At 67.5% G+C, this 54639-nt stretch carries 40 protein-coding genes; 15 read left to right on the top strand and 25 right to left on the bottom strand.

The window, feature by feature from the left end; genetic code table 11:
- Positions 1-5863 (bottom strand): LamG-like jellyroll fold domain-containing protein (locus tag A3ES_RS49800; protein WP_475009013.1); only part of this gene is annotated, 5863 nt, incomplete at its 3' end.
- Between the two features lie 2867 nt (positions 5864-8730).
- On the opposite strand from A3ES_RS49800, the gene A3ES_RS0137525 reads away from it, so the two are divergent.
- Complete coding sequence (locus A3ES_RS0137525) at positions 8731-9957, top strand: phosphotransferase (protein WP_020391988.1); 1227 nt, start codon at positions 8731-8733, stop codon at positions 9955-9957.
- Positions 9941-10282, top strand: a complete 342-nt coding sequence (locus tag A3ES_RS0137520) for a hypothetical protein (protein ID WP_020391987.1) — start codon at positions 9941-9943, stop codon at positions 10280-10282. The genes A3ES_RS0137525 and A3ES_RS0137520 overlap by 17 nt, the downstream gene beginning before the upstream one ends.
- Before the next feature lie 116 nt (positions 10283-10398).
- Here the strand turns inward: A3ES_RS0137520 and A3ES_RS0137515 are convergent, their stop codons facing one another.
- The gene (locus tag A3ES_RS0137515) at positions 10399-11778 is read right to left on the bottom strand and encodes an NAD(P)H-quinone dehydrogenase (protein ID WP_026163569.1); all 1380 of its coding nucleotides are present in this window, start codon (positions 11776-11778) and stop codon (positions 10399-10401) included.
- 31 nt (positions 11779-11809) lie between these two features.
- Between A3ES_RS0137515 and A3ES_RS0137510 the strand changes: the two genes are divergently transcribed.
- Both A3ES_RS0137510 and A3ES_RS0137505 read left to right on the top strand, forming a co-directional pair.
- A complete protein-coding gene (locus A3ES_RS0137510; protein WP_020391985.1) occupies positions 11810-12271 on the top strand; it encodes a gamma-glutamylcyclotransferase family protein in 462 nt (153 codons plus the stop codon).
- Between the two features lie 50 nt (positions 12272-12321).
- Positions 12322-13965, top strand: a complete 1644-nt coding sequence (locus tag A3ES_RS0137505; RefSeq protein WP_020391984.1) for a phospho-sugar mutase — start codon at positions 12322-12324, stop codon at positions 13963-13965.
- 169 nt (positions 13966-14134) lie between these two features.
- Here the strand turns inward: A3ES_RS0137505 and A3ES_RS0137500 are convergent, their stop codons facing one another.
- From A3ES_RS0137500 to A3ES_RS0137485, 4 genes are all read right to left on the bottom strand, one after another.
- Positions 14135-14575 (bottom strand): hypothetical protein, encoded by a 441-nt coding sequence (locus A3ES_RS0137500; RefSeq protein WP_020391983.1) that lies wholly within the window; start codon positions 14573-14575, stop codon positions 14135-14137.
- A gap of 201 nt (positions 14576-14776) precedes the next feature.
- The gene (locus tag A3ES_RS0137495) at positions 14777-15700 is read right to left on the bottom strand and encodes a neutral zinc metallopeptidase (RefSeq protein WP_020391982.1); all 924 of its coding nucleotides are present in this window, start codon (positions 15698-15700) and stop codon (positions 14777-14779) included.
- 113 nt (positions 15701-15813) lie between these two features.
- Positions 15814-16695 carry an alpha/beta hydrolase gene (locus tag A3ES_RS0137490; RefSeq protein WP_020391981.1) on the bottom strand — a complete coding sequence of 294 codons (882 nt, stop codon included), beginning with the start codon at positions 16693-16695 and terminating at the stop codon, positions 15814-15816.
- Positions 16696-16724: 29 nt separating this feature from the next.
- Positions 16725-17291, bottom strand: a complete 567-nt coding sequence (locus A3ES_RS0137485) for a PH domain-containing protein (protein WP_020391980.1) — start codon at positions 17289-17291, stop codon at positions 16725-16727.
- Between the two features lie 128 nt (positions 17292-17419).
- Between A3ES_RS0137485 and deoC the strand changes: the two genes are divergently transcribed.
- The 4 genes from deoC to A3ES_RS0137465 all read left to right on the top strand — a co-directional run bounded on the left by deoC (position 17420) and on the right by A3ES_RS0137465 (position 22444).
- Positions 17420-18376, top strand: coding sequence for a deoxyribose-phosphate aldolase (deoC, locus tag A3ES_RS0137480; protein WP_020391979.1), 957 nt, complete (start codon positions 17420-17422; stop codon positions 18374-18376).
- 15 nt (positions 18377-18391) lie between these two features.
- Positions 18392-19828: an aldehyde dehydrogenase family protein gene (locus A3ES_RS0137475; protein WP_020391978.1), complete on the top strand. Its 1437-nt coding sequence runs from the start codon at positions 18392-18394 to the stop codon at positions 19826-19828.
- Positions 19818-20690, top strand: a complete 873-nt coding sequence (locus A3ES_RS0137470; RefSeq protein ID WP_020391977.1) for an aldehyde dehydrogenase family protein — start codon at positions 19818-19820, stop codon at positions 20688-20690. Before A3ES_RS0137475 ends, A3ES_RS0137470 begins: the two co-directional genes overlap by 11 nt.
- 725 nt (positions 20691-21415) lie before the next feature.
- A complete protein-coding gene (locus A3ES_RS0137465) occupies positions 21416-22444 on the top strand; it encodes a S66 family peptidase (RefSeq protein ID WP_020391976.1) in 1029 nt (342 codons plus the stop codon).
- A gap of 278 nt (positions 22445-22722) precedes the next feature.
- Here the strand turns inward: A3ES_RS0137465 and A3ES_RS0137460 are convergent, their stop codons facing one another.
- Both A3ES_RS0137460 and A3ES_RS51900 read right to left on the bottom strand, forming a co-directional pair.
- Positions 22723-23394 carry a hypothetical protein gene (locus A3ES_RS0137460; RefSeq protein WP_020391975.1) on the bottom strand — a complete coding sequence of 224 codons (672 nt, stop codon included), beginning with the start codon at positions 23392-23394 and terminating at the stop codon, positions 22723-22725.
- A gap of 55 nt (positions 23395-23449) precedes the next feature.
- Positions 23450-24463: a serine/threonine-protein kinase gene (locus tag A3ES_RS51900; RefSeq protein ID WP_020391974.1), complete on the bottom strand. Its 1014-nt coding sequence runs from the start codon at positions 24461-24463 to the stop codon at positions 23450-23452.
- An 80-nt stretch (positions 24464-24543) separates the two neighbouring features.
- Between A3ES_RS51900 and A3ES_RS0137450 the strand changes: the two genes are divergently transcribed.
- On the top strand, positions 24544-25083 hold the full coding sequence (locus tag A3ES_RS0137450) for an RNA polymerase sigma factor (RefSeq protein ID WP_202806677.1): 540 nt from the start codon (positions 24544-24546) through the stop codon (positions 25081-25083).
- Between the two features lie 38 nt (positions 25084-25121).
- Here the strand turns inward: A3ES_RS0137450 and A3ES_RS0137445 are convergent, their stop codons facing one another.
- Positions 25122-26549 (bottom strand): S28 family serine protease, encoded by a 1428-nt coding sequence (locus A3ES_RS0137445; protein WP_020391972.1) that lies wholly within the window; start codon positions 26547-26549, stop codon positions 25122-25124.
- Between the two features lie 92 nt (positions 26550-26641).
- Here A3ES_RS0137445 and A3ES_RS55270 point away from each other — a divergent pair, with 92 nt between their 5' ends.
- Positions 26642-26803: a hypothetical protein gene (locus A3ES_RS55270; RefSeq protein ID WP_085955602.1), complete on the top strand. Its 162-nt coding sequence runs from the start codon at positions 26642-26644 to the stop codon at positions 26801-26803.
- A 27-nt stretch (positions 26804-26830) separates the two neighbouring features.
- Here the strand turns inward: A3ES_RS55270 and pepN are convergent, their stop codons facing one another.
- The 5 genes from pepN to A3ES_RS0137420 form a co-directional block, all read right to left on the bottom strand.
- Positions 26831-29278, bottom strand: coding sequence for an aminopeptidase N (gene pepN, locus A3ES_RS0137440; protein WP_020391971.1), 2448 nt, complete (start codon positions 29276-29278; stop codon positions 26831-26833).
- Positions 29279-29292: 14 nt separating this feature from the next.
- Positions 29293-29760, bottom strand: a complete 468-nt coding sequence (locus A3ES_RS56850; RefSeq protein ID WP_040456456.1) for a YkvA family protein — start codon at positions 29758-29760, stop codon at positions 29293-29295.
- 148 nt (positions 29761-29908) lie between these two features.
- Complete coding sequence (locus tag A3ES_RS54590; protein ID WP_157630958.1) at positions 29909-30100, bottom strand: hypothetical protein; 192 nt, start codon at positions 30098-30100, stop codon at positions 29909-29911.
- Between the two features lie 136 nt (positions 30101-30236).
- Positions 30237-36827 carry an RHS repeat-associated core domain-containing protein gene (locus tag A3ES_RS0137425; RefSeq protein ID WP_020391968.1) on the bottom strand — a complete coding sequence of 2197 codons (6591 nt, stop codon included), beginning with the start codon at positions 36825-36827 and terminating at the stop codon, positions 30237-30239.
- Between the two features lie 333 nt (positions 36828-37160).
- The gene (locus A3ES_RS0137420) at positions 37161-38048 is read right to left on the bottom strand and encodes a LysR family transcriptional regulator (RefSeq protein WP_020391967.1); all 888 of its coding nucleotides are present in this window, start codon (positions 38046-38048) and stop codon (positions 37161-37163) included.
- Between the two features lie 84 nt (positions 38049-38132).
- Between A3ES_RS0137420 and A3ES_RS0137415 the strand changes: the two genes are divergently transcribed.
- Positions 38133-38882 carry a sulfite exporter TauE/SafE family protein gene (locus tag A3ES_RS0137415; RefSeq protein WP_020391966.1) on the top strand — a complete coding sequence of 250 codons (750 nt, stop codon included), beginning with the start codon at positions 38133-38135 and terminating at the stop codon, positions 38880-38882.
- Positions 38879-39193: a hypothetical protein gene (locus A3ES_RS0137410; RefSeq protein ID WP_020391965.1), complete on the top strand. Its 315-nt coding sequence runs from the start codon at positions 38879-38881 to the stop codon at positions 39191-39193. The genes A3ES_RS0137415 and A3ES_RS0137410 overlap by 4 nt, the downstream gene beginning before the upstream one ends.
- Before the next feature lie 574 nt (positions 39194-39767).
- Here the strand turns inward: A3ES_RS0137410 and A3ES_RS0137405 are convergent.
- Genes A3ES_RS0137405 through A3ES_RS0137385 form a run of 5 tightly spaced genes read right to left on the bottom strand, consistent with a single transcriptional unit; the run spans position 39768 to position 43891 of the window.
- Entirely contained in the window at positions 39768-40709 is a 942-nt protein-coding gene (locus tag A3ES_RS0137405) for a S1C family serine protease (RefSeq protein WP_026163567.1), read from the bottom strand.
- 17 nt (positions 40710-40726) lie between these two features.
- A complete protein-coding gene (locus A3ES_RS0137400; protein ID WP_020391963.1) occupies positions 40727-41674 on the bottom strand; it encodes a VWA domain-containing protein in 948 nt (315 codons plus the stop codon).
- The gene (locus A3ES_RS0137395) at positions 41671-42609 is read right to left on the bottom strand and encodes a DUF58 domain-containing protein (RefSeq protein ID WP_020391962.1); all 939 of its coding nucleotides are present in this window, start codon (positions 42607-42609) and stop codon (positions 41671-41673) included. The genes A3ES_RS0137400 and A3ES_RS0137395 overlap by 4 nt, the downstream gene beginning before the upstream one ends.
- Complete coding sequence (locus A3ES_RS49790; protein ID WP_020391961.1) at positions 42606-43589, bottom strand: AAA family ATPase; 984 nt, start codon at positions 43587-43589, stop codon at positions 42606-42608. The genes A3ES_RS0137395 and A3ES_RS49790 overlap by 4 nt, the downstream gene beginning before the upstream one ends.
- Positions 43586-43891, bottom strand: coding sequence for a hypothetical protein (locus A3ES_RS0137385; RefSeq protein ID WP_020391960.1), 306 nt, complete (start codon positions 43889-43891; stop codon positions 43586-43588). The genes A3ES_RS49790 and A3ES_RS0137385 overlap by 4 nt, the downstream gene beginning before the upstream one ends.
- A gap of 128 nt (positions 43892-44019) precedes the next feature.
- Between A3ES_RS0137385 and A3ES_RS0137380 the strand changes: the two genes are divergently transcribed.
- The gene (locus tag A3ES_RS0137380; protein WP_020391959.1) at positions 44020-44712 is read left to right on the top strand and encodes a response regulator transcription factor; all 693 of its coding nucleotides are present in this window, start codon (positions 44020-44022) and stop codon (positions 44710-44712) included.
- Complete coding sequence (locus A3ES_RS0137375; RefSeq protein ID WP_020391958.1) at positions 44709-45995, top strand: sensor histidine kinase; 1287 nt, start codon at positions 44709-44711, stop codon at positions 45993-45995. The genes A3ES_RS0137380 and A3ES_RS0137375 overlap by 4 nt, the downstream gene beginning before the upstream one ends.
- 241 nt (positions 45996-46236) lie before the next feature.
- Here A3ES_RS0137375 and xylB read toward each other — a convergent pair whose 3' ends face one another.
- From xylB to A3ES_RS0137345, 6 genes are all read right to left on the bottom strand, one after another.
- Entirely contained in the window at positions 46237-47655 is a 1419-nt protein-coding gene (xylB, locus tag A3ES_RS0137370; RefSeq protein WP_020391957.1) for a xylulokinase, read from the bottom strand.
- A gap of 15 nt (positions 47656-47670) precedes the next feature.
- Positions 47671-48639: a sugar-binding transcriptional regulator gene (locus tag A3ES_RS0137365; protein ID WP_020391956.1), complete on the bottom strand. Its 969-nt coding sequence runs from the start codon at positions 48637-48639 to the stop codon at positions 47671-47673.
- An 87-nt stretch (positions 48640-48726) separates the two neighbouring features.
- On the bottom strand, positions 48727-50199 hold the full coding sequence (locus A3ES_RS0137360; protein ID WP_020391955.1) for a mannitol dehydrogenase family protein: 1473 nt from the start codon (positions 50197-50199) through the stop codon (positions 48727-48729).
- A 26-nt stretch (positions 50200-50225) separates the two neighbouring features.
- Positions 50226-51080: a carbohydrate ABC transporter permease gene (locus A3ES_RS0137355; RefSeq protein ID WP_083933938.1), complete on the bottom strand. Its 855-nt coding sequence runs from the start codon at positions 51078-51080 to the stop codon at positions 50226-50228.
- Entirely contained in the window at positions 51077-52027 is a 951-nt protein-coding gene (locus tag A3ES_RS0137350) for a carbohydrate ABC transporter permease (protein ID WP_020391953.1), read from the bottom strand. Before A3ES_RS0137350 ends, A3ES_RS0137355 begins: the two co-directional genes overlap by 4 nt.
- 8 nt (positions 52028-52035) lie before the next feature.
- Positions 52036-53403, bottom strand: a complete 1368-nt coding sequence (locus tag A3ES_RS0137345; RefSeq protein ID WP_020391952.1) for an ABC transporter substrate-binding protein — start codon at positions 53401-53403, stop codon at positions 52036-52038.
- Between the two features lie 172 nt (positions 53404-53575).
- Here A3ES_RS0137345 and A3ES_RS49785 point away from each other — a divergent pair, with 172 nt between their 5' ends.
- A complete protein-coding gene (locus tag A3ES_RS49785) occupies positions 53576-54364 on the top strand; it encodes a phosphotransferase (protein ID WP_020391951.1) in 789 nt (262 codons plus the stop codon).
- Positions 54365-54639: the final 275 nt, after the last annotated feature.

The raw sequence follows: 54639 nt of genomic DNA, 5'->3' as shown, positions 1-54639 counted from the left end.
AACAGCGCGGGTCATCATTGGGGTCGATGACGCGGTTGCCGGTGGGGTCGTTGAGGGTGACGGGGTTGCCGGCGCCGTAGGCGTAGAGGTTGGGGAGGGAGGAGGCGACGCCCGCGTTGTACGTCATGGTGTCGCGGGAGTTGAAGGTGCCGGAGTCTGGGTTGTACCAGCGGGCGCCCTGATTGACGTCGCCNGAGCGGGGGTCGGTCCAGTCGCCTTGGTAGCCGATTCGGTACTTGAGGCCGTTGGCGGCTGTTGAGTTGCCGAAGGGGTCGTAGGTGCGGGAGTCCGGGAGGCCGGTGGTCAGGGTGGTGTCGGTGGGGTCGAAGCCGCCGAAGACGTCTCCGTGGCGGTCGGCCAGGACGAGGCGTTTGGTGGTGTCGTAGCCCACCGACAAGAGGCCGTCGCCGGCGCTTCGGCCGAAGAACTGGGTTCCGTCGGACACTGGCTCGTCGCTGAAGCCGTCGTAGCGCATTCGGGCCGTGCCGGCCTGGACTGGACGGTCGAGTGCGTCATAGGCGAAGTCGCGATCCGAGCTGCGGATCATCCGGTCGAAAGCGTCGAACGTGAATGCTTCCGTTGTCGCCCCGCTGACCTTGGAGAGCAGCGCTCCCCGCGCGGAGTACGTGTAGGTCGAGGTGCCGTCGTTGATCAGGCGGTTCCGCTCGTCGTACGTCGCCAGCTTGGTCCCGTTCTTGATCCGGTTGCTGGCGGCATCCCAGCCGTACTCCGTCGTCTTGGCGCCAGCCGTCCACGACGTCAGACGACCAAGCTGGTCATAGACGTAGGTGTTGTCACCAGCACCAGCCACCCCAGTGGTCTTCTTCGAAGCCACGTTGTTGTCAGCGTCATAGCCGTACACCGCCGACGACACCGAGGCGGTGCCGGCCTTCAACGTGTCGGAGTTCATCCGGCCGAAAGCGTCGTACCCGACCGTCCGGACCCGCGCCGAGCCGTAGTCGATCGTGGAAAGCTGTCCGGCAAGGTTGTAACCGAGAGTCTGCAGAGACCGCGTGACCGGATCCGTCACCGTGGTCGGCCGACCGTTGGTGTAGGTGAAGTCGGCCGTACCCGCAGCGTCGATCCGCTGAGTCAGCTGACCGTCGGCGTCATAGCCCTGCGTCGACGTACCCGACGGGCCATCCGCGCGCAGCAGCATCCCGCGATCGTTGTAGGTATAGGTGTTGACGCCATCCAACGAACTCGAGGTCGCCAGACGCCCGGCAAGGTCATAGCCGAGGTCACGAGTCGCAGTGGAGACCTCCGCACCCGTGCCCTCCTCCTTGGCCAACCTCCCTGCAGCATCGAACGTCCGCGCCCGCTGCACCCCGCCCGGCGACAACAACGACACCGGATTACCTGCCACGTCGTACGACGCCGTCCAGGTCCGGTCAACCGCCGCCGGGTGAGTGGTGGTCGAAGGCTCGATCACCTTCTCCGGCAACCCGAGCGAGTTCACCGAGTAGATGGTCGAGTTGCCGCGCCCGTCGGTGTAGCGCGTCCGGTTCCCGGCGGCGTCGTACCCGTACCCGATGGTGATCGAGTCCGTCGCCGTCACCGGATCGACCTGCTTGGTGAGCCGCCCGACTGCGTCGTACGTGAAGATCGTCGGCCGCTTCCCACTCGCCGGCGTCGACGAGATCAGGTTGCCGTCCGCGTCGTAGGCCAACTGCGTGGTCCCCAGCGATGCATTCGCCGCATCCAGGGTCTTCGACGCCACCAACTGACCGACCCGGTCGTACGTCGCGACGCCGCTGCGCCCCATCCCGTCCGTACTGCGAACCTGCCGCCCGACGTAGTCGTATCCGAACTTGGAGATCACGCCGTTCGGGTCGTTGGACTGGATGACCTGCCCGAGACTGTCGTAGGTGCTAGTCGCAAAGGCACCAGACGGTGTCTGGGCTTTCACGACGTTGTCCCTATCGTCGTACGTCAGCCGCGTGACGAAGTTGCCCGCAACCGGTTTGCGCTCGACATCGGTCGAGGTGACGACGCGATCCAGATCGTCGTAGGTGAACTTCTTCACCGCACCCAACGGATCGGTCGTCGACTCGACCTCACCGTTCGGCGTGTAGGTGATCTTGGTGAGAGCCCGATCATCGTTCGTCTTGCCGGGCGCATCGATCTGGACCTGCTGGTTCAGATAGTTGTAGGTGAACCGGGTGGCGTTCCCCCGCTCGTCGATCTGCGCGAGCACATTGCCGACGGCGTCGTACTCGAACCTCGACTTCGGCGTCACCGCTTGACCACCCGGCGGCGTGTACTGCGGCGCCGACACCTCGACCGTCCGGCCGAGCTGGTCGAAGCCCGACTTCACGATGTTGCCGAGAGCATCCTTCGACGAGGTCGCCTGACCGAACGCGCCGTACCCGACCAGAGCCGTCGGCTGCACGTCAGCCGGAGTGCCGCCGTCCTGCTCCGCCTTGACCTTCGGTGCCACCGTCTTCACCTGGCGGCCCAGCTCGTCGTAATTGTAGGTCGTGGTGAAGTCGGCCTTGACTGCGCCGACTGCATTGCCACGCGGTGCCGTTGTCGACGTCGACAACCCACGCTGGTCAAAGGTCCACGACGTCGTGAGTTGAACACCACCAGTGTTCTCTACCGTCTGCGACACCCGCCGCCCCGCGGCATCGAACACATAGCTCGTGACATCAGTGACTGCGGTCGGCCCGGCGATGTCGGCATTCGACCATCCGCCGGTCGTCTCCTCTTTGGTGATATTGCCGGCGAGGTCGTGGGTGTAGGTCGTCTTCCGCTTCAGGCCATTGGGGTCAGCCGTTTCGGTCAGGACCCGGCCTGCCGCATCGATCGTGTACTTGGTGGTGAATGTGTTGTTGTCGGTGTTTGCCTCGATGCGGTTGCCCGCAGCGTCGTAAACGTTGTTCTCGAGTATGACGTTGCGCGTCGTGCCGTCGGGGTCGTGGAAGCCGACCAGTGTCCTGCTCTTCAACGTGTCGTCGGCGTTGTACTGGTACGTGACGACTCTGCCCATCGCGTCGACGTCGGCAGATTTACGGCCGGCCTTGTCATACTGGGTCTTGGACCGTACTGCGTACTCGATGCCCTCCCGCGGCCCATCGGGCGGCGGGTTGTTCGGGTTGGCCGGCAGGTTCATGTCCCAGACCTCGGTCAGCATGTCGAGGTCGCTGTACTTGTACTCGAACCGGTTCCCGTTCGCGTCTTCCGACCACGTCCTGTTGCCTGACGCGTCATAGCCTTGCTGGGCTTCCTTGCCAGTGGCATCGATCGTGCGAGCCAGCCGGTTCCGGTCGTCGTACTCCAGCGTCGTCACCCGCGGCTCGTCCGGGGTCTTGAGATCCCGCGCGGTCGTCTTCGTGACGTTGCCATCGGCGTCGTACTCGAGGTCTGCCTTCTGCTGGTGCTGGTCTCCGGTCACCGCATCGGTGGTGACCGGACCGGTGATCGCGATGACCCGCGACATCTTGTCGTACTCGTAGGTCGTGGTCACACCGCTCGGGTACGTGTCCGAAACCTGGGTCTCGGTCTTCTTCCGCCCGATCTCGTCATAGGTGTACTTCGTCACCAGGCCCGAAGGTGCGGTCAACTGCACCAACTGACCGTGCTCGTTGTACAGGTACTGCGTCGAGGAGGTGACCGACGAGCTCATTTTCACCGTCGCGGTCTTCAACAGCCCAGGTGGCATCGCCTTCCCATCCGGCCCAGTCTGCACACCGTCGGTGTAGGTGTAGGTCTTCAACCCACCATCGGGGCTGAACTCCGACGCGACATCACCCGACACCGTCAGGTTCATGCTCCGCTTGTAGGTGTCGTCAGTCGCGCTCGCCGACCGGCCATCGCGGAACGCTGCCAGCTTGTCCCATCGCGGATCCAGCGGCGGCCATGCCTCGTGCGCGTGGTACGTGTTGTAGTCGGTCCGGCAATCCGCCGCGGGCACCGTGCGGCAGGTCTTGGTGGAGAGCACGTTGCCACGGGCGTCGTAGGTCATGCTGACCTCGCCACCAGTTTCACCGGTGACCTTGGTCAGCTGCCCAGTCTTGTCATGAGTGAAGCTGCGGACCGAGTAGTCCTCCGGCCAATGCGGCGTCGTGTCGACCGTCCAGGGCTTGTGGGTGTCGGCAGCCACCGGTCGGCCAGTACGCAGCAACCAGCCACCCAGTGCGTCGTATTCGTAGACGTATGAGGTGGAGCCAGGTCCTGTGACATTGACGGTGCGGAGCAGGTCCTTGCTCGTACCGGTCACCTTTGGGTCGCCGATCGTCCAAGCGCCGCCGTCCGCGTCGACATAGCGTTGTACACGATCCTTGGCCGGGTTGTACTCGATCTCGGCAGTGCTTCGGCCAGCCCCGGACGTGATGGACGTCAACTGGTCAGCCGAGGTAAGGCCTTGCTGCCAATGGGCAGCAACTTCCTTCGTCGTCAGCGGGTGCGAGTACAGCGCGACCTCGTCGATCTGACCGGTGAGGTACTTCGTCGTCTCATTTCCGTAGGCCGGCCAGGCACTCGGCGTTGCGACCGTGGCGGAGCCGACCTGATTCATCGTGAACAAGTCGTGGTCGACCACGCTCTGGGTGATCGTGCCAATCGCGACGCCATCCAGGTACAGCGACTGCCGGGTGCCCACGGAGCTCAGCACGACATGGTGCCACTGGTTGTCGTTGACTGCGGGAGCCGATGTCATGGGTGCGGCAGATCCATGCCAGAACTGACCACGCAGCTTGCCGTCACTGCCGACGTACAGCGCTGGCATACCGCGGCTGATCTGACCCTTGATGGCCCATCCGTACCCGAACAGTGGTTGCCCCGCCGTGCCGCTGGTCTTGAACCAGAGTTCGATCGCCGCATCCCGGCTGCGGGTGGCCAGACCGTGCGGCAGCTTCACGCTAGAAGAGCCGGTGAACCTGACCGATTTGTCTGCATCACCGACCCCGGCCAGGGGGCTGTCCTGGCCGAACTGGACTCCGTTGTAGGTACCGAAGCCATCGTTCAGCGCGATGTCGATCTCGTTGGTGGCGTCGTTGTCGGCACCATCGTCCGACAGCCGGAAGTAGCCGTCGGGCCTGCTGTCCAGCACTGCACTGCGATAGTGCGAGCCCTGCGCGGACCCGTATGTCGTGCACTTCTGCTCCGAGTTGCACGACTTCGTCAGCGCGTCACCGGAGTACTCATAGGTCCAGGTCAAAGGGGTCCCGTTGACCGGCTGCGTGCTCACCGATGCGACGTGCTTGTTGTCAGCAGTCCAGTTGAAGGTCAGCTTGCGGCCTGCGCCATCCTGGCTCACCGCGGCTTCCAACGTCCCGTTCGCGCGATAGGTCAACGCCAGCGGCTTGCCCAGCGTGCTGTGGATCTTGCTCAGCTTCCCTGTACCGGCCGCGAACTCGTACCTCGTCCCTGGCGCGATCTGCAGTGTCCACGGCCCGTTCGCTGTACTGGCGGTCAACACCGACTTCGCGCCGCGCGGCGCGGCAAAGGTGCCGTCAGCGTTCTTCCCGAAGCGCACCTGGCGGCCATCTGGATAGGTGACCAGCGCACTGCCGTCGTTCTCGATCACCAGCCGCATGTCGTAGCGACTCGACCAACCTGCGCCGAACAAGCCGTCACGCCGCGGATCGAGGCTGTTATACGTCCGGGCAACGTTCAGCTCCGGTCCTGCCACAGGCACGACGATGTCCAACGCCGACGTCGTGTAGTTTCCGATCGCCGGGTCGTACGGCTTGTCCTGCGATTTGCCGTCGTTGTTCGCAATGTGCGACGTGATGGTCGGCTGCGGAACGTCGGTGAACAACGTGATCGCCGGCCCGATCGTGTGCTCGCCGTCGTTGTCCTGGACATAGATCTGCCACTCGTACTCGCGGTTCCACCCCAGCTTGCCGGCCGGAACCATCCACGTTTTCGAGGACGAGTATGCACCGCTGAAGAAGCAACCCACGGTGTGATTCGAACCGACGACCTCACAGATCCGGAAGCTGTACTTCAACGTACTCTCCGGCGCATCCGGGTCAATACCGTCCGCCCACACCTGCGGAGTCAATGTGTACGCCTGGGCACCGTTCAGCGGCCACACCTTCGCCGGATTCACCACTGGTGGCACGTTTAGCACTGTGATCAGCCGCGGCGCCGGGTCGACTCCCCAATCGGTGTACCACCGATGGATCGTTGTATCACGATGCACCATCGAGAACTCGATCTGATAGTCGACACCGTCAGCAGAACCAGGCAGAGCACCAACAGCGACATCCAGATTGATCTTCCCGCCATGCGGAACCGAGGTTGTCACCGGCGTGGTCAGCGACGTTACATTGACCCGTTGACCGTTCTTGAACACCCGGTAGCTCATGTAATCGTCACCCGGCTGCCACGTGAAGCCGCCCAGGTTCGTGATCGTCATCGGGAACTTGCCGTTCTTGTCCTGCGCGACATAGTCAGCCGGACTCTGGCTCCGGAACGCATAGTCGGCGCGGTACGGCGAGTGTGTCACCGCCAGCCTCGGCGGATTCGCGGTATTGATCCCCGCGAACTTCTTCCACGAGAAGCGATCGGTCCGCTGGTTGGCCATCATCGCGAAGCCGAAGTTCGACCGCTTGCCATCCACCAGGCTCTGCAACCACGAGAGACCGGCGTCGTTGAAGGGGAGGGAGTCGTACATCGGCGCGCACGCCGTCGTACCCGTACTGTTCGACACATAGCCACGCGAGAAGCTTTTCGACGCGATGACCGACGGCGTCATCTGCGGACCTGGGTACTTCAACTGCGACAGCGGAGTTCCCGACCAGCCCTCCATCGCGCCATACACATTCACTGCCCGCGACGAGCAGGTGTCAGCCTGATAGTTCATCACCTCCAGGTTCGCCGCGTCGATCCTGTCGTACCGGAAGGCGTCCACCAGGTTCGGGAAGTACAGCAAGGCGCTGTAGGCGTTCCAGCCCGTACCCGACGAACAACTCGTGCTGCCTGCTGCTGGGCGGCAGCCGATCTGCAGGTCGCTCGCGCCGCTCACCGAGCCGTTCAGACCCGCGCTCACTGCGTAGTTCGGCGTCAGCCGGTCGGTCGGGTACACCGTCGGGTCGATCCGCACCGGGTACACCCGTGCCGGATCGTCCAGCCATGCACTGTCCGCCGTGACCTTCAACGCCTGGCGGCCGTCAACCGTCACCAGTTCGTACGCCACCGCTTCCGACGTCGCGTGGCCGTCGACAGAATTCGAGTCCTCCATCGTCCCGGCGGGAATTCGCGCGCGCTCGGTACCGTGCTCATCGGTCAGGACGATCTCTCGGCCGACCAGGGCTGCTGTCAGATTCTCCGACAGGCTCAGCGGAAAGACATGCGCACGGGCAGCCGTCGCGGACTTGAGAACAATCGTCTCCTTGATCCCCCGCGGCTGTGACTCCAGTTCCAGGTCGGTTTCAGCCATGAAATCCGCGAACAGGACCTTGTTACCGGACAGCTGTCCGGCGACGCCCGTCGCCCCTGACACCGCCCAGCCGACGTTGTGACCATTGCCCAGTTCGATCCTGGCCACTGGATCCGCGTCCGCCTTCGGCGCGATCCACGAGTAGAGCTCGGTCGAGATCGTCTCCCAACCGCCCGGATTAGCCAGCCTCAGGTTCGGATCGATGTCCGCCCAGGACCCGTCCGGCTTCTTGAAGTTGAGCGGCGCCGGCGACACCACGGTCGTTTCAGTCGTATCCGCGTTGACGAACGTCTGCGTGAAGCGATCCCGCTTCCCCAGAATCTCCCGGCTCGTCTTCGCGTCGAAACCCTTCACGGCCGACTGCTGCGGAGGCAACGCCGGGACATCCTTCGGAGCCGGCTGCTCCAGCGCCGCGTCTACTGGCTTCGCGGCGTTTACCGGGAACATCGACCGCAACGACGGCGGTTTCACGGTGTTCGTCTGCGGAGGCGCGGGCGGGATCTTCCCCGACCCCAGCCGCTGGACGGGCGCCGACGGCTCACCCTTCCCTGACATCGCAGCCTGCGGCAAGGTCGGAGTACTGGCAGCCGCGGGTGCCACCTGCGTCGCTGGCCCGAAACCAGCTAGTGGCACCGCGAGCGCAACACCGATCGCGACCAGTTTCGCAGTACGAACCCGGTTCCGGCGCGCGCGAAAAGACAGCCTGGACGTGGGCATGCTCGATCCCCCTGGGCGTGGATGACCTGACAAAGACCCCGGGGTCCCCCGACCCCACCAGCGCCGCCCGTAAATTAGCACCCGATCACTACCGACAGCCACCAATTGGCAACAACCTGCACATTCCCGAAAAACCTGTAACGCTCTTGAACACGAGCCGCTCGGACAGCCTTGATGAGGGGCGTCGGGCGGCGGGATGGGTAGCGCTGGCCTGCTCGCTATCACCGCGGTCGGGGAGGCAAATGTCCCCGTTCGGGGCCAAGATCCGCCCCAGGTCCGGCCAGAACCCTCCCCACCAGCAGCAACCTGGCACCCGAACTGGTGCAGACAGGTCACCAGGCCGTCGTGCTCAGCCGCGGTGAGTAGAGCGCCCGGACCGCCACCACTGACCAACCTGCTCTACGCACCCCAAGGCACGCTCACGCACGCCTGGCCAGGACTGGCCGGGCGAGGTTAGTGAGTGGTGGCGGTCCGGGCCGCGCGCTGCAACCCAGGCCTGGGGGCCGCTGCGGGCGATCCGGATCGCTATGCGGGCCGATCTGGCACTGCCGACCGATGGTGGATGAGAGAGCTCTCAGATTGGGCTAACGGGTCCCTCATAGTGGCCCGGCAGTGTTCTGGGTATGGCGGAAGACAGCGGGTTCCTCACTGGGGCTGCGGCCGGCGAGTTGCTGGCCACCGCCGTCGAAGGTGCGGGCGGACGGCTGGTGAGCTGGCGGCCGGAGCAGGTCGATCATCGGGCCGGCGGTACGACGGTTGCTTATCGCGTCGAGCTGGTGCAGGGGGCTGCTACTCGGACTGAGGTGTTGTGCGCGACTGCTGGTGGCGCGCTGCCCGATGGCGTCACCGTCATCGGGGCTGATGAGCTGGAGGTCGGGGTCTGGGCGGCTGTTGCCGACCCGCTGCTTCCGGGGATGCGGACCGCGATGAATCCCGCGGCCGTGTCGGCGCTCTTTGAGAGTTGTGGCCTTGGTGGTGGGGAGGTCAGGCTTGAGTTGTTGTCCTATCGACCCTTGCGGCGAGCGGTCGTCGAGGCGACTGGGGCGCTGGGACGCCTTTATTTGAAGGTAGTTCCGTCGGCCAAGGTCGAGGCGCTGCACGATCGGCACCGACTGCTGAGACGCGCCGGAGTACCGGCTCCTCGCAGTCTGGGTTGGAGCGACGACGGGCTGCTGGTGCTGGAGGGCTTGCCCGGTCGGAGTCTGAGGTCCGTACTGCGCTCAGGCGGGCCACGTCCGGATCCGTCGGAGCTGCTCGCGCTTCTCGACAGTTTGCCGGCCGAGCTCCTCGATGCTCCCAGGCGGTCGTCCTGGCTGGGGCGGACCGAGTACTACGCACGTGCGGTCGGCGCCGTCGTACCGGAGTTGGCTGGAGCTGCCACCGAGCTTGCCGGCACCATCGTCGCCGAAAGCCATGCCGGGGCCGTCGTACCGGTGCATAGCGACTCCTATGAGGCGCAGGTCTTTGTGGACGCGCAGGGCTCGGTGAGCGGGCTGCTGGATATCGACACGGCCGGGCCGGGTGATCGCGTCGATGATCTCGCTTGTCTGGTTGGGCATCTGAGTGTGCTTGCGGAGGTGCTGCCGCGTCATGCCGCCGCTATCGGCGCCTATGCCACCCACTGTCTGTCCACCTTCGACCGTCACGTCGACCCACGCCAGCTGAGGCTGCGGGTCGCGTCGGTCGTCCTCTCACTCGCCACCGGACCGCACCGCGTGCAGGAAGCCGGCTGGCAGCAAGCAACCCGGGCACGACTCGTCCTGGCCGAACGCTGGGCCGAAGCCGCAGGCCGGGTCAACCGGAGCCACGAGCTCCATGATGAAAGGAATCACCATGTCAGCAACGCGTAAGTGGGCCGTAGTCGGATCTGTTGCCGCCATCTCCACGATTGGCCTGGGCACCGCAGCGTACGCCGCGCCGAACCTCAACGACCCGCAGCCGGCGAACCCGACGGCCACTGCCCCCGGTACGACGAATGCTGCGCCGGTCGCAGCCTCTGCCGACACCCCTGGCGAGGTAGCCAGCACCAACACCCCAGGCGAACCGGCCTCAGCCAACACACCCGGCGACACCACGTCGGCCAACACCCCTGCGGGGGCAGCCTCCGCTAACACTCCCGGCGACACCGCTTCGGCAAACACCCCGGGCGACGAGTCGGCCGACACCCCTAGCTGATCTCGCTGTCCCTACCGACAGGACATAGTCCGCCGGCCGACCGCTCTCCACGCTCAGAGGGGCAGCGGCCAGGCGCAATACGGAGACTATGTCCTGTCGGTCGGGACGGTTCTACCTCATGAGCGGGTGTGGAGGCGGCGGGCTGCTTCGGCTATTGAGCCGGAGACTGAGGGGTAGACAGTGAATGACTGGGCTACCTGGTCGACCGTCAGGCGGGCGCCTACGGCTAGGGAGATCGGGTGGATCAGCTCGCTGGCCCGGGGTGCGACCACTACGCCGCCGACGATGATGCCGGTGTTGGGGAGGCAGAAGAGTTTTACGAAGCCGTCTCGGACGCCCTGCATCTTGGCTCGGGCGTTGTCGGCGAGCGGCACCTTGACGACCATCGCCGTACTGCCGCCGGCATCCAGCGCCGCCTGCGTCAGGCCGACCGTGGCGATCTCGGGCGCGGTAAAGACGTTCGACGACACGGTCGACTGGTTCAGCGGCGCCACCGCGTCGCCGAGTGCGTGCGACATAGCGATCCGCCCCTGCATGGCTGCCACCGAGGCGAGCATCAGTACGCCGGTGCAGTCACCCGCGGCGTACACGCCCCGCGCGGTCGTCCGCGACACCTTGTCGACCGTGACGAAGCCGCCGTCGCCCAGCGACACGCCCGACTCGACGAGTCCCATGTCTTCGGTGTTCGGCAGCGATCCGACCGCCAGCAGCGCGTGCGAGCCCTCGACCTTGCGGCCGTCGGTCAGCGTCACCACGACACCGTCGCCCTGCCGCTTCACCGACTCGGCGCGGGACTTGCTCAGGACCGTCATGCCGCGCCGCTTGAACACGTCCTCCAGTACTGCGGCCGCGTCCTGGTCTTCACCCGGCAGCACTCGGTCCCGCGAGGAGACCAGCACCACGTCGCTGCCCAGCGCGTCGTACGCGCTCGCGAACTCCGCGCCGGTGACACCGGACCCGACGACGATCAGCCGCTCGGGCAGTTCGTCGAGCTCATAGACCTGCTCCCAGGTCAGGATCCGCTCACCGTCGGGCTCGGAGCCCTTGAGGATGCGCGGCCTTGCTCCAGTGGCGATCAGCACCACCTCGGCGTCCAGCCGCTCGTCGCCGACAACCACGGTCTCGGGACCGTCCATCCGGCCGCGCCCGTCGATCACCCGGATCTTGTCGGCGGCCAGCCGCCGGCTGATCCCCTCCGACTGGGCCGCCGCCAGCGCCTTGACGCGTTTGTTGATGACGGAGAGATCGACACGCACGGAGTTCGCCGGATCGTCGTCGCCGTCCTCCACCCGGACGCCGAGCTGACCGGCCTCTTCGACCTCGGTCATCACCTCCGCCGTGGCGATCAGCGTCTTACTCGGGACGCAGTCCGTGAGCACGCACGAACCGCCGATCCCGTCGGAGTCGACGACTGTCACCTCCGCCCCTAGTTGGGCGGCCGCACTCGCCGCTTCGTACCCGCCTGGACCGCCACCGATGATCACAACTCGCGCCACGAGAGGCCATTGTTCCGTATCCTGTGATCTCGTGACCCTGTACGCCGCGTTTGCGTCGAATCTGGACCCGAACTTGATGGCCGAGCGGTGCCCGTACTCCCCCCTGCGCGGGACCGGGTGGATCGTCGGCTGGCGCCTCACCTTCGGGGGCGAGGAACTCGGCTGGGAGGGCTCGATGGCGACCGTCGTCGAGGACCCCAGCGACCCGACGAACCAGGTTTTCGTCGCCCTGTACGACGTCAGCCCGAAGGACGTCGAGCGCCTGGACGAGTGGGAGTGGATCGACCAGGGCGTCTACCGCAAGATCCAGGTCCGGGTGCAGACCCTGGACGGCGAGCAGCTGGCCTGGATGTACGTGCTGAACGCCTACGAGGGCGGCCTGCCCTCCGCGCGCTACCTGGGCATCCTCGCCGAGGCGGCCGAGGCGGCAGGCGCGCCGGACGACTACGTAGCGGATCTCCGCGCCCGTCCCTGCCAGAGCTCGGGTCACTGACGCCAGGTCCTCGCAGTACCGGGCGGTCTCGTACTGGGCGGTATCGTGCGGTGGTGACCGTCGATGATGCTGTTCGTGCCGCCGCCGAAGCCTGGCTGAGCGAGGACCCCGACCCCGACACGCGTGCCGAGCTCCGGCAATTGCTGGACGCGGGCGACGCGGCCGAACTGGCCGACCGCTTCGCCGGCACCCTCGAATTCGGTACTGCGGGCCTGCGCGGCGCCGTCGGTGCCGGGTCGAACCGGATGAACCGGGTCGTCGTGATCCGAGCCGCCGCCGGGTTGGCGGCGTACCTGAAGGCCAACGGGCTCACCGACGGCCCGGTGCTGATCGGGTACGACGCCCGGCACAAGTCGGACGTGTTCGCGGAGGACACCGCCGCGGTGATCCGGGGCGCCGGGCTGGACGCGGTACTGCTGGATCGGCCGACGCCGACGCCGGTGGTGGCGTTCGGGATCCGGCATTTGAAGGCGGTCGCCGGGATTGTCGTGACGGCCTCGCACAATCCGCCGCAGGACAACGGGTACAAGGTCTATCTCGGGGACGGCTCGCAGATCGTGCCGCCGGCGGACAGCGAGATCGCGACGGCCATCGATGCCGTCGGGTCGCTCGACTCCGTGCCGCGCGGGGACGACTGGCAGACGGCTGGGGATGACCTCCTGGACGCTTATCTCGACCGGATCGCCACGCTGGTCCCGGCGGATGCTCCGCGGGAGCTCAAGGTTGCGTACACGCCTCTGCACGGTGTTGGGCGGCTCTTGGTCGAGGCGGCCGTTGAGCGGGCTGGGTTCGCAGTACCGGCTGTGGTTGCGTCGCAGGCGGATCCGGATCCGGACTTCCCGACGGTGTCGTTCCCGAATCCGGAGGAGCCGGGGGCGATCGACGCGGCGCTGGAGCTGGCTCGGGCCGAGGGGGCGGACATCGCCGTCGCCAACGACCCGGATGCTGATCGGTGTGCGGTCGCAGTACCGGATGCCGCTGCTGATGGTGGCTGGCGGATGTTGCGTGGGGACGAGTTGGGGGCGCTGCTCGGCGAGTTCCTGCTGTCGCGGCCGGCGGGAGTGGCGGCTTGCTCGATCGTGTCGTCGTCGTTGCTGGGGAAGATCGCGACGGCGTACGGGGTCGAGTACGTCGACACGCTCACCGGGTTCAAGTGGATCGGGCGGGTGCCGGGGCTGGTCTTCGGGTACGAGGAGGCGCTCGGGTACTGCGTGGATCCGGAGGCGGTGAAGGACAAGGACGGGATCTCGACGCTGGTACGGGTGCTGCAGCTCGCGGCGCAGGCGAAGGCCGAGGGGCGGACGTTGCTGGATCTGCTGGACGATCTGGCGAAGAAGTACGGGCTGCACGCTACCGATCAGCTGGCTGTGCGGGTCGACGACCTGAGCCTGATCGCGGCGGCGATGGACCGGCTGCGGGCGACGCCGCCGACGTCGCTCGGCGGGCATGCTGTCGAGCGCGTGGAAGACCTGAGCGAAGGCTCGGCCACCCTGCCACCCACCGACGGCCTCCGCTACACCCTCTCCGAAGGCGCCCGGGTGGTAGTCCGCCCCTCCGGCACCGAGCCCAAACTGAAGTGCTACCTCGAGGTCGTCATCCCGGTCGAAGGCGAAGACGTAGCAGTAGCCCGCACCCAAGCATCCACAGAACTAACCGCAATAAAACAAGACCTGTCCACCGCGGTAGGCATCTAGCCAGCAACGACTGAGGGCCCCAGCGAAGGGGCCCTCAGTCGTTGGAGTACAGGTTTGTCAGCTGATGGCGGGTCAGCTGAGCCCCATGATCATTCGCCCCCTTTTCACCCTCGATTCCCATCAACGGTCACCGACCTGCTGACGTGGAGGGTGAAAAGGGGGCGAATGATCAGGTGAGTGCTTCGGCCTGTTCGGCTCGCAGGGAGCTTTGCAGGGAGGAGTGCAGGATCTTCAGGGTGCTGGTGGACTGCATCAGCGCCTCGCGCTCGTCCGGGTTGCGGTTGGCGAGCGTGGTGATCTCGTGGATGCTCGCCTCGATCCGGGCGATCCGGTCGGCGACGGTGCCCTCGAGGCTGCTGGCCCGGCGGACCGCATCGGAGGTGACGGTCCAGACGTCTTCCTTGTCGTTGGTCCGCCGTGACAGGTCGACCATCTGGCCGAGCGCGGCCAGGTCGCTGTCGATCTGCGCGCGCTCCACCGGCGTGGTGATGCCGGCCGTCCCCTGCCGCAGCCGGGTGACGTGTCCGGACAGCTCCGACCAGCTGCACTTGCCGCTCTTGATCTTGTCCAGCACCTTGGTGTACTCGGTGTTGAACTCGTCGTAGTTCACGATCCTTGACTCCTGCCGTTCGTGGGTCGACCAAGACTGTAAGGCGTGCGGACCCGAACACGGTAACCACACGATCGCAGATCGTGAACGTGTCGGCCAAATTGCAACATTCGACCGGATCAACCAAAAGCCGCCTGGAACGAGAACGCGTTCCAGGCGGCTTGGTTACTCCGGATCACCCGGAGATTGTCTCAAGTCAGGTCAGGAGACCCGGCTCGAGGCCGAGTTGAAGGTGTTGCAGCGACCTGCGTAGGTCGACGAGCTGGCCGCGTAGAAGCCGGCGTGGGACCACCAGCCGTGGTTCGCGAACGAGCCGTGATCACGCGGGTAGCCCTTGATGTCACCGGAGTGCTCGACCAGGTACTTCCACTGGCTGTAGAGACCGGCGGACATCGGGTAGTAGCGCTTGTTCGCGCCGATGTAGGCAGAGCCGAGGCAGGACGCCTGCAGCTCACGGCGACGGCTCTCCTCCAGCTTCGCGGCGCTGGTGGTGAACGCGTACTGGCGGGACCAGGACGCGGACAGGATGCCGGTCATGTACTGCACGTGGTGGCCGTACTCGTGCGCCATCGTGTTGGTCGCGTACGCCCGGGCGTAGGTGGGGCTGTTCTTCCACATGTTGGCGATGTAGCCCCACGGGATGTAGATCTCGGCCTTGGTGCCGTGACCGCAGTAGTACGACGTCGGGGAGCTGATGACGCCGCAGACCGTGTTGGCCTTGCTGCCGTACAGGACCATGGTCGGCTTGACCCGGTAGTTGGCACCGGACGCCTTCAGGATCGGCGCCCAGGCCGCCCACATGCAGTTCAGCAACTGCTGGTCGTAGGCCTTGACTCCAGCGGCGGTGCGCAGGGAGACGTTGACCTCCTTGCACTTCGACGCGGGGATCGCACCGGTCTTGTACAACCTGTTGTACCGGACGATGTTGGTGTTGCTCGCCAGGGTGGTGGCCTGCTCGCCCTGGATCGTTGCCTTGGGCTGGGCAGTCTTGCCCAGCTCGGCGGCAGGCTGCGGCGGCACGCCACCGGAGGCCTGGGCGGCCTGGGCATGCAGTGCCAGAGACAGGCCGGCGACGGCCGCGAGGCCGGCCAGAGTACGCAGCTTCTTACTGGAGAGGTTGACCATTTGCTCCACTCTCGGTGATTCGGGGACCTTGCGGTGCTCATCCTGGGTGACCAAGAGGTTCATCCAGGGGTGAACACGGGATTCGGACGCGGCCGAGGACAGTGAAGTTCCCCTCAGTCGGCGATTTTCGCCCCGAGGAAGGCGAATTGGTCGCCGAGCATGCGCCGCCAGTAACCACCCGTGTGCGCTCCGGCTTGAAGCCCGCCGTCCGCGGTCAGCTCGTCACGCAGCTCCCGGACCGCTCCCGCGAACGGATCGTCCCGGCCACAATCGATGCGCAAGGCAACATCTTTGAAGTCACCGGCGCGACCGAATACCCGATGCCGCTGAAAGTCGTCGGGCCCGTCGTAGGCACCGGCCGCCGCTTGCGACGCCTTGCGCCACAGCGCAGGACTCATCGCCCCGGCCGCCGCGACCCGGGTCGCACCCAGGTCGGCAGCCAGCAGGAGAGCTCCGTAGCCGCCCATCGACCAGCCCAGTACGCCGAACCGCTCGGTGCGCAGGCCGCGTTTCTTCAGCAGTGGAAGGAATTCCGCCGTCAGCATCCGCTGAGGGTCGTCACCGGACGCACGCCGGTGCCAGTAGTTGTCGGTTCCCCCGTCGACGGCAGCGAGCGCGAAGGGAGGAGTACCGGCTTGTACTGCGGCTGTCAGGTAGCGGTCGGCGCCCAGGTCGCCGATAGCCGATGTGTGGTCGCCACCACGCCCGTGCAGCATCAGTACGACCGGCAGTGGCGCGTCGGGCCGCTGGCCGTGCGGGTAGATCACAGTCCACCCGACCTTGGTCCGCCGTGCTGCTGACTCGAAGCTGCCGGACTCCACTGGACCAGGCTCGACGTCAGGCGCGACACCGTCTTCACCCGTCAGACCCAGTACGTCGTGCAGGCGTGTGCGGCCCGGTACTACGCGTGTCTCCACCAGCCCAACACCCGCTCCCGCTAAGCCGGCGGCGGCTCCCGTGAGCAGGAAGGCACGGCGGGACAGGAGACGCGTCATGACTGCATCATGGTCGCGTCAGGGGTGCATCAGCGCAGAAGCTGAGCCACCAGGGCGACGACGGCGAGCACTGCCGCGATGGCCAGTTCGGGGCGGGCCCAGGTGGTGACGATCTGGGCGTCGGCCGAGTCCGATCCGCCGTACAGGTTGAGGTGGTGGTCGATCCGATCGACGACGAAATCGGCCCGGGAGACCGAGCTCTCGGCCTTGAGCTTGCGGCCGCCGACCCGCTGCTTGCGCATGTCCCGCATCACCAGCTGGACCCCGGGGCAGCGCAGCCGCCGGTCCTCGGTGTGGATGCGGAGGATGTCGGTCATGTCCACGTCGGTGATCAGGTTCCACGGGACGACGTGGTCACGGATGTGGTTACGGATCAGCAGGCTCTGCGGGCGGAGCGTCACCGACGGGCGGAACAGGCCGACGTACGTGCCGAGCATCAGCAGGCCGATCAGGCAGGCGGCCAGGAGACCCCCCATCGTGCGCCACTCCACCACGATGTCGATCAGGCCGAGCGCGCCGATCACCATCACCACCACGGCGGTGATCCGGTTCGGCGCGGACAGGTACTGCTCGTTCTCGCTGGGCTTCGCATTCACCCGGACAAGGTAGCCGCAGGACGCTGCGATCCCTAGATTTGCCTATTGGATCGACCGGACCTGTTGCCTACCTGGTACCTGTGTACAACCGGAAACAGGCGGCCCGAAACCCGATTAGACTGGGCCGGGTGACCACTACCGACACTGGCGTCGACAGTCTCGCCGACGTGACCTCGTCCGAGGATCGGCTGCGCCGGTTCCTGCTGGGCCTGCCCGGCGTCGACCAGGTCGGCGCCGAAGCCCGGGCCGCCGCCCTGAGCACCCGGTCGATCAAGACCACGGCCAAGGCGTACGCGCTCGATCTGGCCATCCAGATGATCGACCTGACGACGCTGGAGGGCTCGGACACCCCGGGCAAGGTGCGCGCTCTGTGCGCGAAGGCCAAGCGCCCGGATCCGGCCGATCCGACCGCTCCCCAGGTAGCGGCGGTCTGTGTGTATCCCGACCTGGTGGCCACGGCGAAGTTCGAGCTGCGGGGCACCGGGATCAACGTGGCCAGCGTCGCGACCGCCTTCCCCAGTGGACGTTCCAGCCTCGCGATCAAGCAGCAAGACACCCGGGACGCCGTCGCGGCCGGGGCCGACGAGGTCGACATGGTGATCGACCGGGGCGCGTTCCTCTCCGGTCGGTACGGTCTGGTCTTCGACGAGATCGCGGCGATCCGCGAGGCCGCCGGTGACACGCACCTGAAGGTCATCCTGGAGACCGGCGAGCTGGTCACCTACGACAACGTCCGGCGCGCGTCCTGGCTGGCGATGCTGGCCGGCGCGGACTTCATCAAGACTTCAACCGGCAAGGTGTCGCCCGCGGCGACGCTGCCGGTCACGCTGGTGATGCTGGAGGCGGTCCGCGACTACCACGAGGCCACCGGGCTGCACATCGGCGTCAAGCCGGCCGGTGGGATCCGGACCGCGAAGGACGCGATCAAGTACCTGGTCACCGTCAACGAGACGGCTGGACCGGACTGGCTGGACCCTGAGCTGTTCCGCTTCGGGGCGTCCAGTCTGCTGAACGACCTGCTGATGCAACGCACCAAGCTGGCCACCGGGCACTACCCCGGCCCCGACTACTTCACGCTGGACTGAGGGCTGTAGAGACAAATGGGCAGATTCGAGTACGCACCCGCGCCGGAGTCGCGCGCGATCGTCGATATCAAGTCGTCGTACGGGTTGTTCATCAACGGCGCCTTCACCGAGGCGACGGACGGCAAGCCGTTCAAGACCGTGAGTCCGGCGTCCGAGGAGGTGCTGGCCGAGGTCAGCGAGGCGGGTCCGGCCGACGTGGATCGCGCCGTCAAGGCTGCTCGCAAGGCTTACGAGAAGGTCTGGGGGCCGATGGCCGGCCGGGACAGGGCGAAGTACCTGTACCGGATCGCCAGGCTGATCCAGGAGCGGTCGCGCGAGCTGGCCGTGCTGGAGTCGCTGGACAACGGCAAGCCGATCCGCGAGTCGCGTGACGTCGACCTGCCGCTGGTCGCCGCGCACTTCTTCTACTACGCGGGCTGGGCGGACAAGCTCGAGTACGCCGGTGCCGGCGTCGACCCGAAGCCGTTGGGTGTCGCGGCGCAGGTGATCCCGTGGAACTTCCCGCTGATGATGCTCGCGTGGAAGATCGCGCCGGCGCTCGCGGCGGGCAACACCGTCGTGCTGAAGCCGGCTGAGACGACGCCGTTGACCGCGTTGGCTTTCGCGGAGATCTGCCAGCAGGCCGATCTGCCGCCGGGCGTGGTCAACATCATCACCGGCGCGGGGCGGACCGGACAGGCGCTGGTCGAGCACGAAGGCGTCGACAAGGTCGCGTTCACCGGCTCCACCGCGGTCGGGCGTGCGATCGCCAAGTCGATCGCCGGGACCGACAAGAAGGTGACGCTCGAGCTCGGCGGCAAGGCGGCCAACATCGTCTTCGAGGACGCGCCGATCGACCAGACCATCGAAGGCATCGTCAATGGCATCTTCTTCAACCAGGGCCACGTCTGCTGCGCCGGTTCGCGGCTGCTGGTCCAGGAGAGCGTGTACGACGAGGTGCTGGCACGGCTGAAGCGCCGGATGGGCAGCCTGCGTGTGGGCGACCCGCTGGACAAGAACACCGACATCGGCGCGATCAACTCGGCCGAGCAGCTGGCGCGGATTCGCGAGCTGTCCCAGGTCGGCGAGGACGAAGGCTCCGAGCGCTGGTCGCCCGAGTGCGAGCTGCCGACCCAGGGCTACTGGTTCCCGCCGACCGTCTTCACCGGCGTCTCCCAGGCGCACCGGATCGCCCGCGAGGAGATCTTCGGGCCGGTGCTGTCCGTGCTCACCTTCCGGACCCCGGCCGAGGCGGTCGAGAAGGCGAACAACACGCCGTTCGGGCTGTCCGCCGGCGTGTGGACCGAGAAGGGTTCGCGCATCCTCTGGATGGCCAGCCAGCTCCGCGCCGGCGTCGTCTGGGCCAACACGTTCAACCGCTTCGACCCGACCTCGCCGTTCGGCGGCTACAAGGAGTCGGGTTACGGTCGCGAGGGCGGCCGCCATGGTCTGGAGGCCTACCTTGCCCACTGACAGCACTCGCCTCGACGTGCGCAAGACCTACAAGCTGTACATCGGCGGCGCCTTTCCTCGCAGCGAGTCCGGCCGGTCGTACGTGGTGTCCAATGCCAAGGGCAAGTTCCTGGCGAACGCCTCGCAGGCATCGCGCAAAGACGCCCGCGACGCCGTTGTCGCCGCGCGCAAGGCTTTCGGCGGCTGGTCCGGGCGGACGGCGTACAACCGTGGCCAGGTGCTGTACCGGATCGCCGAGGTGATGGAGGGGCGGCACGAGCAGTTCAGCTCCGAGGTCGCCGCGTCCGAGGGCCTGTCGATCAGCAAGGCACGTGCGGTTGTCGACGCCTCGATCGACCGCTGGGTCTGGTACGCCGGCTGGGCCGACAAGCTGGCCCAGGTGGTCGGCTCGAGCAACCCGGTGGCCGGCCCGTACTTCGACTTCTCCTTGCCTGAGGCAACTGGTGTGGTCGCGGTCCTGGCGCCGCAGGACTCCAGCCTGCTCGGCCTGACCAGCGTGATCGCCCCGGCCATCGTCTCGGGCAACACGGTCGTCGCGGTCACGTCGTTCGAGCGCCCGTTGCCCGCGGTCACCCTGGGCGAGGTGATGGCGACGTCCGACGTACCGGGTGGAGTGGTCAACATCCTCACCGGCTCGGCGTCGGAGATCGGCCCCTGGCTGGCCTCCCACCTGGACGTCAACGCCATCGATCTGGCCGGCATCCTCGACCCCGAGGAAGCGACCGCCCTGGAAGTGGCTTCCGCCGACAACCTCAAGCGGGTCCGCCGCCCTGCCCAGGAAGACTGGACCGAACACCCCGGCCTCTCCCGCCTCACGCAGTACCTCGAACTGAAAACCGTCTGGCACCCGATCGGCCTGTAACAACCCACCCGAGCGGCAACAACACCCGCCACCGGCAACAGCACGGGGGCCGTAGCAGCACGCGCCACCAGCATCAGCACGTAGCCGTAACAGCACGCGCGCCAGCAGAACGCCGCAACAGCCCGCGCAGGCCTGTTGCGGCACACGCGTGCTGAGCGGGCTTGCCGACCACCTACTCCTGGCCCCTGACGTAACCCCCATCCGCCCCCGACGCGCTCTGCCCCGACCTCCCGCGCCCGCGGCCCACCTGCGGCCGCGCTCTCGTACGTCGCGAAGTGGCTCGTCGCCGACGCGTTCGCGGATGAAGCAGACGCTGGGCGGGTGGGCAGGCCGTAGCTCGGGTTGGGGAGGTTTCTTGCCGAACCTGAGGTGGATTTTCCACCCGGACAGGGACAAAAACCTCCTCTACCCCCTTCGCTCCCTGTACTACCGGAGTCGGCTAGCCGACTGCTGTGCGACTAGCCACCTACAGCAGGCCATCGCCTCCACAACCGGCCATCGACCAACCCGGCACACCTCAACCCGCCGCTCAGGGCCCCCGTCCAGCACCCCACCCCGCGTTACCAGGAACCCCGGCCGCCGCTGTGAACCCTCACCCCACTTTCTGCCCGACGTGAGCGAACTTGTCCGCAGCGGAACGCTCACGTCGAGCACAAAGATGCGGGGACGGGCTGCTGGTGGAAATCTCGTTCGGCTGGGTGGGGGTGGTGGTTTAGGTTGTGCTCATGTTGTTTGCTGCTAAGCCGATTCTCGGCGATCGGGTTGCCGTGGTTTCGCCGTCGGGTGGGTTGCCGGAGGTGTTTCCGGGGCCGTACGAGCTTGGGCTGGAGCGGATTCGCGAGTTCGGGCTGGAGCCGGTTGAGTATCCGGCGACTCGCAAGCTCCACTCCACCCCGGAGGAGCGTGCGGCCGACCTGCATGCCGCCTGGTCCGATCCAACCATCCGCGCCGTCATCGCCACGATCGGCGGGGACGATCAGCTCACCGTGCTGAAGCACCTCGACCCGGCGGTCTTCCGTGCGGACCCGAAGCCGTTCTTCGGCTACAGCGACAACACCAACCTGCTCAACTTCCTTTATTCGCTGGGACTTCCGGCCTTCCACGGCGGCAGCGTGATGGTTCAGTTCGGCCGCGGTGGCGCGATGCACCCCGACACCGAACGGTCCCTGCGCGCTGCCCTGTTCACCTCGGGCGACTTCGAACTGACCGCTGCATCCGGCTGGACCGACCAAGACCGCGACTGGGCCGACCCGGCGTCCCTCGCGTCCGAGCCAGCACTCTTCCCAGCCACCGAGTGGACCTGGCACGGCCCGCAGACGCCGGTCAGCGGCCGCCTTTGGGGTGGCTGTCTGGAGATCCTCGACTGGCAGCTCGCCGCCAACCGCTGGATGCTGCCCAACGACCAGTACTCCGGCGTGCTGTTCCTCGAGACCTCCGAGGAGCTCCCGCCCGCCGACCAGGTCTACCGAATGCTCCGCAACTTCGGCGAACGCGGACTCCTAGCCCGTTTCGACGCCGTCCTCTGGGGTCGGCCGAAGTCCTGGTCCCTCGACCACCACTCGTCTCCCGAGGAATCAGCCGCCTACGTCGAGGCGCAGTACGCCGCCGCCCGCCGCGCGCTGGCGGAGTACAACCCGACGGCTGTTCTGGTCACCGGCCTCGACCTCGGGCACACGGATCCCCAGTTGATCCTCCCGTACGGAGGCATCGCGACCATCACCCCCGCGACGCACAGCATCTCGGTCATCTACTGACCCGACCTGCCCCGCGCCCCAACCCCCGCCCCGCAGTACGCCGCTCCCGCCGTCTTTGAGCACCCGTCAGGCGCCCGCTAGGCGAAGAGGTGACTGGCCGGTGCCCAAGGTTGTGGCCTGGCTCGACTTTGAGCACCCGCCGGGCGCCCCTGAGTCGAAGAGGTCGCTGGTCGGTGCCCAAAGTGGTGGCTCTTGGGCGGGGGGGACGCGAACGGGGGGCACGCGGGTGGGAAGCACGCGAGTTGGGGCACGCGAGCTATGGGCGGGCTGAGCTGTGGCTAACGGATCTGGGTTTTGGTGAGCGCCGGGTTGGGGCTCGGGTAGCAGGCAACCGGGGACTTGATGGTCACAAACTTCCATTTGATCGTGGCCCGGAGGTTCAGGCCGGGGTTGTCGAAGCTGGTGCCCAGGAGTTTCGTCTCCACCACGCGACCTCGGGCGCCGGCCTTCAACCGCACCGACAAGGACGGCAACTGGTATGCCGATCCGCCGGGAATCGGGCCGCCGACGCGGATGGTCAGGACGCCGCCTGAGCGTTCGAGGGTTGGCGTGGAGCCGAGGCCTGAGCCGCCAGTGAGGCGGGCGCTGACGAAGGACGTGTTGGCCGGGACCGGGATCCGCAGCGACAGTTCGCGGACCTCCTTGAGCTTGAACCCCTTCACCTCGCCCGGCAGGGAGCCCGGCTTGAGATCGACGGCGACCGTGAACCGCGCCCCGGACCGCACCGTCGCGGGAGCCTTCGCGTCCACCCCCTGCCGCAGCGAGAAGGTGTGCCGGCCGAACTTCGTGTCAGCCAGGCACGCATAGCTGGCGGTCGGCGCGGCAGCGGCTTCACGCGCGCCGGGCGCCGCGACCGTAGTACCGGCTGCGGTTGCTGGTACCGCGAGGGTGAGGGCGACGCCGAGGATTGATGACTTGCGCAACCACATCTTGATGCAGTGAGTAGTCATGTGGCTACCGTACGGAGTCAAACGCTCTTTTGACTGCCCTCGTCTCGCCTGCTGATCAGCGGCCGAACAGGTACCAGCCTCCGGCGCCCGCGAGCACGAAGAGCACGGGGAGCGAGCCGAGCAACCACGCCCGGCGGCTCCGGCGGGTCCGCGCCACCTGTGCGACCGTCGTACGGACCTGGTCGATATCGCTGAGTGTCGTGCGCTGGCCGGCGAGCACCGGCGCCTCCTGCTCCAGGCGGTACGCCTCTGCTTCCAGCCTCTCGGCCAGGGTGTCGGCGCGGTTCCAGCGGTCGCCGACGCGGTAGGCGAGCGTCCGGGCCAGGATCTCGTCGATCTCGCCGACCGAGTTATGCAGCAGCGGCTGCAGGCTCGGCGGGTCACTGTCGGGGTCACGCGCGAGTACGTCGGTGATGGACGACGCCACGAACGGCGGCCGCCCGGTCATCAGGGCATACGTCACCGCACCGACCGCATACACGTCAGCCCGCTCGTCGAAGCCACCATCGCCCCGCCCTTGCTCGGGAGCCATGTACGACGGGGTACCCACCGCCTGCGTCAGCCCTGACGCCTCAGCAGCCCGCTTCGCCAGACCGAGGTCGGCCAGCACGATCCGATGCGTGCCACCGCCTGACTCCAACCCCTGCGAGGGGCGGAGCAGCAGGTTCGCGGGGGTGATGTCCCGGTGCACGACGCCCTCTTCGTGGAGTGCCGCGACGGCCCGGGCCAGGTCCGCACCCCACCAGAGCGCGTCGGTGGGCTCGAGCGGCCCTTGCGACATCACTTCGGCCAGCGAGCCGCCGGGCACGAAGTCCATCACGAAGTACGGGCGTCCGTCGGGCAGTTGGCCAAGGTCGAACACCCGCACCACCCGGTCGCTGGCGATCCGGCGCATCAGCCGGGCCTCGGACAGGAAGCGCTCGCGAACGTCGGCACGGGACGCCCAGTTGTCGGCGAGCACCTTCACGGCGACATCCACGTCGAGGTCGTCGTCGTACCCTCGCCAGACCGTCGCGAAAGCGCCTGCGCCGATCTTCGACTGCAGCCGGTACCTCCCGATGACATCCATCCCGGCTATTGTCGAGCACTGCAGGGATCAAGGCGAACACCGACGCCGTGGCGAGTGCCGTCGTGGCGAGCTGGGGGACCATGAACGAGGAACTGGAAGAGCTCGCGGCACGCGCGGCCGCCGGTGACGAGGGCGTCATTCCCGAGTTGCTGCAGGCGATCCGCCCGCAGGTGCTGCGCCGGGTGTCGAAGTTCCTGCCGTTCCGCGAGGATGCCGAAGAGGCCGCGCAGGACACGCTGATGACGGTCGCGACCAAGATCCACACCTTCAAGGGCACCGGCAGCTTCGCCGGCTGGCTGACCGTGGTCGCGACGAACTGCGCACGGCAGACGTATCGCTCGCTCAAGCGCCGGTCCGTCGAGCAGTCGGCCGAAGTACTGCCCGAGTCGATCGACCCGCGGACCACGTCGGTGATCGCCGGGTCGCGTCTCGATCTCCTGGAGGCGCTCGAATCCCTCGAGGCGAACCATCCGCAGCTGGTTCAACCGCTTGTACTGCGGGATCTGGGCGCGATGACCTACGCCGAGATCGCCGACGAGTTGCGCGTGCCGCTCGGCACCGTGAAGGCCCGCATCCACCAGGCCCGCAAGGAAGTAGCCGAGCGCCTCACGGTCCGCTGAGCCACCCCGGACGGCGTTCGCCCGGGGTGGCCTCTGAGCTAGCGGAGGCGGCCGTGGCGCTGGGCTCCTGGGTCGATGGTTTTGGTCTGTGCGGCGGCCGGGTTGGCGGCGACGCCCATCCACTTCTGCAGGATCTGGGTCGCCTCGGTCCGCAACGCCAGCGGCAGTGCGCCGATGCTGGAGCCGTGGTTGCCGTTCGGCACCGTGTACCAGTGCGAGTCCCGCGTCCCCGCTCCGGGCTCGAACTTCTCCGCACTCCACGGATCGTTCTCGCCGTACACGAACAGCATCCGCTGGCCGGACTTCTTCAGCCAAAGATCAACGTCCGCCATGGCGAACGGCTCATGCTTGGGCTCGATCGAGTCCGGTACCGCGGCCGGCGCGTCGCCCGCCTCGCGATAGCGCAGCAACCCCTTGAGCCAGCTCGTCTTGCTCGCCACATCCGGCCAGTTCAGCTGCTGGGTCGCCTGGAAGTAGTACGGCAGGTACGGCGCGGTGCCTTCATCGGAGTAGAACGCCCAGCCCGAGATCTGGTCGATGAAGTCGAACAACTGCTGATCCGTCGCCGTCGCGGTCCCCGGCACCAGCGGGCAGCTCGCCTGCGTGCTGTACTGCCAGTAGGCGAACGGCGTGTCCAGTACGGCCGCCTCGAGCGCCCGGTCGGCCGAGCCGAAGGTGCTCTCGTAGGTCAGCCCGTTCTGCGCCGCGTACTCCTTCAGCTTCGCCAGCATCGCGGGCCTGCGCAGCAACGTGTTCCGCTGCATGTTGCGCAAGGCGAGGTTGCAAGCCTCGTCGGTGCCTGCCTCCTGGACGAACTTGACGTACACGTCCTGCCGGTTGACGACATCCTGCGGTGCCACGTAGGCGACCGTGGCGTCCACGTCGTTCGGGTAGAACCTGCGGTGGTAGACCGAGGTCATACCGCCCTTGCTGGCTCCGGTCGACACCCACTTGCCGGAGTACAAGGCCTTCTTGAAGGCCTGGACGATCCGGTGGTGGTCGCTCGCCGCCTGCCAGATGTTGAGCTTGGACCAGTCCTTGCTGGCCGGCGTGGAGGTGTTGAAGAAGCGCTGCTCGACGTTCAGCTGGTTGCCGTCGACGAGTCGCGTCGGCTCCGAGGTGAACGCGCCGCCGACACCGCCGTACCCGGTCGTGTGCAGCACGGTCGGGCGGTCGAAGCCGCGGTGCCACAGCGTGACCCGCTGCTCGAGCTTCTCCCCGAGCGGCGCCTTGTGATCAGCCGGCTGGGTGTAGCGCAGGACGAAGAACGGCTTGCCCTGGACCGTGCTGCTGCTCTCGATCCGCAAACCTGGGATCGTTTGCAGCTTGGCGGTGACCTCAGCCACCGGATCAGCGGCCTGTACTGCGGGCGCTGCCGCCGCCGTGGTGAGCGCAGTACCGGCGACCAAAGCCACGGCCAGAGCAACAACGGACAGTGCAACTTGAGGGCGTCTGAAACTGCGCATCGGGCGGACTCCTGACGATGGGGGCGTCATTCCCGATGAGGGTATGCGGCCCCACCGACATTCGCGACCCCTTGACAGGTAGCGTGCGATGCATGTGCAGAGCGGTGAAGTGCCGTACGTGTGGGAAGACCACTTGGGCCGGCTGTGGGCAGCATGTCGCGCAGGTCAAGCAGGGCGTGCCGGCGCAGGAGTGGTGCGCCGGTCACCCGAAGGAGCAGACCCCGGGCCTGTTCGCCCGCTTCTTCCGCCGCTGATCCCAGCGGTCCCAGCCCGCTCGGCCGCTAGCCGAAAGTACGGCGTACGGCGAGTGCCCGGCGTAGATCGTCGGTCAGGTCGGCGCTGCTCCGGCGGATGCTCGGAGCCACGCTCTCGTCCGCGATCAGCGCCTCCGCACGCTCGACCGCCGCCGGGTCCACGGCGTACTTCGGGAAGATCCGGAGCACCGTCATCGCGAGTGCCATCCCCGACCGGATCTCACCGGTCCGCGGAATATCGGCGAAGAAGCGCTCGACGTACTGCGCGGTCAGCTCGGGCCGAGCCGGATCCCAGAACCCCTCGCAAGTCGCGAACAACTCGGTCACGCCGACCGTGGCATCCGTCATGATCCGCTCCCAGGCCGCCTCCTTGCCGTCCGCCGTGGCAGCCAAGCACCGTGCCGCGTGCGTGATGCCTTCCGTCGACTGGTCCTTGGCGAGCTCGGCGTCCACCTCCGGCTTGCCGTAGGCGCCCAGCCGCACCAGGCGCAGTACGAGAGACCACCGGAGGTCGGTGTCCACCTGCAGCCCGTCGGGTACGTCGCTGCCGTCCAGCCAGCTCTGCAGCAGCTTGGCGTCGTCGGTAGTGGCGATGACGCCTCGGGTGATCGCCAACTGGAGGCTGCTGCCGGGCGGAGTCTCCGCAAGCCGAGTGGTGAGCGCTGCGGCTGCCTGGGAGCGGTACGGCTCGTCCGGCAGGTAGGCACCGAGCAGGCGCTCCTCCAGCCAGCGCAGCAGGGAGCCGACTGCGATGTCGCTGTCCTCGTGCTGGATAGCTTCGAGCAGGATCTCCAGCGCCTGCCGCGGGTCGAGCTCGGCGTCGGCGACAGCGTCCCGGATGCTGTTCCAGATCACCGCGCGCGTAGTGCTGTCAGCGAGCCTCGGCAGTACTGCGGGGAGGTTGGCCAGACTGGTCGCGTCCAGGCGGATCTTGGCCCAGGTGTCGTCGGCCGCGTCCGGCACGATCACGGCGGCTTGCGGGTCGAGGTCCACCTCGACGAAATCTCGATCCAGCAGCACCTGGACGGAGGTGGCGCGGGCGTTCTCGTCGTACCCGGCGACTGTCAGTTGGTGCGGCCGGTCAGCCGGGTGGTCCTGCGGCGTCTTGCGGTGCAGCCTGATCCCGGTCTCGGTGCGCTCGGCGCTGATCGTGTCCAGGCCCGCCGTCCGCAACCACTGCTCGGACCAGTTCGGCAGCGCCTCGGCGCCGGCCTCGGTGAGCTTGCCGATGAACTCGTGCAGATCCGCGTTGCCGAACTCGTGCGCGTCGATGTGCGCGTCGACACCCTTGAGGAACACCTCGTCCCCGAGGTACGCCGCGAGCTGCTTGAGCACCGCGGCGCCTTTGGCATAAGAGATTCCGTCGAAGTCGTCGAGCGACGCCCGGGCGTCGTGGATCGCGTCGGCCGCGACCGGGTGCGTCGTCCCGCGCTGGTCGGCCTGCATCCCCCACCACTTGCGCACGAACGCGAAGTCGGTCCAGTGCCCGAGATGCTCGGTCGCGTCATGCGAGACGCGATGCGCCATGTACTCCGCGAAGGACTCGTTCAGCCACAGGTCGTTCCACCACTTCATCGTGACGGTGTCGCCGAACCACATGTGCGCCATCTCGTGCACGACCACCCGGGCCCTGGTACTGCGCTCGGCGTCGGTGACCGCCGACCGGAAGATGAAGTTGTCCGCGAACGTGACGCAGCCCGGGTTCTCCATCGCGCCGAGGTTGAAGTCCGGCACGAAGACCTGGTGGTACTCACCGAAGGGATAGCGGTAGCCGAACAGCCGGTGGTACTCGTCGAAGGCCTGCGCGGTGACCTTGAACAGATCCTCGGCATCCTTGTCCAGGTGCTCCTTCAGGCTCTGCCGGCAAGCGAGTCCGAGCGGGATGCCGTCGTGCTCCGAACGGATCAGGTGATAGGGTCCGGCCACCAGCGTCACGAAGTACGTGGACAGCGGTTTGGTCTCTTTGAGCTCCCACTCACCTGGAGCTGTCTTGGTCGCGGCGCCGTTGCCCAGCACGATCCACTCGTCGGAGCATTTCACCGTCATCGTGTACGGCGCTTTGAGGTCGGGCTGGTCGAAACAGGCGAAGTACCGGGGTGCCGACTCCAGCGAGGACATCCCGTAGAGGTAGACCCGTCCGTCGCCGGCATCGACCGTCCGTTGCAGGCCTTCACCGTCGGCCGAGTACTTCATCCGTGCCTCGACGACCAGCTCGTTCTCCGCTTGCAGCCCGTCCAGCCAGAGCCGCCCGTCATCCAGCCCCGCGACGTCGACGCTGCGGCCGTTGAGGGATACCGCTGTGAGCTCGTCGGGCTTGACGTCCACAAACGTCCGCTCCGCCGACGCCGCGAACGCGATCCTGCTCACTGCCCCGAAGACCTTCTCCCCCAACGTCAGATCGAAGGCGATCTCGTAGGAGCGGACATCGAGAGCTGCGGCCCTGGTACGGGCTTCTTCCACAGTGAGAGCAGGCATGCCCCCGACGCTACCTAACCCGGCGGCAGCCCGCGCCGCTCCCGCTCGTGCCGCAGATACAGCCCGGTCGCAGTCGACACACTGGTCATCAGCCAAACAGCAACCCCAGCGTCGTCCGCCACCCCGATGATCGGCAACAACTCCGGCACGATGTCGATAGGCGAGATCAGGTAGACCAACGCCAAGGCCCACAAGGCTTTCCGGCTCCCCGGCAACCCCGCATACCCCTCAGCCTTCGCCGCCCGCAACAACCGCGGCAACGCCCTCGCCCGCTCAAACACATCCCCCACCGGCACAGGCTCCCCCCGAGCCACCTTCCGCTTCCACCGAGCCCGCCGCACCAGCCCGATCCCCACCACCCCGGCCCCCAACAAGAGGAACCCGACCCCAATCCCGGCGGCCGGAATCCCCACCACATCAGCATCCCGAAACACCAGGGTCGCCACCCCGATCAACCCCAGCAGCCCACCAAAGAACACCATCCACCAACAGTAGAGCCCCACGCCTGCGCCACGTTCGCTCCTTCGTCGCTCACACGGCGCTAGCTCCCACCCACCCAGTCCTCCGCTCCTCCGTCGCGCGAAGCGCTCCGGTTGTGGCCACCACGGCGCCCGCTCGTTTCCGGCGCCCCTACCGGCGTGGCTGGTTGTCGCCGTCGCGCCGGCGACGGTCGCGGGCTCGACCGGCCAGTACGACGATTGTCGAGTAGATGAGCCAGACCGTGCACAGGATGAGTCCGATCACGACGCCGTTCCAGAAAGCATCGGCCGGTCCTTGGCCACCTGTGATCCAGGCAGCCAAGGTCCAGATCGAACCCGTCACCGCAGCGACGACGGCCTCCAGAAGGACAGCACGTGTTGGGAGACTTCCGCCGGCTGAGCCCGCTAGCCGGTACGTCCAACGCGGAGCCTCGATGAAAGCCCGGCGACACAGCAGCCGCACGCTGATCTCCACATGCCTAGTCGCTTCCAAACTGACCATGAGTGCTGTAGGAGTTGGCTCCCCAGCGACCAAGGTATCGCATGCGGTGACGGCGGAAGGCGCGACGGTGGCTCGTCATGCCGTACCTGGCGAACCCTATTCCGCCTCCCGGTCGTTGCCATACCCACCGGCTGCCCATCTTTCCTCGTGGCGTCCACCGCTGCCGGTACCGGACGCGCCCCGCCCTGATCGGCTTCACCTTGCTCAGAGCGAAGTCGACGCCGATGTTCCAGGCAGCCTTGCGCCCGCTGATTTCCTTCTTGCGCCAGCGATAGATGTTGAATGCCGAACTGGCGGCAAAGGCAACCAGTCCAGCTGCACCACAGATGCCGGCTGTCGCAATAACGCACGCACCGAATGCGACTACGGCTGTGGCACGGGCTGCCCACTTCAGCGCACTGCGCCAACGCCACCGGCGGCCGTCGAGATCGAACTGGTTGATTGGGTCGGTCGGATAGCCGTACGCCGTCGCACCGCCGCCTCGCACGGGATCGACGCTAGCGAACAGGCCGGTCGCGGCGTTGTAGAGGCGGACGCCCATCAGGATTAGGCCGGCGCCGGAGGTTGCGCGTTGTTTGGTGCCTAGCCAGCCGTAGTCGACTGGGCCGGTTTGGGTGGTGTTGGTTGCTGCGGTGTTGCCGTATTCGTCGTAGGAGGTCCAGCCTCCGATGCTGGTGGCTGGGGTGGCGGTGGTCGGTAGGTCCACGGTGGTGACTACGTCGCCGTGGGGGTTGGCCAAGGTGAGGTCGGCGGACCCCGCCTGGTCGACGGTGAGGCTTAGGTCGCCGCCGATCAGTTCGGCGTAGCGCTGGATGCCGCCGCCGGTGGTTGTTACCCAGGTGGGGTTGTCGGAGGTATCGGCGTAATGGCGGACTGTTTGCTTCATTCCGCTTGCATCCGTGACGGCCTCGGTGGAGCGGCGGTCGAGGGCGTCCAAGGTGTACGCCGTCGTGGTGCCGCCCTGGGCGATTGACTTGGCCAGGTCGTTGTCGTAGTACGCGAGGGAGATGTCGCCGGCGGCGGGGCGGGGCGCGTCTGAGGCGGGGAGAGTCGTGGTGCGGCCCAAGGCGTCGTAGGTGTAGGTGCCGGCGCCGTTGGCGCCTGTGATCGGGCGGTCGGCGGTGTCGAAGGCTCGGGTCACCGCGGTGGCGCCGGTTGCGGTGCAAGAGCCGTCGGCAGCCGGAGCCGCGGTTGACTTGGTTAGGCGGTTGTCGTTGCGGTCGAAGGTGTAGGTGCGGGTGGTGCAGCCCGGGGCTTCGGTGGGGTCAGTGACGTCGACGCCGGTGGTTGCGGCGGTGCGGTCCTGGACCTTGGCGAGGCGGCCGGCGTTATCGTAGGAGTAGGCGCGGTCGTAGCCGATCGCGTCACCCGGAGCGTCACCCGCGTCGCCGGTGAAGGCGGAACCGTCCGGGGTCCACTCATGGACGATCCGGCCGTTGACGTCGTTCTCCAAGGACCAGGAGAGCCACGGGCCGTCCGGGTCGACGGTGGTCGAGCCGTCTTCGTTTACGTTGGTGACCTGACCGGTGTAGCGCAGACCGATCGGTTCGCCGACGCTGTCGAGGTCGTTGTACTGCGTGACGCCACCAGGCAACTTCTGGACGGTCATGGATCCGTCGGCGTCATAGGCGCCAGTGGACGACCAGGTGGAGCCGGCAGTGGTGACCTCGACCTTGGTGGCGACACCACGGCGCTCGGTTTTGCCCGCCGCGTCAGTGCCGTCGTACGTGTATCGCGTGGAGCCGTTCGCGTCAGTGACAGTGGCAACAGAACCCGCCGCGTCGTAGACGGTCGTGGTGGCCTGCTCGCCCGACGGCTGGTACGTCGTCTGGCGACCCCAGCTGTCGTACCCGGTGGTGACGTTGGTGGTGCTGTTGTCAGCGGCAGTCGCGGTAACCACCGTAGCCTGACCCGTGGCCGGGTCGTAGGTCGTTGTTTTCTTGGTGTTCGGAGTCGATCCGGTCAGCCCGGCGACCACGGTCGAGCTCGAAGCCGTGCGGCCGTCGAGCAGGTAGCTCGTGGTCGTCGTACGCGTCACCGAACCCGACGTTTCGGTCACCGTCTTCGGAGCCAGCAACCAGGTGAAGTCGCCCGTCGTGGTTGACGGCAGCGTCGGACCCGAGGACGGCGCAATAGCCGGGTAGGTCTTGCAGACCAGCCCTGCCCACTGCGGCTTCCCACCGCACTCAGCGAAGGAGGCGTTGGCCGCCGTCGTGTAGTAGACCGTCTTGGTCGTACCGGCGTCCGAGCCGTTCGACGCCGGCTGCAGGTTCTCGACCGCGCGGCCTTCGGCGTCGTACCGGGTGAGCTTCACGATGTCACCGGCGCTGTTCGTGCCGTCCAGATCGACGTCGGTGATCGCCTTGCCCGCCTGGCCGAGCTTCCAGCCGTCGGCGTCGCCCGGGACCGGCGGTCCGTAGTCGGTGAGCGACTGCGACACCAGTTCGAGGTCGGTCCCGGTGCCCGGGTCATGCACGTACGACGATGCCGTGGTCGGCAGGCGGTACGGCATGGTCGTGTCCGGGTTGACGCCCGCGTTCGGTGCGCCTTGGTCGAAGGTGGTGTGGTTGTGGGCGCGGATCCATTGGACCGTGCCGTTCTTCAATGCGGCGAAGCGCGACGGGCTGTAGGTGTCCGTGACCAGCGTGCCGGCCGGCGTCAGGACGGTGTCGCCGGCAGCGTTCTTGATGTCGGCGTTGTAGACCGTGACGTTGGCCAACTGGTCGACGGAGGCACCCGAGGGCACCGAGCCGTCGATGACCGCGCGCAGAGCGCGTTCGTCGAGCTCGCGGACGGTGTTGCCCTGCTCGTTGTAGTCGGTAGACGTGTACTGCCAGTCGCCCGCGCCGTACTTCGCCGAGTTGACGGTGTACCCCGAAGCGTCGGTGTATTGCAGATCGGCGTACTGCCAGTCGTCGGCGGTCGGCGCTCCGGAGACGGCGCGGTCAGGACCGAAGACCGCGAAACCGTTGGTGGGCGCGGCCTTCTGGTTCCATCGCGCCACCGAGGTGGCCGACAGATCGGGCAGACCCGCACCGGACAGTGGTATGTCGTACACGAACTTCGCCAGCGTCGCGGTCCCGCCGGTCGGGTCGCCGGCCGGACGGTCGCGCTTGACGGTGTCGAGCTTCTCGCGCTGGTCCACGGTGACGTAGCTGAGCTGGATCGGGACCTGACCGGCGGGCTTCACCGAGGTCAGGTGGTTCGCGGCGTTGTAGCCGTACTCCGTGCTCAGGTTGGACCGCGGATCGGTGACCGCGGTGAGACGGCCGTTGGCGTCGTAGCTGTAATTAGCGACCCGGGTGGAGTCCATGGCAGGGCCGCCGGCCTTGTCGGGGTTGAAGATGTCGAGCCAAGCGACGGACAGGCGAGCGCTGCCGTTGATGGTGGTATAGACGAAGCGCAGCGCGCGGCAACCGGGATTGAGTGTTCCGGTGGCCGGGCAGGTGACGCCGGGTGGGGCAGGCGCCAGGATGCGCGTGATGTGCCCCTCGGCGTCGTACGAGTAGGTGGTCTTCGACGCGATCCCCGGCTCGGCGATGCCCGCCGGACGGAACGACGTAGCGGACGAAGCGCTGGGAGCAGCCGCCGGCGTCCAGGTGGTGACGGTCCCGTCATCCTCGGTGTAGGCGATGACCGTCGAGATGCCAGTGCCGGTAACGGTCAGCTTCGAACCGTCGAGCTCGGTGTCCTCGTCGCCGGGAACCCAGGTACCGGTGGCGAACGCGGCCGACGTACGCCGCTGGCCGTCCGGAGCCTCGAAGATCAGCCCAGTACCGTCGCCGTCGAGCAGCGCGATGGTGCCGTCGATGCGGGTCGAGTCGACGACCTCCATCCCGGCCGCGCCCGCGTCGGCGCCGTCGAACTGACCGATCCAGCCGGGGCCGAAGACGCCGTTGACGGTGGTGGGAGCGCCCGCGTAGGTGGAGTGCGAGCGCGAGATCGACAGGTCGCCGGTGTAGCCGGGCACCGAGATGTCGGACGCGTCGGCGTTGAACTCACCGGTCCACAAGGCGACCTGGCCCGGCCCGGCGTCGGCGGTCGGGAAACCGTTGCCGAAGGCATGCGGTACACGCTGGATCGTGGTGTTCGGCGTCTCGGACCAGGTGCACTGGCTCGAGGATGCGTAGGTGAGGCAGACCTGGACGTCGAGGAGGACCGGGACGCGGTCGTTCAGGGTGGTCGGCTGGATTCCGGCGGTGTTGGGATCGGAGTCGACGTTCGCGTCGATCTTGGCGTTGGTGGAGTCCCACAGGCCGGTGACGTGGATACCGCCGGTACCGTTGTCGGTGACGGTCAGCGGGTTCTCGTCGACGTTCCAGCCGACGGTGTCGTGCTGGCCGTCGCGGCCGTAGCCGGACAGGCGCCAGCGGACCTTGGCGGTGGGCACGGCAGCTTGCCCGCGGGGCGGACCGGAGGCGTCGATCTTGACCGTGCTCGTGGTGGTGATGCGCGGACTGGCGGTCGGCGTGGCCAGCGACGAACCGCCCCAGCCGAAGCTGTACGACGTACTGGCCGACAGCCGGCCGGCCGGAGACTCTGCCTGGACCGAGATGCGGTGCAGGCCGGGCGTGTCCTTCTTGATCGTCACTGTCGTCTTGGCGACCGCTGGGTCGCTCGACGGGTTGATCTTGATCTGACCGGCCGCGCCACCGGAGAAGTTGGACACGTACGGCTTGCCGTCGACGGTCGCCCGGACGTAGCCGGGTGCGGAGAACCCGGTGCCGGTCGCCGTGATCGTGCAGACGATGTCATTGGCCGGAGCGGTGTCCTGCCAGGAGTTGATCGCGTACGGCGCCGGGCAGGAGATCGTCGGAGCGGCCGGCTGCAGTGTGCCCACGCGGACCACGCTCCAGCCGGACCAGGCAGAGTCCTTGCGGCCATCGTTCGACTTGGACTTGACGTAGATGGCCGTGTTCTCCGGGAGGTTGACGCTCGGCTTACAGCCGCCGACCGAACCCGACGCGTACGTCGCCGAGGTGCAGGTCGCTTTGAGGCTGCCCGGGCCTTCGGGTGAGGTGTGGAACTCGAAGATGTACTTGACCGTGTTGCCGTCCGCGTCACTGGCCTTCGTCGTCACCCACGGCTGCAGGTATGGCGAGTAGAGGGCGCTGGTACCGGCAGGTGGGGCGTAGCCGACGGCGGAGACGTAGGTCGGTACTGCGGGCTTCGCCGGCGGACGGTTCCACGTCATCGTGATGTAAGGGTCGGCGATCGCGACGGTGGAGTAGACCTTCTTCCACGAGTTCGTGTCGGCCTCGTTGCCGGCCATCAGGGCCATACCGCCGGTCGGGTACGACGCGGTCGACCACGCCTGGGCCAGGCCGGTCATCGGGATCGAGATGCGCCCACCCGGGCAAGCACTCGAGAAACCCTTGGCAGACGAGACCGAACCGTAGACGCTGCCGATCGTGGGTTGCGCGGTCCAGCGCGTCGCAGTCGTCGCGGGAGTCGCCGAACGGACGACCACAGCGCTCGGAGTACAGGACAAGGAGTTGAACTGCCACAGCGACAACGAGGCCGACAGGATGTCGCGACCGGCAAAGGCTGAGGTGGCGAAGTTGAGGAAGGAACGAGCCGTTGCCGAGCCGTTGTTGCCGATCCGCAGCTCCTGCGAGGCGGACTGGTCGGTGGTGACGCCGCTCTGCACCCAGGTGTCGAAGTTCGACTTCGTCGTACCGGTCACGTACGTCGGGTCGACGGTCACCGGGTAGGACCGGGCGGGGTCGAGCATCCACTTCGCATCGGGCGCGATCACCAGCGTCGCCTTACCGCGCGACACCTGCTCGACAGTCACCTTCACGATCGCCTTGTTCGCGGGTTCGCCGCCGGCCGCTGTGACCGAGTCCCACATGTAGCCGACCGGGATGGTCGACTGGACCACGTTCTTCGCGTCCACGAACTCGATCGAGCCATCAGCCAATGCCCGGGGTGTGAGGCCCTTGGTACGCAGCGGGATCCGCCAGACCGGCGCGGCCGTCGGACGCTGCTTGACGATGAAGTCGTGCTCGAAGCCGGTACGGCGGGCGTCCAGGACGAGATCGACGCCCGGCTGTACGTCGGCGTACGTCGCCTTGGTGCCGTTGAGGGTCGGCTCGGGAAGCTTCCAGGGTGAGATCCATTCAACCTGGCGGCCTGTGCCGGAGGACGCCGAGGCGAAGACCTGTCCGGTCGTGCTGCTGCGCTTGCCCAAGCGCAGACCGTGCTGATGACCGCGGGGAGCGACCGTGCCGTCGGCGGCCCTCTGCAAGGTCAGGTCGATCGACTGCCAGCGGCCCTTGGCCGTCTTGAAGCGGATCGGGGCGGCGTGGGCGTCGGTCGTCATGGTCCCGTCAGGGTTCGACCACGTCGTCGACGTCTCGGTGCGCATCGATTCGACCTCGACCCGGGAGCCCTGGGCTCGCGCGGTGACCGAGGCGGAGATCACATCCGGTCTGGACGCGACCTTCTGTGCCGCCGGTTTCGGGTCCTCGGTGCTGACAGCCTCGGCCGGCTGCCGCGTCTCCAGTGCAGCGGCCAGCAAGGCCAGCGAGACCACCGCGGCGACGAACCGTGGAAACTTCTGCACGCGGGCGCGCTGAGATCGATCCAGGACAAACAAGGGGCACTCCCAGAACTCACGCCGACCAGGCGGAACGGCGACGGGACAATCGCCGTTCGGGCCAGCGCTCGCTACATCGGCACCGGCGTTACCCCGTTACGGAAATTGCAACAACCTGCAATTTCCGGTTCAGCCGTCGCCAGACCTGTGGTCGAGCCAGTACAGGCGGTTTGGCGGACTACGCGGCGGTTGTGTCCCGACCGACAGGACATAGTCGCCGAATCGGCCTGCGCAATCGTTTGCCTGGCGCAAAATCCGGGGTATGTCCTGTCGGACGGGACAACAACCACCCCCGAGCGCTCAGGTGGTGGCGGCTTGATGGATGTGGTGGGCGAGGGCTGTGATGGCGGGGGTGGGGCCGGAGGGGGCGTAGCAGATTAGGTGGGAGCGGGTGGACCACGGGTCGGTTAGGCGGCAGATGTCCAGGGTGGGGGCTCGGTCTACTGAGCGGAGTGGGGCGATGGCCAGGCCTACGCCGGCCTCGGCGAGGGTTATGAGGGTGTGCACGGTGGGGACCAGGGTGCGGTAGCGCGGTGCGGGCGCGTGTGGGCCAAGGCGACGGTCCATCCAGGTGCGGAGGGTGGATCCCAGGTCCAGGCCGATCATGGGGTGTTCGGCGACTTCGGCGTACGACATTGTTTGGCGGCCACTGAGGACGCCGCCGGACTGGCCGATCACCACCAGGGAGTCGTCGGCTAGTGGCTCGGTGCGTAGGGCGCTGGCCATGGTCTCTTCGTCGTCCAGCACGATGCCGAGGTCGGCTTTGCCTTCGGCAAGCAGTTGGAGTGAGCGTGGGGTGCGCTGCTCGGAGACGGTGACGTCGTGTTCTGGGTACTCGCGCAGGAACGACGCCAGCGCGGCCGGTACGACGCGGTGCATGGCGGAGCCGCCGGAGACGAGGACGAGTGGCCGGGAGCGCGCGGCGGTGTAGCTCGCGACAGCACTGTCGAGGCGTGCAGTCTGAGCCAGTACTTCGCGCGCGTGGCGAGCCAGCGTCGTACCGGCCGGGGTTGGTCGCACGCCGCGGCGTTCCCGGATCAGCAGCGGCACTCCGGCCTGGGCCTCCAGCGCTCTGACCCGTGCACTCGCTGAAGGCAGACTCAGGTGCATCTGGGCGGAGCCTGCCGTGATCGAGCCTTGGTCAACAACGAATACGAAGAGCCGCAGGTCATCGAGGTCGTAGCGCATGGCGAACAGCCTATGCCTCAGCCAGAGGCTGACTGAGGCAAAAACGCATTGTGGTCCTTACCGGACGACCCTGATGCTGGAACGGTGAGCGCACTGCTGGTCGTCCTGCTCGCCGGGATCGCAGCCGGCGCGCTGAACGCTGTCGGCGGTGGTGGCAGCTTCGTCGCGTTCCCCGCTCTGGTCGCGGTCGGCGTCACCGCAGTCACCGCGAACGCCGCCACGACGGTCGCCTTGCTGCCAGGAGGTCTGGCCAGCGTCTGGGTCTACCGCCGCGAGCTCCAACCACTCCCCAGTACTTCGACCCGCGTGCTGACCGTGTCGAGCATCATCGGCGGCGTACTGGGCGCGGTACTGCTCCTCGCCTTGCCCTCGGAATCCTTCGACGCGGTCGTCCCGTGGCTGCTCGCCTTCGCCACCTTCGTGCTCGCCTTCGGCCGCCGGATCGCCAAGTCGCTGGGAACGACGATCGCCGGCCGCCCGACGATCATCGCCGGACAGCTACTGCTCTCCATCTACGGCGGGTACTTCGGCGGCGCGTCCGGGCTGCTCATGGTCGCCTTCTGGAGTGTTGCCGCCGGCATCGACCCGGGCCGGGCCAATCCGTTGCGGGTGATCCAGATGGCGGCCATCTATCTGACCGCGGCGATCATCTTCCTGGTCGCCTCGGACGTCATCGGCGAGTCGCTCAAGGTCGGCCTGATGCTCGGCGGCGCGTTGCTGGGCGGCTTCGGCGGGGCGATGATCGCCCGCAGCCTGTCAGCGCCGGTCCAGCGGGCGATCGTGGTCGGGTCGGCGGCCACGATGACGGCGGCGTACTTCGTGGCGCTCTCGTGATCACCGACGAATCCCTCGCCCGGCTGGCGATCGCCTGGGAAGCCTGCCAGCTGGCCGAATCGGCCCGTACCGCCGTCACCATCGACGGCGACCCCGAAGACCTGCTCGCCCGAGCGCACGAAGTACTGGAAGCAGCCGAGCGCTATGCCGCCACCGTCCACGCCTTCACCTCCGAGCAGGCGACCGGGCAGCCCAGAGCCTGGTTGTTGCCCACGGCACCGGAAGAGGCCGCGGCGGATCTCGACAGCTGGGTGATCCGGCACCAGGACGGCGAGGACCCAGGCCCCACGCCGATCTCCAGCCAGTTGTAGCCAACAGCAACCAAATCCCTGAACGACCCCACCGCGAGAGACGCCGACCCGGGAGGAAAATACGCCCGCCCATGGCCTGGCGAAAACCCTCCCCAGACCCAACTACCAGCCCGAAGCCCCCCGGCAAGTCGCCGAGCACCGACAACTGCTTCCACCGAAGCGGGACCGGCCGAGGATCGCTGGCCACTAGCGGGTTATTTGACCGATAGCGCCCTACAGAGCCTGTTGCGAACTGGCTCGGCAGCGGCCGATTGTGTCCCGACCGACAGGAAGTAGTCGACCGTTCGGCCGCGCGCCACGCTCACGCAGGCCGCGGCCGGCCGCAGAACCGGCACTACTTCCTGTCGGTCGGGACACAACGCCAACCCCAGACCAATTTCCCAACAGGCTCTGTCAGCGCGAAGCTGTCCAATAGCCTGCCAGCGGGCCTCGGCAACGCCGCGACTGACCCACGGGTCAGTCAGCAGAGCCTTCATTCGCCTTCTTTCACCCTCCAGCTCAGTGGCTGGGCGCTGGCGGTCCGGTGGCGAGGGTGAAAAGGGGGCGAATGAACACCAGGTGGCGGGTAGGTAGGTCAGTTGATCAGTCCCTTGACGATTGTTGTCATCCGGTCGACCGGGATGGCGAAGCCGATGCCGATGCTGCCGGAGCGTGAGCTCGAGCTGAGGGTGGCGATGGCGGTATTGACGCCGACCACCTGACCGGCCGCGTTGACCAGCGGGCCGCCGGAGTTGCCGGGGTTGATGGCCGCGTCGGTCTGGATCGCCGTCTGCCGGTTGCCGTTGTCGCCGAAGCGCGCCTGCCGGTTGACGGCGCTGACGATGCCGGCCGTCACCGTTCCTTCCAGGCCGAGCGGTGAGCCGACGGCCAGCACCGGGTCACCGACCTTGAGTTGCGACGACCGGCCGAGCGTGAGCGCCCGCAGTCCCTCGACGTTGCCGCTGACCTGGAGAACCGCCAGGTCGTTGTCCGCGTCGACCCCGATGATGCGCGCGTCCACGGATCGCCCGTTGGACAGGACCAGTGACACATCGGTCGCTCCTTCCACCACGTGCGCGTTCGTGACCACGTGTCCCTGCTGGTCGATCGCGAACCCCGAGCCGGTCGCCCGGCCGGCCCGGACGGACACGACCCCTGGCAACACGCTCGCCGCGGCCGCCGCGATAGTCCCTTGCTCGGCTCCGCCTGAGGGGGCGGCCGCTTGTGGCAACTCGACCGGGGCGCTCACCGAAGGCGAGTCGACCCAGCCACCGGTCACCGCGCCAGCGAGACCACCGGCCAGGACGGACAGTGCGATCCCCGTGGCGAGTACGCGGCCGGTACGGCGTACTGGGGGTGGGGCCGTCACCCCGGCCTGAGGTGCTGCGGCCGGAGAGGGGGGTGCCGGCGGAGCAGAGGCCGGGGTGACGGAGAAGGGGATGCCGGGCCCGGGCGCCGGTACGTCGGGCGGCGCGGCGGGCGGTGGGCCGGGCTGGTAGTGCGGCCCACGGAAGGGATGACCGAGATGAGGGCTCACAAGAGGCTCCTAGTGCCTTAAGGAAGCCGCGAGAACCAGAGCAGCGAGGCCAGGCCGGCCAGCAGTGCGACGGCCAGGGCGACTCCCGCCACCAGGTTGGTGATCTCGCGTTCCTCGGTGGTCCAGCCGATCGACGACTGGAGATCGGAGTAGACGGAGCGCAGTTCCTCGTCGCTCTCCGCGGAGTAGAAGGAACCTGAGGTCGCGTCGGCCAGTCCGCGCAGGGACTCGGCGTCGGCGGGGACCGGGATGTTACGGCCTTCGAGGTTGACCGTGCCCTCTGGCGTTCCGTAGGCGATCGTCGAGACCGGTACGCCGGCCTGCGACGCGGCCTGGGCGGCTTCGTCGATCGGGCGGCCCGACGTGTTGCCGCCGTCGGACAGCAGCACGATCCGGCTCGGCGGCGGATCGGTGGCCGCGTCGGCGTCCAGCGATTTCACCGCCTGCAGGCTGGTCAGGACGGCCTCACCGATCGCGGTGCTGTCGGTCAGCGTCAGCCGGTTGATCGCGTCGATGGTGGCCTGGTGGTCCGTGCTCGGCGGCGCGACGACGTTCGCCGTCCGGGCGAAGGAGACGAGTCCGACGTTGAACTGCTCGGGCAGGCTGTTGACGAACTCGGTCGCGGCGCTCTTGGCCACCTCGAACCGGTTCGGCTCGACGTCGGTCGCGGCCATCGAGTTCGAGATGTCCATCGCGACCACGACGGTGGCGCGTTCGCGCGGCACCCGGACGTCGGCGACGGGCCGGGCGATCGCGATCGTCAGCACGGTCAGCGCCGCGAGGAAGGCGAACGCGGGCGCATGCCGGCGCCACCCGGGCCGCGTCGGGGCGACCTTCTCCAGCATCGGAAGGGTCGCGAACCGGACGGCGTACTTGCTGCGGCGGCGTTGCGCGATCAGATACGCCACGACCAGAGCCGGGACGATCAGCAGCAGCCAGAGCCACAGCGGTTGCTCAAAATTCATCGGACACCGGTCCTCCCTCGAGGGGTTCGGCGGGTGTTGGCGCGGCGGCGGGCGGTGGCGAAGGCGGCGACGTCGCGGACCCAGTCGGTGTCGGTGCGCAGGACCAGGTGGGCGGCGCCGGCGGCGCGGATCGCTTGGGTGGTTTGCTCGCGGTGGGCAGCCATCGCGGCGGCGTACCGCTCCCGCAACCGCTTCTTACTCGTCTGTACTTCGCGCCGCCGCCCCGTCTCCGGATCCACCAGAGTGAGCAACCCAACCTCAGGCAACTCAAGCTCACGCGGATCGAGCACCTCGACAGCGATAACTTCGTGCCGCGCGGTCAATCGTCGGAGTGGAATCTCCCACCCTTCGGTATGAAAGTCAGAGACAACTACTCTGAGGCCTGGCCTTGGATGTTCGCGGTTGAGCCGCGTGATCGCGTGGGCCAGATCGGTCTGCGGGTGTTCGCCGGGAGTTGCTCTAGGCAACGACAGCAGCGTGCGAAGAGTACGCCGCATGGCCGCCACACCGCCGACGTCGGGGATCCGGCGAACCTCGTTGCCTAGGGCAACCCGCACACCGAGACGATTCCCAGGACGATCGGCCAGCAGACCCACCGCACCAACGATGGCGACAGCGAGATCGCGCTTCTCCGACAGCGCAGTACCGAAGTCCATGCTCGCGGACGCATCCACCAGCGCCCAGGTCTCCAGTTCGCGCTCGGCCAGCGGCGCCCGGACGTGCGGTTCAAGCGAGCGAGCAGTGACATTCCAGTCCATCCGGCGGACATCATCCTGACCCGCCTGATACGGCCGCGCCTCGTTCGGTTCGCTGCCCGGGCCGCTCCGCAAGCCGGTGATCTCGCCGTGCAGGAAGCCTTCCAGCTTCCGTTTCACCGAGAGCTCCAGCGAGCGGAGCGCCCGCTCCCGCCCGGCCAGCAGGTCAGGACCTGTCATGCCGCGGACCCCTGCGCCTGATCAGCCGGTACGACGTGCGGCTGCTCGACTGCGTGCAACACCCGCGACACCACAGACCGCGGGTCGACCCCATCCGCCAGCGCGTCGAAGGTCAGCACCAGCCGATGCGCCATCACGTCATGCGCCACGTCGTACACGTCGGCAGGCAGGACGTAGTCGCGACCGCGCAACAAAGCCAGCGCACGACCGGCCGCCACCAACCCCAGCGTGGCCCGCGGACTAGCTCCAAACTCCAGTACGCCGCCGAGATCGTCGATCCCGTACTGCTGCGGCGCCCGCGTCGCATGCACCAGCCTGACGACGTACTCCGCCACGGCGTTGTGCACGAAGACGTCTTCCGTTGCCTCCTGCAACTCATTCACCATGGCCGGCGTCAGTACTGCGTTCGCATGCGGCCGGTGCGAGCTCATCCGCTGCAGGATCGTGAGTTCCTCCAACGGTGTCGGGTAGTCGACGGTGATCTTCAGCAGGAACCGGTCCCGCTGCGCCTCGGGCAACGCGTAAACGCCCTCGGACTCGATCGGGTTCTGGGTGGCCAGGACGAGGAACGGCTCGGGCAACGGGTAGCTGACGCCGCCGATGCTGACCTGACTCTCGGCCATTGCCTCCAGCAACGCCGACTGCACCTTGGCAGGTGCGCGGTTGATCTCGTCGGCGAGCACGAGGTTGGCGAAGATCGGGCCGAGTTCGGTGTCGAACCCTTCGGCGGATGGCCGCCAGATCCGGGTCCCGACGATGTCGCCCGGGACCAGGTCGGGGGTGAACTGCAGCCGGGCGAACCGGCCGCCGATCACCTCCGCGAGGGTCCGGACGGCCAGCGTCTTGGCGACGCCGGGAACCCCTTCCAGCAGGCAGTGCCCGCGGGCCAGCAGGCCCACCAGCATCCGCTCCACCAGCTGGTCCTGTCCGACGACGACCCGCTTCACCTCGAAGAGGGCTCGCTCGAGTACTGCCGTCATGCGTTGCTCTGCGGGTCGGCCTGCTGCTCAGGCTGGGTCTGCTCGGGTTGCGTCTGCTCCGGCTGGGCCTGGCCCGAGCCGTTCTTCTCCGGGCAATCCCGCCCGTCGCGCTGCGCTGTGCCCTGGGAACCCTGCGAAGGGCCGGTACTGGGATCGGTGCTCGGCGCGGGGCTGTCCTCCACAGTCACGTAGCCCTGATCAGGGGCCGGGTCGTTGCCGGCGGCGTACGCGAAACCGCCCACGCCCAACGCGGCGGCCGCGACCGCAGTACCGAGCAGGAGGCGCTTGCCGGGGAGATTCATGCTGACTCCTTCGAGATCGGATGATGGGTCCAGATCATCAGGACGCCCCGAAAACGACCGGAAAGCAGAGCGAAAGCCCGCCGAAAGCTCACACCGGTCCCAGCACGGGACACCGCTACCTTTGACTCGTGCGACTACTGGTGGTGGAAGACGAGGAAGGCCTGGTCAGCGCTCTGCGCTCGGGACTCGGCCGGGCCGGCTATGCCGTGGACGCTGCGCTGACCGGTGCCGAGGCGGTCGAGAAGCTCGCCACCACGCCGTACGACCTGGCGATTCTCGACATCACGTTGCCGGACACGAGCGGCCTCGACCTGTGCCGAGCGGTCCGTCGCGGCGAGATCGAGGTGGCGTCCGGACGCGAGTTGCGGGTGCTGATGCTGACCGCGCGCGCCTCGCTCGCCGACCGGGTCCGCGGGCTCGACGAGGGCGCGGACGACTACCTGACCAAGCCGTTCGCGCTGGTCGAGCTGCTGGCCAGGATCCGCGCCCTGCTGCGTCGCGACGTGACGAACGGGTCGACCCAGTTGCACGTCGGCGAACTCGTCCTGGACAGCGCCCGCCATCTCGCGACGAGGGCCGGGCGCGAGCTTCCACTGACGCTGAAGGAGTTCGGCGTACTGCGCTATCTCATGTCGCGGCCGGGGCACGTCGTCTCGGCCGAAGAACTGCTCGAGCACGTCTGGGACGAGAACGCGGATCCGTTCACCCAGAGCGTCCGCGTGACGGTCGGAACGCTGCGGCGCAAGCTCACCCTGGAAGGCGAGGATCCCTTGCTGGAAACGGTGATCGGGCGCGGCTACCGGCTCAGAGGTGATGCATGAAGAGGCCGAAGATCCCGGTCTGGGCCCAGACGATCCGGTTCCGCCTGACGCTGGCCTATTCCGCAGTACTGATCGGCTTGTCGGCGCTGGTCCTCGGCAGCCTGTACTTCGCGCTGTCGGCGTACCTCGACCCGCAGCCGCTCGACCCGATCACGGTCAAGAAGGTCTATACCGACGAACACGGTAACTACAAGCCCAAGCCGGGTCAGACGTTCCAGGCCGCCGATCTGGACAGCATCCAATCCGCGGTCAACTACAAGACCCTGGAGACGCTCAAGACCTATTCGGCAGCAGGCATGGGCGGACTGCTGATCCTCAGCCTCGGTACCGGCTGGTGGCTGTCCGGTCGCGCGCTGAGGCCGGTACGCCGGATCACCGCGACGGCGCAGGACATCTCCGCGACGGACCTGTCCCGCCGGATCGCGCTGGACGGCCCGCGTGACGAACTGCGCAACCTCGCGGACACCGTCGACGACATGCTCGAACGGCTGGAGTCCGCTTTCGTCGCGCAACGGCAGTTGGTCGACGACGCGTCCCACGAGCTGCGCAATCCGTTGGCGGTGATCCAGGCCAATGTGGACGCAGTACTGGCTCATGACGACACTCCGTCGGAGGATCGGGCCCAGGCGACGGCGATCGTGTCGCGCGCGATCCAGCGGATGACCCGGCTGGTCGAGGACTTGCTCGCGTCGGCCCGCCGGTCATCGCCGGCCTTCGTGGACGCCGACGTGGACCTCGCCGCCATCGCGGGCGAGGCCGCCGAGGAGTACGCGCTACTCGCCGCCGACCGAGAACTCCGCCTGGTACGCCGTCTCGCGCCCGGGCCGACCGCCGCCGGGGATGCCCAGGCGCTTCGCCGGGCGGTCGACAACCTGCTGTCCAACGCGGTCCGGCTGGCCCGGGGTGGCAGCGAGTTGGTCCTGGCCGTCGGGAGCCGCAACGGCTGGGCCTGGATCGCCGTCCGGGACGAGGGCCCGGGGATCGCCGAAGAGGACGCTGATCGCGTCTTCGACCGCTTCTTCCGCTCAGGCCAACGGCAGCCACCCACAACCGTCCCGCTGACCGACCCGTCCACCGGTCCGTCGACGAGTCAGCGCCGCGCGGGCCTGGGTCTGGCAATCGTCCGCCAGATCGCGGAATCCCACGGCGGCACGGTCGCGCTGCATTCCGAGGTCGGCGTCGGCTCGACCTTCATCCTCTGGCTCCCCGAACGCTCCCTCACCAACACCACCCGCCGCTCCCCCACCCCGCCGACCGAGGATCCACTAGGTCCACGCTCGTAAGCCCGGACCGCCGCCACTCACAAACCTGCCCTCCGCAGCCCAAGACATCCCCACCCACGCCTGGCCTGGACTAACCAGGTGAGGTTTATGAGTGGCGGAGGTCCGCCCTCCCCTCCGGGGCTCGGCCTGAGCGCTCCGCCACTGGCGTCTTTGAGCACCCGCCAGTCGTCGTACCGGCGAGTAGGTGGCTAGCCGGTGCCCAAAGTCGCGGGTTCGCGGGGGTGCACTGCGCGGGATGGGCTTAGCGCGGGGTGCTGAGGAGGGGGCGTGTGCCGTTGAGGACCGCGGCGTAGCGGGCGCGCACCTGGGCGGCGTGCTCGTCGGTCAGCACCGGCGACTCAGGCTTGCTCATGGCAACCTCCCAAGTCGGTACTGCGTCCGACACGGCCCAGGCGGCTTGGCGGGCGGCGCCAAGGGCGACGTATTCAGCTGGCTCGGGTAGGACCACCGGCGCACCCAGCAGAGCAGGCGCAAGAGCCTGTACTGCGCGGGAGCGGGCCGCGCCGCCGAGGAGCAGGACCCGGTGGACCGGGAGGCCCTGTGCTCGTAGGGCGTCCACCGCGTCGGCCAGGCCGCACAGCATGCCTTCTACTGCAGCGCGGGCCATCGTCGCGGGCTGTGCGGTCGCGCGGGTCAGCCCATAGACCAGGCCAGTCGAGTGCGGAAGGTCCGGGGTCCGCTCGCCGTCCAGGTAGGGCAGCATGACGAGCCCTGCGCTGCCGGTGGAGGTCAGTGCGGCTTGGTCCAGCTCGGCGAGATCCATGCCGAGCAACTGGGCCGTTGCCGACAGCACCCGAGCCGCGTTCAGCGTGCAGACCAGTGGGAGGTAGCCGCCCGTCGCATCCGCGAAGCCGGCGACGAAGCCGCTCGGGTCGGTCGTCGGAGCAGCGGATGTGGCGAACGCAGTACCGCTGGTCCCCAACGAGACAGCGACGTCGCCGGGCTGCAGGTCAAGACCGAGCGCGGCAGCCATGTTGTCGCCCGTGCCCGCAGCGAGCGCGATGCCGGACGCGGTCTGGCCAACGACCTCGGACGGCCCGGCCACCCGCGGCAACTGCAGCGATCGGCCGAACGCAAGCTCGACCAAATCGGGCCGGTAGTCGTTGGTGGTCGGCGACCACCAACCGGTGCCCGAAGCATCTCCGCGATCGGTCGTCAGGTCGGCAATACCCGAACGATCCGCAGCGAACTGATGGGTCAGCCAATCGTGGGGCAACGCAACAGCCTCAGCCCGAGCAGCCGCGTCGGGAGCAGCGCCGCGAACCCAGCGCAGCTTGGTGACGGTGAAGCTCGGCACCGGCACAGACCCGGTCGCGGCGGCCCAAGTCTCCGGGCCACCCAGCTCAGAGACCAGTTCGGCCGTCGCGTCGGCAGAGCTCGTGTCGTTCCACAGCACCGCCGGGTGGACGACCTCACCAGCGCCATCCAGCAAGACCATGCCGTGCTGCTGACCAGCCACAGACAGCGCCGAGACCCCGTCGAGCAGGCCGTCCGAGGCGATCTGCCAGGCCTTCCACCACTCGGCCGGGTCGACCTGGGTGGCGTCGGGGTGCGGCGCGCGACCTTCCCGCAGTACCTCCCCGGTGCTCGCGTCGCACACCACGACCTTGGTCGCCTGAGTGGAGCAGTCCACACCGGCGACCAGCCTGGGATCAGTCATAGAAGTCTCTCCGAATCACGGGGCGGCGAGCTGCCGCAGTATTTCGCGGGCGAGATCGGTCGTCGTCACCAGGGTGCTGACCAGGCCGGCCCGCACCGCGGCGATGACCGCCGGGGCGCGATGGGCCCCCGCGGCCAGGGCGACGCGCTCCTCCGGGCGGCGGAGCTGGTCGACCGAGACCGCGATGATCATCTGTTCCAGCGGTGACTCGACCAGTCTGCCGTCCAGATCCAGAAGATGCCCGCTGACCTCGGCGATTGCGCCGCCGGCCAGCCCGTCCGCGCGGATCTCCTCCGAGACCGCGTCCCAGACCGTCGAGCAGCCCGCGCGCCAGGCGCCGATCGCGACCACCGAGATGTCCAGGCCGTCGGCCAGTGCCAGCGTGTCGGCGATGCCGGGCTGCCTGCGCAGCGCGGTGACGGCCGCGATGTCGTCCACCACGAGCGGCGCGTGCACGGCGTGCGCAGTACCGCCAGCTAGTGCCGCGGCTCGGCGAGCGAGGTCCATCGTGCTGCCGCCGCCAGCGGGTGAATGCAGCGAGCCGGCCATTTGGACCACTGTGCAGGCGGGCAGTACGTCGAGGTGGTCGACCATCGCGTCCACGGCCCGGCTCCAGGTCAGGCCGAGCAGGTCGCCGTCGCGGACCAGCGGCGCGACCGTCCGGGCGGCAGCCTCGGCCACCTGGTCGCGGACCTGCTCAGGCGACCCGGAGGTGTGGGTGACGACGCACCGCGGCAGCCCGAGGGCGTCCGCGAGTTGCTCGGACAGTCCGCGATCGATCGGGCTGGGGCTCTTGATCTGGATCTGGACGATGCCTCGGCCGCGCGCGTCCTCGAGCATCCGGGCGACCTTGAACCGGCTCAGGTCGAGCTGCTTGGCGATGTCGACCTTGGAGGTGTTGTCCAGGTAATAGCGACGGGCGACCTCGGCCAGTAGCTCGTCGTCGTCTTCGCCCTCTCCGAGCAGCTGTCCCCGGCTGTTCACCGTCGCCCCGCCACCAATCCTTCTCCCGTGATTCCCGGCACCGTAACCGTTCCGGGCTCCTTGCCGCGAGTGGCTCCCAGCCGCTGGTCAGCCGGCCCGCGCCTCCAGCGTCGCCCGGGCGCCAAGCTCGTGCAGAGACGCCAGCGCCGAGGTGTAGGCCTGCACGAATCGCTCGTCCTCGACGAGGTCACCGAACAGGTCCCGGTCGGACACGAAGAGCAGCGGCGCGTCGCGGTTGTGCTGCGCCCGCTCGACCAGTTTGTCCCGCAACCGGTCCACCACCTCGATCGGTTCGCCCTGCTCGTCCACGCCCTCGGCGTACCGGGCCCAGGAGGCGACGACCAGGGCAGCGCGCTCGATCCCGCGGCCGGCGGCGAGTTGCTCGCGGACAACAGGCAGCAGCCATTTCGGGATCCGGTCCGAGCTCTCCGCGCAGAGCCGGGCCAGCGTGTCGCGCACCTCCGGGTTGGCGAATCGCTCGATCAGCTGGTGCTTGTAGCGGTCGAGATCGACGCCCGGTACCGGCGGCAGCGTCGGCGTACCCTCCTCGTCCATGTAGCCGAGCAGGAAGTCGACGAACAGCTTGTCCTGGCAGACCTCGTGCGCATAGCGATAGCCGGCCAGGTAGCCCAGATAGCAGAGCGCCTGGTGGCTCGCGTTGAGCAGCCGCAGCTTCATCAGCTCGTACGGCTCGACGTCCTCGACCAACTGCACCCCGACATCCTCGTACTGCGGCCTGCCGGCACCGAAGTCATCCTCGAGCACCCACTGGGTGAACGGCTCGCAGACCACCGGCCACCCGTCCTCCACACCGAACCGCGACGCCAGTGCCTCCTTGTCGCCGTCGGTGGTGACCGGCGTGATCCGGTCGACCATGCAGTTCGGGAAGGGCACCTCGCGCTCGATCCAATCGGCCAAGGCCGCGTCCTTCAGCTGTGCAAAGGAAATCAGCATCTTGCGCGCGACATGCCCATTGCCCGGGATGTTGTCGCAGGACATCACCGTGAACGGCGCGATCCCGGCTGCCCGGCGCCGGGCTAAGGCCTCGACCACGAAACCGAAAACGCTGACCGGCGTCGCCCCGGGCTGGAGATCGGCGGCCAGCGCCTCGTCCGAGGTGTCCAGCTCCCCGGTCACCTGGTGCACGTGGTACCCGCCCTCGGTGATGGTCAGCGAGACGATCCGGGTGGCGGGGTCGGCCATCCGCGCCAGCACCGCCTCCGGGTCGTCCGGCGCGAACAGGTAGTCGACGATCGAGCCGATCACCCGCGGCTCCAGCGTCCCGTCGGGGTACTTGACCACCAGCGTGTAGAGACAGTCCTGGGCCGCCATCACGTCGGCCATCCGCCGGTCCTGCGGCAGGACGCCGATCCCGCAGATGCCCCAGTCGAGCGCCTTGCCGTCGTTCATCAGCTTGTCGAGGTACATCGCCTGGTGGGCGCGGTGGAACCCGCCCACCCCGAAGTGCACGATGCCAGGGCGGACCGCAGTACGGTCATAGGCCGGTACGCCGACCTGCTCGCCGAGGGAACCCACGCTGGCCGAGCTGAGTTTGTGCAAGATGCCTCCTCCAGAAGACGCTGTCGTCACTTGACCGCCCCGAGCGACAGGCCCTGGACGAGCTTGTCCTGCGCCGCGAATCCGGCGATCAGCACGGGCAGCGACACCACCAGGGACGCGGCGCAGACCTTCGCGAGGAACAGGCCCTGGCTGGTGACGAAGCCGGTCAGGAACACCGGCGCGGTCTGAGCCACGGTACCCGTGAGCACTCGCGCGAAGAGCAGTTCGTTCCAGCTGAAGATGAAGCAGATCAGCGCCGCCGACGCGATCCCCGGCGTGACGACAGGCGCCACCACCGAGCGCAGCGTGCGCACCAGACCGGCCCCGTCGACCGAGGCCGCCTCGAGGATCTCGACCGGTACTTCGGCCAGGAAGCTGCGCAGCATCCAGACCGCGATCGGCAGGTTCATCGAGGTGTAGAGCACGATCAGCAGCCAGATGTTGTCCAGCAGCCCGGTGAACTGGGCGAAGAGATAGATCGGCAGCAGCCCCGCGACCACCGGCAGCATCTTCGTGGACAGGAAGAAGAACAGCACGTCGGTCCACTTCTTCACCGGCTTGATCGACAGCGCGTACGCCGCCGGGAAGGCCAGCAGGATCACCAGGACCGTGGACAGGATGCTCGCGGTGAGCGAGTTGGCGATCGACGGCCAGGGTCCGGTGTCGAAGAACGAGCGGTAGCCGTCGAGGGTCAGCGGTGCCGCGATGTCCGGTGGGTTCTTCGCCGCGTCGGGCTCGGCGTGGAAGGAGGTCAGCGCCATCCACAACACCGGCAGGACGAAGAGCACGCCGACGACCCAGGCCAGCGCGCTCAGCGCCATCCCACCACTGCGGTTCCGCTTCTTACCGGTCACGATCGTCACTTGGCCTTGTGCACTCATCGCCCCTCCTCCTTGAACAGGGTGGACACCGAACGCAGCGCGAAGGTCGCGATCAGGATGGTGCCGATCACGACGATGACGCCGGCGGCCGAGGCCCGGCCGTAGTCATGGGCGGTGTAGAAGGTCTGGTAGATCGTGTACGGCAGGTTCGCCGTCCCGAGGCCGCCGGAGGTGATGGTGAAGACGGCGTCGAAGTTCTGCACCACGTAGATCGAGCCGAGCAGCGCGCTCAGTTCGAGGTACTGGCGCAGGTGCGGCAGCGTCATGTAGCGGAAGATGTCCCACTGGCTGGCGCCGTCGATACCGGCCGCCTCGATCACGTCGAGCGGGCGGCTCTGCAGGCCGGCCAGCAGGATCAGCATCATGAACGGCGTCCACTGCCAGACCAGCGCGAAGATCACCGACCATAGTGGCTGATTGCTGATCCAGTCGGGTTGTGGCGCGTTGTCCCCGAAGATCCAGGTCAGTACGCCGTTGAAGAGCCCGTACTCCGGGTTGTAGAGCGCGTGCTTCCACAACAGCGCGGCCGCGACCGGGACCACCAGGAACGGTGTGATCATCATCGTCCGGACCACGCCGCGACCACGGAACCTGCGGTCGAGCAGCAGCGCGATGCACAGCCCGAGCAGCAGGCTGATCAGCACCACTGCCGCGGTCAGCAGGATGGTCACCAAGATCGCCTGCCGGGTGTTCGCATCCGTCAGCACCCGGCGGAAGTTGTCGACCCCGGCGAACCCGCGCTCGTCGGGGTAGTAGGCGTTCCAGTCCATGAAGGACGTGATGATCGTGACCACGAACGGCAACTGGGTGACGATGATCATGAAGACCAGCGCGGGCAGCAGCGGCGCGCGCCGGGCCCAGTCGCCGGTACTGCGCAGCAGGGTGCCGGGCTTGTTGGGCGGCGTGGCCGCGTGCCGGCCCGGACGTACCTCGGTGTCGACAGACATGTCAGCCCTCACTTCGTTTCTCTGGCGCGATAGCGCTCGGCCACGTCGTCGGCGAGTTCCTGCCCGCGTTTCAGCGCTTCGTCGACGCTCATCCGGCCGGCGATCGCCGAGCTGACGTCCTGGCTGACCTGAGTCCCGAGATCGGGGAACTCGGGGATGTCGACGAACTGGATGCCGATCGCGGGCCGCGGCTGGACGCCGGGGTTGCGCGGGTCGGCGTTCTCGATCGCCTGCTTGGTCGGGTCCGCGAAGGCCGCCGCTTCCTTGCGGTAGTCCGGGTTCTCGTACGTCGAGGAGCGCTTGCCGGCCGGGACGCGGGACCAGCCGAGTTCCTTGCCGACCAGTTCCTCGTACTGCTTGCTGGAGGCCCAGGAGATGAACTTCCAGGCGTTGTCCTTCTTCTTGCTGGCTTCCTGGATGCTCCACGACCAGGCGTAGAGCCAGCCCGAGCTGTCGGTCTTCACGACCGGTGCGGGGGCGTAGCCCATCTTGCCCTTGACCGGTGAGTTCGGTGCCTCGAGCGAACCGGCGGCGGAGGTGGCGTCGTACCACATCGCCACGTTGCCCTGGACGAGGTTGTTCAGGCACTCGGTGAAGCCGGCCTGCGGTGCGCCGAGCTCGCCATGGTTGCGGACCAGGTCGACGTAGAACTTGGTCGCCTCGGTGAACTCGGGTGAGTTGACCTTCGCCTGCCAGTCCTCGGTGAACCAGGTGCCGCCGAAGGTGTTCACCACAGTCGTCAGCGGAGCGAACAGCTGGCCCCAACCGGGCTGGCCGCGCAGGCAGATGCCGCGCATCCCGGGCTGGGCGTTGTCGACCTTCGCGGCGATGTCGGCGACCTGCTGCCAGGTCGGCTTGGCGGGCATCTCGATACCCTTCGAGGCCAGCACGTCCTTGCGGTACATCAGGAACGACGACTCGCCGTAGAACGGTTCGCCGTACACCTTGCCGTCCTCGCCGGACAGCGACTCGGTCATCGACTTCAGGATGTCGTCCTGGTCGAAGGCCGCGTCCTTCGCGATGTAGTCCGAAAGCGGGGCGATCCACTTGCTCTTGGCGTAGATCGGGATCTCGAAGTTGCTCAGCGAGGCGACGTCGTACTGGCCGGCCTGGCTGGAGAACTCCTGGCTGATCTTGTCCCGGACGTCGTTCTCGGGCAGCACGGTGTAGTTGACCTTGATCCCGGTCTGCTGGGTGAAGTTGTCCGCGGTCAGCTTCTGCAGGTCGACCATCTGCGGGTTGTTCACCATCAGCACGTTGATGCTGTCGGCGCCACCACCTCCCGCACCGCCGCCCCAGCCGGCGCAGCTGGTCACTCCACTCACCAGGAGGAGTGCGACGGCCACACCTCCGATGCGCTTTCGCTGTTCCAGCACGGGCTGCTCCTTCGCGATCGGCGGTCTTCGCTCATATGAGCAGCATGCTGCTCATCGTTGAGTGAACCTGACGGCGTCGCGGGGTGTCAAGAGCTCGCTTCACACTTGGGCATTCTGCTGCTCATCTGAGCGCTCTGGCCTTGGCGCGGTGGAGCCGCCAGACTGAGCCGTGATGCCTGACGTCGAGACCCGCCTACTCGGCGGCACTGCCAACCGCGGGCTGGTGGTGCGGGTCGGCGACACCGTACGCCGCCCGCTGCGGCCGAGCAGTCCTGCCGTCCATGCCCTGCTGGACTATCTCGAAGGGGTCGGCTTCGACGCCGTACCGGCCTTTCTCGGGGTTGATGCGCAGAAGCGCGAGGTGCTCACGTACGTGCCGGGCGAGACCGTCACGGCGCCGTACCCGGCCTGGTCGATGACCGATGCGGCTTTGGAGAGCGTCGCTCATTTGCTTCGCCGGTACCACGAGGCGGTGGCCGGCTTCGATCCGTCCGGGCATGCCTGGGCCGAGCCAGTGCCCGCGGAGTACGACGAAGGTCTGATCGGCCACAACGACCCGAACCTCGACAACATCGTCTTCCGCGACGGCGTGGCAGTCGCCCTGATCGACTTCGACCTGGCCGGCCCCGGCTCGGCGCTCTGGGATGTCGCGGCCGCGGTCCGCCTTTGGGCACCGCTCCGCCCCGACGGAGACATCCACGACCCCCGCCAAGGCCATTCGTTGACCCGTCTCCGCCGTTTCGCCGACGCCTACGGCCTGACCGGCGCGGACCGCACCCGCCTGATCACCGCAGCCGCCGCCAACCACATCTGGTGCATGGACTACGTCCGCCGCGGCGCCGAATCCGGCCACCCGTGGTTCCACCAACGCTGGACGACCGGCGAATCCGCCCTAACCGACCGCACCAACCACTGGTTCACCACGCACCACGACACCTTGGTGAAGTGCTTGGAGGAATAGATCTCCACGCACCCACCGCCGCTCGCTCCTCCGCCGCGGTGGGTGCCCAGCCGCGCCTCGCCTCCGACCGGTGCTGGCGGAGGCGCCACTTTGGGCACGGCCTAGCCACGCTTCCCGCCGCCGCATGCCCACCCGGTGCTCAAGGTGACGCCCGAGCCACCGCCCGCCGGAACGAGGCGCCACTTTGGGCACGGGCCAGTCACGCTTCCCGCCGCCGCATGCCCACCCGGTGCTCAAGGTGACGCCCGAGCCACCGCCCGCCGGAACGAGGCGCC

The sequence above is a fragment of the Kribbella catacumbae DSM 19601 genome, assembly GCF_000372465.1.
Classification (GTDB): domain Bacteria; phylum Actinomycetota; class Actinomycetes; order Propionibacteriales; family Kribbellaceae; genus Kribbella; species Kribbella catacumbae.
The sequence above is the reverse complement of the archived record's forward strand: the minus strand, read 5'-3'. Positions and strand labels throughout refer to the sequence as shown.

Coding starts and splice junctions, on each gene's coding strand:
- A3ES_RS0137475 (WP_020391978.1), top strand. CDS start 18,392: ATGGGCAGATTCGAGTACGCACCCGCGCCGGAGTCGCGCGCGATCGTC.
- A3ES_RS0137490 (WP_020391981.1), bottom strand. CDS start 16,695: ATGACGCGTCTCCTGTCCCGCCGTGCCTTCCTGCTCACGGGAGCCGCC.
- A3ES_RS0137445 (WP_020391972.1), bottom strand. CDS start 26,549: ATGCGCAGTTTCAGACGCCCTCAAGTTGCACTGTCCGTTGTTGCTCTG.
- A3ES_RS0137420 (WP_020391967.1), bottom strand. CDS start 38,048: ATGCGCTACGACCTCGATGACCTGCGGCTCTTCGTATTCGTTGTTGAC.
- A3ES_RS49790 (WP_020391961.1), bottom strand. CDS start 43,589: ATGACGGCAGTACTCGAGCGAGCCCTCTTCGAGGTGAAGCGGGTCGTC.
- A3ES_RS49785 (WP_020391951.1), top strand. CDS start 53,576: ATGCCTGACGTCGAGACCCGCCTACTCGGCGGCACTGCCAACCGCGGG.
- A3ES_RS0137350 (WP_020391953.1), bottom strand. CDS start 52,027: ATGTCTGTCGACACCGAGGTACGTCCGGGCCGGCACGCGGCCACGCCG.
- A3ES_RS0137355 (WP_083933938.1), bottom strand. CDS start 51,080: ATGAGTGCACAAGGCCAAGTGACGATCGTGACCGGTAAGAAGCGGAAC.
- A3ES_RS0137450 (WP_202806677.1), top strand. CDS start 24,544: ATGAACGAGGAACTGGAAGAGCTCGCGGCACGCGCGGCCGCCGGTGAC.
- A3ES_RS0137460 (WP_020391975.1), bottom strand. CDS start 23,394: ATGACTACTCACTGCATCAAGATGTGGTTGCGCAAGTCATCAATCCTC.
- A3ES_RS56850 (WP_040456456.1), bottom strand. CDS start 29,760: ATGGTGTTCTTTGGTGGGCTGCTGGGGTTGATCGGGGTGGCGACCCTG.
- A3ES_RS51900 (WP_020391974.1), bottom strand. CDS start 24,463: ATGGATGTCATCGGGAGGTACCGGCTGCAGTCGAAGATCGGCGCAGGC.
- A3ES_RS0137465 (WP_020391976.1), top strand. CDS start 21,416: ATGTTGTTTGCTGCTAAGCCGATTCTCGGCGATCGGGTTGCCGTGGTT.
- A3ES_RS0137520 (WP_020391987.1), top strand. CDS start 9,941: ATGTCAGCAACGCGTAAGTGGGCCGTAGTCGGATCTGTTGCCGCCATC.
- A3ES_RS0137375 (WP_020391958.1), top strand. CDS start 44,709: ATGAAGAGGCCGAAGATCCCGGTCTGGGCCCAGACGATCCGGTTCCGC.
- pepN (WP_020391971.1), bottom strand. CDS start 29,278: ATGCCTGCTCTCACTGTGGAAGAAGCCCGTACCAGGGCCGCAGCTCTC.
- xylB (WP_020391957.1), bottom strand. CDS start 47,655: ATGACTGATCCCAGGCTGGTCGCCGGTGTGGACTGCTCCACTCAGGCG.
- A3ES_RS0137495 (WP_020391982.1), bottom strand. CDS start 15,700: ATGGTCAACCTCTCCAGTAAGAAGCTGCGTACTCTGGCCGGCCTCGCG.
- A3ES_RS55270 (WP_085955602.1), top strand. CDS start 26,642: ATGTGCAGAGCGGTGAAGTGCCGTACGTGTGGGAAGACCACTTGGGCC.
- A3ES_RS0137400 (WP_020391963.1), bottom strand. CDS start 41,674: ATGAATTTTGAGCAACCGCTGTGGCTCTGGCTGCTGCTGATCGTCCCG.
- A3ES_RS0137385 (WP_020391960.1), bottom strand. CDS start 43,891: ATGAATCTCCCCGGCAAGCGCCTCCTGCTCGGTACTGCGGTCGCGGCC.
- A3ES_RS0137525 (WP_020391988.1), top strand. CDS start 8,731: ATGGCGGAAGACAGCGGGTTCCTCACTGGGGCTGCGGCCGGCGAGTTG.
- A3ES_RS0137395 (WP_020391962.1), bottom strand. CDS start 42,609: ATGACAGGTCCTGACCTGCTGGCCGGGCGGGAGCGGGCGCTCCGCTCG.